The organism is Corynebacterium aquilae DSM 44791 (assembly GCF_001941445.1).
Classification (GTDB): Bacteria; Actinomycetota; Actinomycetes; order Mycobacteriales; family Mycobacteriaceae; genus Corynebacterium; species Corynebacterium aquilae.
Window position 1 is genome coordinate 2,248,372 of the sequence record NZ_CP009245.1, and the last position, 55,654, is coordinate 2,304,025.

At 60.8% G+C, this 55,654-nt stretch carries 58 protein-coding genes and 2 pseudogenes (2 of these 60 running past the window's edge); 5 read left to right on the forward strand and 55 right to left on the reverse strand.

The features are described 5' to 3' along the window. The 7 genes from CAQU_RS09460 to CAQU_RS09490 form a co-directional block, all read right to left on the reverse strand. Positions 1-797 carry the 5' portion of an ML domain-containing protein gene (locus CAQU_RS09460; RefSeq protein ID WP_157108976.1) on the reverse strand. It extends 217 nt beyond the left edge of the window, so only the first 797 of its 1,014 coding nucleotides appear in the window; its start codon is at positions 795-797; its stop codon lies off the left edge, out of view. A 199-nt stretch (positions 798-996) separates the two neighbouring features. After that, positions 997-1,632: a hypothetical protein gene (locus CAQU_RS09465; RefSeq protein WP_075727205.1), complete on the reverse strand. Its 636-nt coding sequence runs from the start codon at positions 1,630-1,632 to the stop codon at positions 997-999. Positions 1,633-1,731: 99 nt separating this feature from the next. Then, positions 1,732-4,062, reverse strand: a complete 2,331-nt coding sequence (locus tag CAQU_RS09470; protein ID WP_075727207.1) for a hypothetical protein — start codon at positions 4,060-4,062, stop codon at positions 1,732-1,734. A 32-nt stretch (positions 4,063-4,094) separates the two neighbouring features. Continuing rightward, positions 4,095-5,099 carry an ABC transporter substrate-binding protein gene (locus CAQU_RS09475; RefSeq protein ID WP_075727209.1) on the reverse strand — a complete coding sequence of 335 codons (1,005 nt, stop codon included), beginning with the start codon at positions 5,097-5,099 and terminating at the stop codon, positions 4,095-4,097. 258 nt (positions 5,100-5,357) lie between these two features. After that, a complete protein-coding gene (locus tag CAQU_RS09480; RefSeq protein WP_075727211.1) occupies positions 5,358-7,649 on the reverse strand; it encodes a beta-propeller fold lactonase family protein in 2,292 nt (763 codons plus the stop codon). A gap of 459 nt (positions 7,650-8,108) precedes the next feature. After that, on the reverse strand, positions 8,109-8,537 hold the full coding sequence (locus CAQU_RS09485) for a holo-ACP synthase (RefSeq protein WP_075727213.1): 429 nt from the start codon (positions 8,535-8,537) through the stop codon (positions 8,109-8,111). Between the two features lie 93 nt (positions 8,538-8,630). After that, positions 8,631-17,774, reverse strand: coding sequence for a type I polyketide synthase (locus CAQU_RS09490; RefSeq protein ID WP_075727215.1), 9,144 nt, complete (start codon positions 17,772-17,774; stop codon positions 8,631-8,633). A 570-nt stretch (positions 17,775-18,344) separates the two neighbouring features. Here CAQU_RS09490 and CAQU_RS12705 point away from each other — a divergent pair. The 4 genes from CAQU_RS12705 to CAQU_RS09500 all read left to right on the forward strand — a co-directional run bounded on the left by CAQU_RS12705 (position 18,345) and on the right by CAQU_RS09500 (position 19,698). Continuing rightward, a complete protein-coding gene (locus CAQU_RS12705; RefSeq protein ID WP_157108977.1) occupies positions 18,345-18,521 on the forward strand; it encodes a hypothetical protein in 177 nt (58 codons plus the stop codon). Continuing rightward, positions 18,518-18,730, forward strand: a complete 213-nt coding sequence (locus tag CAQU_RS09495) for a hypothetical protein (protein ID WP_157108978.1) — start codon at positions 18,518-18,520, stop codon at positions 18,728-18,730. Before CAQU_RS12705 ends, CAQU_RS09495 begins: the two co-directional genes overlap by 4 nt. Positions 18,731-19,309: 579 nt before the next feature. Further along, positions 19,310-19,486 (forward strand): hypothetical protein, encoded by a 177-nt coding sequence (locus CAQU_RS12710; protein WP_157108979.1) that lies wholly within the window; start codon positions 19,310-19,312, stop codon positions 19,484-19,486. Continuing rightward, positions 19,483-19,698 (forward strand): hypothetical protein, encoded by a 216-nt coding sequence (locus CAQU_RS09500; protein WP_157108980.1) that lies wholly within the window; start codon positions 19,483-19,485, stop codon positions 19,696-19,698. The genes CAQU_RS12710 and CAQU_RS09500 overlap by 4 nt, the downstream gene beginning before the upstream one ends. Before the next feature lie 45 nt (positions 19,699-19,743). Here the strand turns inward: CAQU_RS09500 and CAQU_RS09505 are convergent, their stop codons facing one another. The 48 genes and pseudogenes from CAQU_RS09505 to CAQU_RS12730 all read right to left on the reverse strand — a co-directional run bounded on the left by CAQU_RS09505 (position 19,744) and on the right by CAQU_RS12730 (position 55,204). After that, positions 19,744-20,112, reverse strand: a complete 369-nt coding sequence (locus CAQU_RS09505) for a hypothetical protein (RefSeq protein ID WP_157108981.1) — start codon at positions 20,110-20,112, stop codon at positions 19,744-19,746. Positions 20,113-20,131: 19 nt separating this feature from the next. Beyond that, entirely contained in the window at positions 20,132-20,293 is a 162-nt protein-coding gene (locus tag CAQU_RS12715; RefSeq protein ID WP_157108982.1) for a hypothetical protein, read from the reverse strand. A gap of 227 nt (positions 20,294-20,520) precedes the next feature. Then, the gene (locus CAQU_RS09515; RefSeq protein ID WP_075727219.1) at positions 20,521-20,865 is read right to left on the reverse strand and encodes a hypothetical protein; all 345 of its coding nucleotides are present in this window, start codon (positions 20,863-20,865) and stop codon (positions 20,521-20,523) included. Then, positions 20,865-21,638, reverse strand: a complete 774-nt coding sequence (locus CAQU_RS09520; protein WP_075727221.1) for a peptidoglycan recognition protein family protein — start codon at positions 21,636-21,638, stop codon at positions 20,865-20,867. Before CAQU_RS09520 ends, CAQU_RS09515 begins: the two co-directional genes overlap by 1 nt. A gap of 66 nt (positions 21,639-21,704) precedes the next feature. Continuing rightward, positions 21,705-21,905, reverse strand: coding sequence for a hypothetical protein (locus CAQU_RS09525; RefSeq protein ID WP_075727223.1), 201 nt, complete (start codon positions 21,903-21,905; stop codon positions 21,705-21,707). Further along, on the reverse strand, positions 21,898-22,251 hold the full coding sequence (locus CAQU_RS09530; protein WP_157108983.1) for a hypothetical protein: 354 nt from the start codon (positions 22,249-22,251) through the stop codon (positions 21,898-21,900). Before CAQU_RS09530 ends, CAQU_RS09525 begins: the two co-directional genes overlap by 8 nt. A gap of 17 nt (positions 22,252-22,268) precedes the next feature. Then, positions 22,269-22,655, reverse strand: a complete 387-nt coding sequence (locus CAQU_RS09535) for a hypothetical protein (protein WP_075727227.1) — start codon at positions 22,653-22,655, stop codon at positions 22,269-22,271. Positions 22,656-22,779: 124 nt separating this feature from the next. Beyond that, entirely contained in the window at positions 22,780-25,233 is a 2,454-nt protein-coding gene (locus CAQU_RS09540) for a coiled-coil domain-containing protein (RefSeq protein ID WP_157108984.1), read from the reverse strand. 195 nt (positions 25,234-25,428) lie between these two features. Next, positions 25,429-26,298 carry a hypothetical protein gene (locus CAQU_RS09545; RefSeq protein WP_075727231.1) on the reverse strand — a complete coding sequence of 290 codons (870 nt, stop codon included), beginning with the start codon at positions 26,296-26,298 and terminating at the stop codon, positions 25,429-25,431. 5 nt (positions 26,299-26,303) lie between these two features. Continuing rightward, entirely contained in the window at positions 26,304-27,047 is a 744-nt protein-coding gene (locus tag CAQU_RS09550) for a phage tail family protein (RefSeq protein ID WP_075727233.1), read from the reverse strand. A 16-nt stretch (positions 27,048-27,063) separates the two neighbouring features. After that, entirely contained in the window at positions 27,064-33,939 is a 6,876-nt protein-coding gene (locus CAQU_RS09555) for a phage tail tape measure protein (RefSeq protein ID WP_075727235.1), read from the reverse strand. 20 nt (positions 33,940-33,959) lie between these two features. After that, entirely contained in the window at positions 33,960-34,127 is a 168-nt protein-coding gene (locus tag CAQU_RS12440; RefSeq protein ID WP_157108985.1) for a hypothetical protein, read from the reverse strand. 203 nt (positions 34,128-34,330) lie between these two features. Continuing rightward, complete coding sequence (locus CAQU_RS09565) at positions 34,331-34,732, reverse strand: hypothetical protein (protein ID WP_075727239.1); 402 nt, start codon at positions 34,730-34,732, stop codon at positions 34,331-34,333. 94 nt (positions 34,733-34,826) lie between these two features. Further along, a complete protein-coding gene (locus CAQU_RS09570) occupies positions 34,827-35,498 on the reverse strand; it encodes a hypothetical protein (RefSeq protein ID WP_075727241.1) in 672 nt (223 codons plus the stop codon). Positions 35,499-35,520: 22 nt separating this feature from the next. Next, a complete protein-coding gene (locus CAQU_RS09575; RefSeq protein ID WP_084563004.1) occupies positions 35,521-35,904 on the reverse strand; it encodes a hypothetical protein in 384 nt (127 codons plus the stop codon). Continuing rightward, the gene (locus CAQU_RS09580) at positions 35,894-36,166 is read right to left on the reverse strand and encodes a hypothetical protein (RefSeq protein WP_075727245.1); all 273 of its coding nucleotides are present in this window, start codon (positions 36,164-36,166) and stop codon (positions 35,894-35,896) included. Before CAQU_RS09580 ends, CAQU_RS09575 begins: the two co-directional genes overlap by 11 nt. Positions 36,167-36,523: 357 nt before the next feature. Then, on the reverse strand, positions 36,524-37,006 hold the full coding sequence (locus tag CAQU_RS09590; protein ID WP_075727249.1) for a hypothetical protein: 483 nt from the start codon (positions 37,004-37,006) through the stop codon (positions 36,524-36,526). 20 nt (positions 37,007-37,026) lie between these two features. Continuing rightward, the gene (locus CAQU_RS12720) at positions 37,027-37,194 is read right to left on the reverse strand and encodes a hypothetical protein (protein ID WP_157108986.1); all 168 of its coding nucleotides are present in this window, start codon (positions 37,192-37,194) and stop codon (positions 37,027-37,029) included. Between the two features lie 5 nt (positions 37,195-37,199). Then, positions 37,200-38,423 carry a phage major capsid protein gene (locus CAQU_RS09595; protein WP_075727251.1) on the reverse strand — a complete coding sequence of 408 codons (1,224 nt, stop codon included), beginning with the start codon at positions 38,421-38,423 and terminating at the stop codon, positions 37,200-37,202. After that, positions 38,420-39,571 (reverse strand): HK97 family phage prohead protease, encoded by a 1,152-nt coding sequence (locus tag CAQU_RS12965; protein ID WP_075727253.1) that lies wholly within the window; start codon positions 39,569-39,571, stop codon positions 38,420-38,422. The genes CAQU_RS09595 and CAQU_RS12965 overlap by 4 nt, the downstream gene beginning before the upstream one ends. Next, positions 39,568-39,918 (reverse strand): RapZ C-terminal domain-containing protein, encoded by a 351-nt coding sequence (locus tag CAQU_RS13285; protein ID WP_157108987.1) that lies wholly within the window; start codon positions 39,916-39,918, stop codon positions 39,568-39,570. Before CAQU_RS13285 ends, CAQU_RS12965 begins: the two co-directional genes overlap by 4 nt. Then, entirely contained in the window at positions 39,915-41,156 is a 1,242-nt protein-coding gene (locus CAQU_RS09605; RefSeq protein ID WP_075727255.1) for a phage portal protein, read from the reverse strand. Before CAQU_RS09605 ends, CAQU_RS13285 begins: the two co-directional genes overlap by 4 nt. Positions 41,157-41,181: 25 nt before the next feature. Next, positions 41,182-42,768 carry a terminase gene (locus CAQU_RS09610; RefSeq protein WP_084563006.1) on the reverse strand — a complete coding sequence of 529 codons (1,587 nt, stop codon included), beginning with the start codon at positions 42,766-42,768 and terminating at the stop codon, positions 41,182-41,184. Then, on the reverse strand, positions 42,761-43,111 hold the full coding sequence (locus CAQU_RS09615; RefSeq protein ID WP_075727257.1) for a terminase small subunit: 351 nt from the start codon (positions 43,109-43,111) through the stop codon (positions 42,761-42,763). The genes CAQU_RS09610 and CAQU_RS09615 overlap by 8 nt, the downstream gene beginning before the upstream one ends. Positions 43,112-43,293: 182 nt before the next feature. Next, on the reverse strand, positions 43,294-43,629 hold the full coding sequence (locus CAQU_RS13290; protein WP_425429693.1) for an HNH endonuclease: 336 nt from the start codon (positions 43,627-43,629) through the stop codon (positions 43,294-43,296). A 795-nt stretch (positions 43,630-44,424) separates the two neighbouring features. After that, positions 44,425-44,700 carry a glutaredoxin family protein gene (locus tag CAQU_RS09625; RefSeq protein ID WP_075727259.1) on the reverse strand — a complete coding sequence of 92 codons (276 nt, stop codon included), beginning with the start codon at positions 44,698-44,700 and terminating at the stop codon, positions 44,425-44,427. Positions 44,701-44,800: 100 nt separating this feature from the next. Beyond that, the gene (locus CAQU_RS09630) at positions 44,801-45,571 is read right to left on the reverse strand and encodes a hypothetical protein (protein ID WP_075727261.1); all 771 of its coding nucleotides are present in this window, start codon (positions 45,569-45,571) and stop codon (positions 44,801-44,803) included. After that, on the reverse strand, positions 45,568-45,879 hold the full coding sequence (locus CAQU_RS09635; protein WP_075727263.1) for a hypothetical protein: 312 nt from the start codon (positions 45,877-45,879) through the stop codon (positions 45,568-45,570). The genes CAQU_RS09630 and CAQU_RS09635 overlap by 4 nt, the downstream gene beginning before the upstream one ends. Continuing rightward, positions 45,876-46,295: a hypothetical protein gene (locus tag CAQU_RS09640; protein ID WP_075727265.1), complete on the reverse strand. Its 420-nt coding sequence runs from the start codon at positions 46,293-46,295 to the stop codon at positions 45,876-45,878. The genes CAQU_RS09635 and CAQU_RS09640 overlap by 4 nt, the downstream gene beginning before the upstream one ends. Positions 46,296-46,300: 5 nt before the next feature. Further along, a complete protein-coding gene (locus CAQU_RS13115; RefSeq protein ID WP_245797251.1) occupies positions 46,301-46,477 on the reverse strand; it encodes a hypothetical protein in 177 nt (58 codons plus the stop codon). 29 nt (positions 46,478-46,506) lie between these two features. Beyond that, positions 46,507-46,872: pseudogene (locus CAQU_RS13295) on the reverse strand (RusA family crossover junction endodeoxyribonuclease); the annotation flags it as partial. After that, positions 46,869-47,168: a hypothetical protein gene (locus CAQU_RS09650; RefSeq protein WP_075727269.1), complete on the reverse strand. Its 300-nt coding sequence runs from the start codon at positions 47,166-47,168 to the stop codon at positions 46,869-46,871. The gene CAQU_RS09650 and the pseudogene CAQU_RS13295, both read right to left, overlap by 4 nt. Then, positions 47,165-47,296, reverse strand: coding sequence for a hypothetical protein (locus CAQU_RS13215; RefSeq protein WP_281247961.1), 132 nt, complete (start codon positions 47,294-47,296; stop codon positions 47,165-47,167). The genes CAQU_RS09650 and CAQU_RS13215 overlap by 4 nt, the downstream gene beginning before the upstream one ends. After that, positions 47,293-48,291, reverse strand: a complete 999-nt coding sequence (locus CAQU_RS09655; protein ID WP_075727271.1) for a DNA cytosine methyltransferase — start codon at positions 48,289-48,291, stop codon at positions 47,293-47,295. The genes CAQU_RS13215 and CAQU_RS09655 overlap by 4 nt, the downstream gene beginning before the upstream one ends. Beyond that, positions 48,288-48,485: a hypothetical protein gene (locus CAQU_RS09660; protein ID WP_075727273.1), complete on the reverse strand. Its 198-nt coding sequence runs from the start codon at positions 48,483-48,485 to the stop codon at positions 48,288-48,290. Before CAQU_RS09660 ends, CAQU_RS09655 begins: the two co-directional genes overlap by 4 nt. Continuing rightward, on the reverse strand, positions 48,482-48,709 hold the full coding sequence (locus CAQU_RS09665) for a hypothetical protein (protein ID WP_075727275.1): 228 nt from the start codon (positions 48,707-48,709) through the stop codon (positions 48,482-48,484). The genes CAQU_RS09660 and CAQU_RS09665 overlap by 4 nt, the downstream gene beginning before the upstream one ends. 102 nt (positions 48,710-48,811) lie before the next feature. Further along, entirely contained in the window at positions 48,812-49,315 is a 504-nt protein-coding gene (locus tag CAQU_RS09670; RefSeq protein WP_075727277.1) for a single-stranded DNA-binding protein, read from the reverse strand. Between the two features lie 561 nt (positions 49,316-49,876). Continuing rightward, positions 49,877-50,068 (reverse strand): hypothetical protein, encoded by a 192-nt coding sequence (locus CAQU_RS13120; protein ID WP_245797252.1) that lies wholly within the window; start codon positions 50,066-50,068, stop codon positions 49,877-49,879. 465 nt (positions 50,069-50,533) lie between these two features. Beyond that, positions 50,534-50,722, reverse strand: a pseudogene (locus CAQU_RS13300) (helix-turn-helix domain-containing protein); the annotation flags it as partial. A 322-nt stretch (positions 50,723-51,044) separates the two neighbouring features. Next, positions 51,045-51,413 carry a hypothetical protein gene (locus tag CAQU_RS09690; RefSeq protein WP_075727285.1) on the reverse strand — a complete coding sequence of 123 codons (369 nt, stop codon included), beginning with the start codon at positions 51,411-51,413 and terminating at the stop codon, positions 51,045-51,047. Beyond that, entirely contained in the window at positions 51,410-52,177 is a 768-nt protein-coding gene (locus CAQU_RS09695) for an ERF family protein (protein ID WP_075727287.1), read from the reverse strand. Before CAQU_RS09695 ends, CAQU_RS09690 begins: the two co-directional genes overlap by 4 nt. After that, entirely contained in the window at positions 52,174-52,686 is a 513-nt protein-coding gene (locus CAQU_RS09700) for a hypothetical protein (protein WP_075727289.1), read from the reverse strand. Before CAQU_RS09700 ends, CAQU_RS09695 begins: the two co-directional genes overlap by 4 nt. A 501-nt stretch (positions 52,687-53,187) precedes the next feature. Then, entirely contained in the window at positions 53,188-53,364 is a 177-nt protein-coding gene (locus CAQU_RS13305; RefSeq protein ID WP_084563012.1) for a helix-turn-helix domain-containing protein, read from the reverse strand. Then, complete coding sequence (locus tag CAQU_RS09710) at positions 53,346-53,624, reverse strand: hypothetical protein (RefSeq protein WP_157108988.1); 279 nt, start codon at positions 53,622-53,624, stop codon at positions 53,346-53,348. The genes CAQU_RS13305 and CAQU_RS09710 overlap by 19 nt, the downstream gene beginning before the upstream one ends. A gap of 29 nt (positions 53,625-53,653) precedes the next feature. After that, positions 53,654-53,887, reverse strand: coding sequence for a hypothetical protein (locus tag CAQU_RS09715; protein ID WP_075727293.1), 234 nt, complete (start codon positions 53,885-53,887; stop codon positions 53,654-53,656). Further along, on the reverse strand, positions 53,877-54,335 hold the full coding sequence (locus tag CAQU_RS09720) for a hypothetical protein (protein WP_075727295.1): 459 nt from the start codon (positions 54,333-54,335) through the stop codon (positions 53,877-53,879). The genes CAQU_RS09715 and CAQU_RS09720 overlap by 11 nt, the downstream gene beginning before the upstream one ends. Positions 54,336-54,364: 29 nt before the next feature. Continuing rightward, on the reverse strand, positions 54,365-54,586 hold the full coding sequence (locus CAQU_RS09725; RefSeq protein ID WP_075727297.1) for a hypothetical protein: 222 nt from the start codon (positions 54,584-54,586) through the stop codon (positions 54,365-54,367). Between the two features lie 402 nt (positions 54,587-54,988). After that, on the reverse strand, positions 54,989-55,204 hold the full coding sequence (locus CAQU_RS12730) for a hypothetical protein (RefSeq protein WP_157108989.1): 216 nt from the start codon (positions 55,202-55,204) through the stop codon (positions 54,989-54,991). Positions 55,205-55,383: 179 nt separating this feature from the next. Here CAQU_RS12730 and CAQU_RS12735 point away from each other — a divergent pair, with 179 nt between their 5' ends. Continuing rightward, positions 55,384-55,654 carry the 5' portion of a helix-turn-helix domain-containing protein gene (locus CAQU_RS12735; protein ID WP_157108990.1) on the forward strand. Its footprint extends 212 nt past the window's final position, so 271 of the gene's 483 nt are visible here — the first part of the coding sequence; it begins with the start codon at positions 55,384-55,386; its stop codon lies beyond the right edge, outside the window.

The window sequence follows — 55,654 nt, forward strand, 5'->3', positions numbered from 1 at the left end:
TGCAGCGCACCTGCCCCCTTGACGGGGTTTTTCGCATCGGCCGCTTTGGCTTTCGCATCCGCTGCTTTCGCTTTCGCGGGGGCCGCGGCTGCCGCAGCCGGTGCCTGCTGTTGTGCGGCTGCGGGCTCGGGTTCCGCCGCGGCAGCGCCTGCCGCAGCTGCGGCGGGGGCAGCGGCCACGGTACGGGTGGTCGTCACCCGCCCATTGCGCGTGTTGCGGGTCGCCTGCTGCACCGCCGCCTGCACATCGGACTCAGCCATTGCCTGTGTGCCCGAACCTTGGGAAGTCTCCTGGGATTCCGCGGCAACTCTTTCCGCATTAGTGCCGGAGGGCGCGACCACGGTGAAGTTTTCCGAACGGTTGGTAAAACCTTCGGAACCGATCTGGTTGCCGTTCGCATCCAGCTTCGCCTCGGAGGACAAAAACCTCAGCCAGTGCTCGCCGGGCTGAATGCCACAGGGCAAATCCAGGGAACCATCGGCGGTGCCGGAAGCATCGGCGGTCTGGCGGTGAATCACGCCAGAGCCCTGCTTTGTCACATCGCCATAGCCGATGCCATCGTCGATTTTGATGTAGACCACCTCCCCCGCCGGGTAGCCCGTGACGGAGAAACTAATCGTGTCACACGGCTCCAGCGTGGTGGGGGAAATATCAGAATCGGTTCCCGGGGTATTCGACCGTGGGCCACCCGGCGGGATAGCCGCAGCGTCCGGCCCGGTTAAGGCAAAAGCAGCAGCGCACCCCACCGCGCACGTTAAGGCGGCAACGCGACGGACAGTGTGTGTCAAAAAGTTCATAGTTGAAGAGTTTTTCGTCCAGTGAAGTGGTTTTCGGGCGTTGAATGGGGCTCGGGTGTGCAACCGGGAAAAGCGTGGTTAGGGTGTGCACCGTGTCGCAGGCACAACCCGCGCCGCCGCGAATAGGGGAACCCAGGAGACGTGAGGTTCCCCCTCGCGGCGTGGGCTGGCCTAAGCCACAACCGTGGCTAGCTAGCGGTTAGGGGCGGGGCAGACCCGGGATGGCGCCGGAAACGGCAGCACCGATAGCACCCAGCAGGGCCACCACGATGGCGATCACGATGGCGATACCGCCACCACCACCGGTGGAGCCGTCCTTGGAGTCACCGGGGTTGGTCTTACCGGGGTTGGTCTTGCCCGGATCCGGGGTCTCAATCTTGGTCACGACCTCGAAGTCGGTCTTGCCACGAGTGGAGTAGCGTGCCTTCACCTCGCCGTTTGCGTCGTACTCGGTGGTCAGGAAGCGCAGGTAGTGCTTGCCGACCGGAAGCTTGGTCTTCTCGCACAGGTCGATAGAGCCCTTGGCGACACCGTTGGCGTCGACCTTTGACTGTGCCCACACGGAGTCGTACTGCACCGACGGGTTCGCGCCAGCAACCTTGCCGTCATCAACCTTGACGGAGGCGGTGGTGCCAGCCGGGAAGCCCTTGAGCTCGTAGGGCAGCACACAGTTCTTGCCGTCATAAGCGATGGCGGTCTTGCCGACAGTGGCGGAAGTACCAGCGGAATCCACGGTGTTCGCGCCACCCGGGGGCAAAGCAACGGCGGGCATCGCCATGGACAAAGACAGAGCAGCTGCACCAGCGGTGGCGAAAGCAATCTTGGACAAACGCATAGGGTGCGTCCTTTCATAACGCCGTGGGAGATAACCCACGGTGAGTGGAGAAACTGAAGAAAAATATGAAGTTGTCACGGGGTGTGGCAGCGGCCGCTTTTAAGCGCGCTTGCGTCCCCGAGCTGTCATAAACACCCCGATGAGCACCAGCTCAACTAAGGCGATGGATCCGATAATCAGCGCCCAGTCGGTGCCGGTCATCAGCGAGTCGTCGCTGACCAGCACCGGGCCGTCCGCATAGCCGGCATCCGCGGGCGCGACCACCTCGTCCTCGTCGGGAATGGTCAGGCCCGCCCAGCCGAGGATTTCGCCGGCCGGATTCTGGGCGGTCACCGCCCACTCCCCCGGGCCGAGCCCCTCAACGCCGACGTGGATCTTCTTGTCGTCGCCGACCATCGTCCACCCCAGTGGGGTGACCTCATCGTTGGAGTACAGGTAGGCGTACACCCAGTCCCCGGGCTCAGAGTTGGTGGTGATCACGAAATCGCCGTCGCGGACGCTGGCCTGGAAATGGCCGTTGTTGCGGGGAGTCAGCTTGCCTTTGTGTTTGACCGGGCGATCCGGAGTGTGGGCAGGCTGTGGGGCGGCCTTCGCTGCCGCGTTAGTAGAGCCACTGGTAGTCGGCAGCGTTGCTGCTGACGCCGTGCGGGCTGCACTCGCCGGCTTCGGTGCGGCAACCGCGCGGTGAGCTGAGCGGGCAGGCTGGGTGGCCGGCGCCGGGGCGTACTCGACAACCTCAACGACCTCCGTGTCCTCAGCCGTGCCACCGGCTGTAGTGGTGCGGGAGGGGTTTTTGCCGACCAAGTCCAGCAACCCCTTGCTGGCCTTGTCGATTTCCTTAGCGAAGCGGGTGGTTTCCTTCTTGATGGCCTCGAGGTTTTTGCGGTAAGTCGACGAGTCCCCACTGGTAGTGCTGGGCTTTTTCGCCCCCGGGGTGGCAGTCGGTGCGGCGGGGGTGGTGCGCGTCCACGGCGCCCAGCCGACCACGTCGCCAAAGTGATCCAACGATCCGTCCTGCACCAGCAGATTGGCCTTGGTGTAGCGGGAAGGAACACTGGATACCGGCAAGGTGATGCGGTGGTGATCGTCAACGACGAACCAGTCATCCCAAAACAGGCGACGCGAACCGTCCTCGATAAAGGCGGAGACGAACATGAAGCTGCCGGCTTCGGCGTTGGGGATCGTCATAACGATGCCCTCGCCCTTGTCTTCGGCGGTGACACCCCCACGGGTGGCCGGGGTGATGGCGGTATCCGCCAGCACGGTCTCCGGGGTGCCGTTCGGCTTGTACTCGCCCTGCACAAAGACGGTGTCGCGCTTACCGGAAAACGGCAGGGAGCGCACTGGGTCGTCCTCCTTGATGGAGCCAGTGAGGAAACGCAGGGTGTGGGCGCCGTCGCCGAAGGCGGGCGAGGAACCCAGCGGGCCGGAGGTGGTGCCATCCGGCAGCGGCATGTCGTAGTCGAAGTTGCCGGTGGCGGGATCCGGGACGATGAAATCCCAGATGGTCAGGTTCGCGTCAACCTTGTTGCTTTCCAGGCGACTGATCCGGGCCTCGTCGATTTTCACGGCGACCAGGGACGCGCCCGAGGTGGGGTTGCACCATCCCCATCCCTTGATGTTGAGTTTGCCGTCAACCGGGGTGCGTGCGACCTCATAGGTGGGGAAAGGCTGATCGGTAGTGCACTTGACGTTTTCATCGACCCCGGCATAGGGGATGCGCCCCACAATCAGCTGCGGGGTATTCACGGTGGCCTGTGCATCACCATCCAGCAGACCCGAGGCGACGTTGATGTAGAACTTCTCCCCCGGGGTTAGATTGTCGGGAAGCTCAATGGTTGCTTCGAACACGCCGGCGGAATCGCTGGTGAGCAAAGCCCACAGGGTGGGGTCTTTTTCCCCGGACTTGGGGTGCTTGAGAATGCCACTGGAACGGGCAAATGTTTGCGTCCAACGATCGCTATCGCCCTGGTGACGCAGCTTCACCGCCAGCTGGGTGTCCGGCGCCCACCCGGTGCCGGTAATCACGATCTTTTCACCAGGTTCCACGAAACGGGGCGCGGTCAGTTCCTGCTCCCCCTTGGTGGCGGTCACCGTGGCCTCAGGGTCGTACTCGTCGTCCGGGATGCGGGTGCCTTGGGCGGTGGGTTCCGTCAGTGCTTCTGGCTCAACGGCGTTGCTGGGCGCCGGGGCGGGCAGGGTGCGAGTGATGGTGGTAGTGCGGCGGGTGGAGGTGGCGGAATCCGCAGTGCGTGCGCTGGGGGTGGCCTGGCCGGCCTCCCCGAACTCGGCGGTGGCGGTGTAGCCGTAGGGCTCATCGCTCTCAAGGTCCTGTGCCACCACCGGCGCGGGCGGTGCGATGAGCAGCCCGCACAGCGCGAGCGCGTAGGGGGTGTAGCGGCGGGAGATCCGTGCGGTTCGAGCAGTCATGGTGTTCACAGGTCCTTGGGGCTGGTGGGTGGCTAGTCGAGGCTGTTGTTGACGTCGTGGACAATGCGGCGCATCAAAAGCGGCCCGCCGGTGGAGGTCCACACCGAACCATCCACGGGAATGATGTGGCCGTCTTGGAAGGCAATCAGGTCGGTGAACCCGGGAACCTGCACCGCACTGGCGATGGCTTGTTCAGCGGCCTCGATATCGACGCTGCCGCCGGCATCGGGGTTAGCGATGGAGGAGCCGCCGAGGGTGCCGAAGAACATGTAGTCCGCATCGATGTCTTTGAGGTTTTCGTTGGAGACGGGTTCGGAGTGCCCGCGCCCCATGCGGTCCTGGGAGGGCGGGCGCTTGAGCCCGAGATCCTTGAGCGCTTGCCCGGGCGGCAGGTCGTTGAGGATCAGGGCGGCGGAGTTGCCTTCCCAGCGCACGATGGAGAAGGTGTCCTCGTCGTATTTGCCGAGGTGTTCGCGGGCGGCGGCAACTTCCTCGTCGTAGGCCGCCATGACGGCCTCGCCTTCGTCGACTTTGTCGACGGCTGCGGCGAGGTTGCGGAAATTGATCCGCCAGTCGCCGCCGGCGTAGCCGAGATACACCACAGGGGCGATCGCGCTGAGCGCGTCGAGTGCGGGTTTGTTGTTGTTGATGCTGGTGCCGTCAACCAGGATCAGGTCCGGTTGGGCCGCGCCGACTGCCTCGAAGTTGATCTGGGATACCGAGCCAAGCAGCTCAATGTCGCGTGCCTTTTCGGGCAGGTAGGGTGCCACGGTGCGCTGGCCGCGGCCGGCAACACAGCCGACGGGGGTGATATCAAGGGCCAGCAGGCCGTCAAGCGCGGGCTCGGATAGCGCGACGATGCGTTCCGGGTGCGCAGGAACGGTAACGGTGTTTCCTTCAATGTCTTGCACCTCGCGGGTGGGCCCCGCCAAGGGGTTATTGGCAGATGAGCTGTTTCCGCAAGCTGCTAGGCCGGCAGCGCCCAAGGTGATGGTGGCGGCGGTAAGGAAGTTGCGGCGGCTGATCTGTCGTGACACGTCAGGGGTGTCCTTTCAGGTGCGATGTCGAGGGTGAGTGCTGGGAAGAAAGAGAAGGACTGTTAGTGGGTTGAACTTGTTCTGGTGCGTTTGTTGGGGTGTGTAGTGCTAGGTCGGGTTTTGTCGGGTTTTTCGGGGGCTAACTAAAAGGTGGCTGGCGCCCTGTGGGTGACCTCCGAATCACGGGTTGGTGATCCGGCGGTCGGGCGCGAATTCACCAGCAGGCTAGAACTGCTAGTGGTGAATCACAGGGGTGTGTTAGAGGCGGAATGCCTGGCGGACGGGCTCCGGCAGGAGCTTGCTGTCGATCACCCCGGTGCGCAGCAGGTGGCCGAGCACGGCGGCGATACCAGCGACGATGGCGAGCACGGCGACGATGCCGCCGAAGATTCCGGCGCCGGCCTTATCGGAGGAGCCGGGCTTGGTGGAGCCATCCTGATCCGTGAAACCGGGCTTGGTGGTGGAACCGTCGTTGCCCTGGTCAGCACCCTTCTTGGGGGTGATGCGGTAGATGTCGTTGGTGGTGGTGTCCTTGCTGCCGTCGCCACCCTTGTTGACGATGAAGGCGTTGCCCTTGCCGTCGGTGGTGACGTGGTTGGGGTAGGTGCCCACAGCGAGGTTGCCAGCAACTGCCAGGGTGTCCGCGTTGATCACGGTGGCGGTGCCGCCGGTGCGGTTCACGACGTAGTAGAGGCGGTTGGCCGGGTCGAAGGTGGCGGACAGGGCCTGGGCGCCGGTGTTGATGGTCTTGACGACCTGCTTGGTCTTGGTGTCGACCACAACGGCGTTGTTGGTGCCCTGGGAGGCGATGAGCAGCTGCTTGGTCTTCGGGTCGAAGGCCACACCGGAGCCGGTCTTGACGTCGTTTTCGGGCAGATTGATCAATTCGACCTTGTTGTTGTCGCGGGTGTGGACAACTGCTGCGACCGGAACGTCCATGGAGACGGTGTACAGGTCACCGGTCTCCTGGTCGAAGGCCAGAGACATCGGGCCGGGCACGCCAGCGTCACCGATCTTGATGTCATCCAGCTTTTCCAGCTTGTCGGCGTCGAACACTGCGAGCACGTCGCCGCCACGCGGGGTGGTGACGTAGACCTTCTGGGTCTTGGTGTCGACAGCGATGTCGCGTGCGTGGTGGGCGGAATCAATGGGGAACTGCTTGATCAGCTTCAGGTCGGTTGCGCTGTAGACAGCTACGGTGTCCTGACGGGTGTTGGTGACCCACACCTGGTCCTTGGCGTCGTTGACGGCGATGCCGTAGGGGCCGTACAGACCGCGATTCTTTTCACCGGCATCCGCGGGGGTGACCTCGGCGACCTTGGCCAGGGTGGTGGGGTCGAGCTTGTAGATGGAGGCTTCCTTCAGCGGCGGACGCCCCACGGAGCGGGTGACAAACAGTGCGTTCTGCTTGGCGGAGTAGGCGCTCTGGTACAGGCCGGAGGGCAGCTGGGCGTTGGTGACGGTGAAGTCCTCAACGTTGCGCACGGCGTTGTCCGGGGTCAGGGCGTTGGTGGTTTCGTAGGTCTTCTTGACCCCGTTGACCACGATGGTGACGGTGACGTTCTTGCCGACCAGCTGGGCTTCGTTGGGGATTGCAACGCCAGTCAGGGTAGCGGCGCCACTGGTGGCGGCGACCTTGCGCTGGGCGTCGGTCAGGAAGTTGGTGTTGCCCACACCAACGAAGTCGACGGTTGCGCCGTCGGGCAGGTTGGTGACGGTGACGTCAGCGGTGGAGTTGATGGCGTAGTTCGGGGTTTCTCCCTTGACGAACTTCACGTAGGCGGGCACCTCAGCCTTGACTTCCTGGGTGTCCTTGCCGTCGCTGAAGGTGAAGGTTGCTTCCGAGCCTGCGTAGGCGGTGGCCGGGAGGATAACGCCGGCAACGGTCGGGTCTTCGGCGATCGTGATGGAGTCGGCGGTTTGACGGCCGGCCTGGAACTTGGCGTCCTCGCCGTTGACCTTGACGGTGACCTTGGAGTCCTTGGCGAAGTTGACCAGGGCTGCGTTGGCGACGACGTCGCCGCTGCGGGACTGGTTGAAGCCCTTGATGCTGGTGGCCTTGTCAGTTGCCTCGGAGGCCTTGACGACCTTGTACCAGCCCACCCCAGTGAAGCCCTGGTTGAGGAAGCGCACGGCGTGCAGACCCTCGGTGATGTTTTCCGGGACGCGCACCTTGATGGTCATCTCGGACTGGTCAGGGGTGCGCGGGAAGACGGTGATCTGACGGTCAGCTTCTACCCTGGTCGCCCCGGTGCCCTCAATGTTCGGATTGGGCGCGTATTTGCCGTCGTCGATCTTTACAGACAGGGTATCGGCGTTTCCCTTCATGCCGCTCACCTTGAAGGTGATCATGCCACCAGGGGCGACCTCGTCGACGATGCCGAGTGCGGGAGTGCCTTCGCCGATTTTCAGACCGTCGGCGGTCAGGCTGTTGGCCGGGGCTTCGACCGCGAGGGCGGATGGGGCATAGGTGGCGGTCACGCCGCCGAAGATCATGCTGGTGGTGAGGAGGGCGGCGATGGCGCGGCGGCCAATGAGACGGTTGGTCACGATAGGTGTTCCCTTGTGTTCTGCTGTGTTTTTCTGGTCGAACTATCGGGTGAGTGCGTGCGGCGATCCCTGCGCAATGGGCTGGTGCGTCAGGTGCCTTTCAGCGACAGCCAAAACGACGTTTGTAACGTTGGCTTGCCTAAGAGAGGGTAGCCTGCCTGAAAGTTTGCGGTCAACCTTTCGTTTGATGCGACCTCATTCTTGCGCGCCACGGGGGTAGTCAAGATTTTGTCTCATTGCGATAGCCTGCACTAATCCACCTTTTGGGGTGCGTGACGTATTACCCCCGCCCTATATTCCGCAGGTCTTTAATTCCCCCGCCCCACGGGTTAGGCGCACTGCCCGAAGATGCTCCCCCAAGAATCGAAAAAATCCCCCCTTACTCCCCCACGTTTTTTCACCCTCCCCCACGGGTGTTGCCGGCCCCACCCCGATCGGCCGGCAACACCCTTTTTGCTTTTAGACTCCCACCACCAAGGCTTGCGCGAAGGCGTATTCACCGTCGTGGCTAATGGAGACTTGAATACGGCACTTCGGGCAGCTGGCGGCGAAGGATTGTGCGATGCTCCCACCCAGGCGCACCACTAGGCGCCCGTAGGCGTCTGATTCGACGGAGATCTCGGAAAAATCCACCGCTTCTTTCGCCAGCACTGGCGGCTGTCCCACCAGGGCCTGCTCCCAGGCTTTGATGATTGCTTCCTTCGCCGCAAACCGGCCCGCCACGAATTCCGCCCGGCGCGCCTCCGGTCGTTTGGCGAGGTGGCGGCGTTCGATCCCGGAGAGGATGTCGGTGAATCTGCTGCCGGGTTGGGCAAGTTGGGTGTTGATGCTGGGGATGTGGCAGATGTCGACGCCGAGGGCTGGGATGAGGGGGTGTGGTGGGTGCATGGTGTCCATTGTGGTTGGCGTGAGTGCGCCGACGCACCCCGTTGATGTGTGTCGCTGGGGTGCGTCGGCGGTTTGGATGGTTGGGGTCAGTGTTTAGGTGGTGATTTCCTTTCCGGTGCGGAGGACGCCGTCGACGAGACGGGCGTCGGGGTCGAGGAGGACGGCTGCTTCGCGGGTTTTGGCTTCTGCTCCGGTGGCGCCGAGGTTGCGGTCGACGGGTCGGGTGTAGAGGGGGCTGCCGCCGTAGATGCCGTCGAGGATGCGGCGGGCACCGTTGGCTATCCGGCTGTCGGAGGCGTTGATCCACTCCTTGAGGTCGTCTTCGCCGCGTTGGGTGCGTAGGGCTTGTTCGAAGGCTGCCGGGTGGACGACGGCGATCATGGCGGAGACGTGTCCGAAGCCGAGGGAGGTCACCAGGCCGGCTTTGGGCAGGCTGCTGGAGATGTCAAGCGGTTGGCGCAGCCACACGAGGTGGGGGTGGGTCGCCAGGACCGGGTCGACGCAGTCGAGGCTGCGGTTGGCGGGGATGGTGCCGTGTTTGAGTACCTGGGTCAGCCCGATGAGCTGGAAGGCTGCGGCGCCACCTTTGGCGTGGCCGGTCAGTGTCTTTTGGGAGATGACGTAGAGCGGGTTGCCGGTGCTGCGGCCGAGTGCGGTGGCGAGTCGTTCGTGGAGGTCGGACTCGTTGGGGTCGTTGGCCGCGGTGGAGGTGTCGTGTTTGGAGATGATGCCGATGTCGTCGGCGTCGACGTCGAGTGCGCGCAGTGCGGTGGCGAGGCGGCTGTTGGTGCCGCCTTGGGCGGCGCTGAGGGCGCCGAGACCAGGTGCGGGGATGGAGGTGTGGGCGCCGTCGGCGAAGGATTCGGCGAAACCGATGACGCCGTGGACGGGGAGTCCGAGGTCGGCGGCGACGCTGCCGCGGGCGAGCAGGATGGTGCCGCCGCCGGCGGATTCGACGAAGCCGGCGCGGCGGCGGTCGTTGGCGCGGGAGAAGTAGCGGTCGTCGATGCCCTTGTCTGCCAGTTCTTGGCTGGGGGCGGTGGCGGCCATGTCGCCGAAGCCGGTGATGCCTTCGATGGAGAGGTCGTCGAGGCCGCCGGCGACGACGAAGTCGGCTTTGCCGAGGCGGATTTTGTCCATGCCTTCTTCGACGGAGACTGCGGCGGTGGCGCAGGCGGCGACGGGGTGGATCATTTGGCCGTAGCCGCCGACGTAGGACTGCATGACGTGTGCGGCCATGACGTTGGGCAGCGCTTCTTGGAGGATGTCGTTGGCGCGGGGTTCTGCCAGTAGTCCGTCCAGGTAGAGGCTGCGCATGGATTCCATGCCGCCCATGCCGGTGCCTTGGGTGGAGGACACGCGGGTGGGGTGGATGTGGCGCATGACGTCGGCGGGGCTGAATCCGCTGGACAGGAAGGCGTCGACGGTGCAGACCAGGTTCCAGCAGGCGACGCGGTCGAGGTTGTCGACCATGTCGGCGGGGATGCCCCAGGCGGCGGGGTCGAAGCCTTCGGGGATTTGGCCGCCGACGAAGCGGCTCATGGCCATGCGCCGCGGGACGCGCACGGGGGTGCCGGCGCGGCGGGTGACCATCCATTCGCCGGTTTCTTCGTCGAAGAATGCTTCGGTGGTGTCCGGGTGGGAGGTGACGAAGCTGGTGGCGGCGGCCTTGTCGGAGACCTGGAAGGTGATGTCGTGGTCGAGGTAGATGGTGGTCAGTTCGGGGGCGAGGTTGTCGACCATGCCGAAGTCGTCGTGGTAGCGGCGCACGCCGACGCGGGCGAGTACTTCGTCGCGGTAGGTGTCGAAGATGTCTTCTTCGGCAATGGGGTCCCCGTCGGCGGTGTACCAGCCGGGGGTGGGGTCTTCGTCCCAGGTGATTAGCCCCATGGACCAGGCCAGTTCGATCACGCCGGCGGCGTTGAGGCTGCCGGTGAGTTCGGCGGTAAAGCGGGTGCGGGAGGACCCGTAGGGGCCGAGCTCTGCCGCGCCGACGATGACGACCATGTCGTGTAGTTTCTGGTCGACCTGGGTGAAGGTGGGGGCGTTGCGGCGGGGGTCGGCGGGGTTGGCCGGCAGGCTGGGCAGCGCCTTGATGCGCATGCTTGCGGCATCGTCCGCGTCTTCATCGGTGGCTGCCGCGCGGGCGTCAGCCTCGGCGGCGTTGCGGGCAAGTTCGGCCAGGTCCAGGTCGGCTTCTCCCAGTCCGCCGGTGAAGTCGACGGTGATGGGGCTGGTGGCGGCTTGGGCGCGCACCTCCGTGTCGATTTGGGTGAGCAGTTTGCCGGCCATTTCGGCGGTGGCGTAGGTGGTCACACCGGCGGCTTCGACGGCGTCGACCAGCGGGTCGTTGCCGCCCATCAGGCCGGTGCCGCGCACCCAGCCGATGAGCGCGTGGACAACACTGGTGCGCTGTCCCCACACCGGTTCGGCGTGCCAGCGGGTGACCAGCGCGTCGAGGGCGGCTTTGGCTTCGCCGTAGGCGCCGTCGCCGCCGAAGCGGCCACGGTTGGGGCTGCCGGGCAGCACCACGTGGAGGCGTTTGCCGACGTGGGTGTCGGTGGCGATGGCGGACAGGCCGGCGATGAGCTTTTCAACCGACCACAGCAGCAGGCGCATTTCGTTTTCGGCGCGGGGGCCGGCGTCGGCCAGGGAGCCCATGACGCGCGGGGCGGCGAAGGGGAACAGCACGGTCGGCACCAGGGCCGGCTTGATCAGCTTGGTCGCACCGTTGACGGTGGTGGTTTGCTCGCTGCCGATCCAGTCGATGAGGGAGTCCAAATCGGCGAAGCTGGACAGGTTTGCCGGGGCCACCCACAGGGCGGCCTGGCCGCGGGCGTTGTCGCGGTAGAGCTGCTTGTAGAACTCCAGGCGGTCGTGGTTGAGGCTGGAGGTGGTGACCACCACGGTGGCGCCACCGTGCAGCAGGCCGGCGGCCACATCAGCGGCAATCGAGTTCGGGGAGGCGCCGGTGACGACAGCGACGTCGCCGGCATAGGCCAGGGCGCTGGTGTCGCGGGCGGCGCGGGCCAGCTCATCCATGCCGGCCACGCCGCGGGAGGCGAAGAATTCCGCCATGGCGGCCACGGCCTCGCCCTGGCCGGTGACGTCGACGTCGGCGGGGTTGATGTGGCCGGCTGCGATGCGGGCGAGGTCTTCGCGGGCGGTGGCCCAGCGGTCGTCGATGAGGACGGCTTTGTTTTCGTCGAAGGACTGGCTGACGAGGCGCGGCCAGTCGCTGCCGAGTTCCTGGGAGACGATGTCGAACAGTTTCTGGTCGGCTTCCTCATCGCTCAAGCCCACGGTGCGGGGCTTGTGGTCCAGCCCCAGGGAGGTCAGGATGGTGCGTGCCGTGGCGGCCAGCACGCCGGCCTTGCCGGTGACGGTTTCGGCGAACTCGCCGAGGGCGGCGGAATCTACTACCCCACCGCCGGCACCGCCGGCCTGCGGGAGGCCGACGCTGATGCCGCGGGCGGCGGCGACTTGCTGCACGGCCGCGTCGATCAGCTGATCGAGTTCGGCGGCGCTAGTCGGGGTGGCGGGGCTCAAGCTAGCCAGTTCCCCGCCGCGCAGGGAGGCACCTTCGCGGGCGCCGGTGACGATGGCGGCGGTGACGTGATCGGCCCAGCCTTGGCCCAGCTGCCAGGTGCCGGTGACGCGTTCTGCGATGTAGGCGGGGCGTTTGCCGGTGGGGCCGGTGATGCGGCGCAGCGCATCGGCGGCAGCATCCGACAGGACCGGACCGAAGGCGGTGTAGCCCTTGGCCATCTTGGACACGGTGTTTTTCAGGTCGGCGAGTTCCGCATCGGCGGCACCATCAATGGCGCCCAGCCCGAACTCGACGCCCAGGTCGAGCAGCAGCTGGTTGCGGCGGGAGGACACGCCTTCGACGAGGGTTTCGATGCTGTCGGTCGCGCCCATCTGGTCGGGGCGCACCTTGGTCCACAGGCTGATCAAAAGCTCGGTGGCATCGGCCGGGGTGAAGGCGATGTCGGCGGGGCGTTCCCCACCGACCGGGGTGGCCGGGGCGGCGGCCACTTCGGTGGCGGCAGAGGCCACGTTGCCGGCAGCCTGGCCGGAGGTCGGCTCCTTAGCGGCCTGCTCCTCGGCCGCGGTTGCGGTGTCGTCTTCGATGACGGTGCGGGAGAACTCGTCGGTGGCGAACACGATGGCGCGTTCCCGTTCGACGTTGAGCACCTGCACATCATCGGCGTACTGGGCGTACTGCGGCAGGCGCAGGGTCTGGCCCATCATGTTCGCGATGGTCGGGGCGGATCCCACACCGACTTCCACGAAGCGATCCAGGTTCAGGGTGGTCAGCGCCAGGTCCTGAGTTTCGATCCACCGCACCGGGGAGGCGAACTGCCAGGCCAGCAGTTCGATGAGGATGGTGCGGGCCAGTTTCTGCTCGTCGGCTGCTGCCCGGTCGAAGTCGCTCAAGATCTCATCGAGCAGCGGGGAGGACACGACCTCGGTCATGGATTCCACGAACTCGCGGGAAAGCTCGAAGGGGCGAGCTACCAGGTTGGGGATGTAGCGCCCCACCAGCACGGATAGGTCGATTTCGTGCGGCAGCAGGCGGTCGAGGTGGTCGCGGAAGTCCGCTACGCCGTCGCGCAGGCGGGAGGAGTGGAAGGGCACGTCGATGCCGGGGATCATGATCAGGGCGCGCTGGCCGGGGGCGGCGGCCTCAGCGGCCGCGCCGAGGGCTTTCAGCCCGGCGACGGTGCCGGCGACCGCGTATTGCAGGCCGGCCAGGTTGTAGTTGACGATTTCGAGGAATTCGCCGGATTCCGCAGCGATGGTGGCGACGAAGTCGCCGACCTCCTCGGCGCCGAGGCCCATCTTGTTGGGGCGCAGCGCAGCAAGCCCGTAGTTGGAGCGGCCGTGCTCGTCGCGCTCGACGAGGCGGTGCATGGTCAGGCCGCGGCGGTAGACGATTTCGACCACGGATTCCAGGGACAGCACGCCCGCGTAGGCGGCCAGGGCGTTGTATTCACCGACGGAGTGACCGGCGAAGTAGGCCCGCTGGTTCAGGGCTGCGGCTTCGCGCATTTCGGCGATGGTGGCCACGCCCAGGCAGGCCATGGCGACCTGGGTGAACTGGGTGAGGAACAGTACGCCCTTGGGGTGGAAGAAGCGTTCCCCGCCGATGACAACTTCCTGCGGGTTGTTTTCCACGATTTCCAGAATGGAGAACCCCAGGTGGTCGCGGGTGTGGCGGTCGGCGCGATCCCACACGTTCTTGGCGGCGCGGGAGTTTTTGCGTGCCTCCATGCCCATGCCTTGGGATTGGATGCCTTGGCCGGGGAAGGCGTAGAAGGTGTTGGGGGCCTTCATGACGGCGGTGGCGGTGAGCACCGGGTTGCCGCCGACAGAGGCGGTGACGGCGCGGACTTCGCCGCGGCCGGGGCGGTCGTCGACGCCGGCGCGTTCGACGACGAATTCGACCGTTTCGCCCGGCAGGACCGGGGCGAGCATGGTGGCGGTGTATTCCACCACCTGGCTGGGGGCGGTGGTGACGGAGTCGTCGCTGTAGCCGCCGGCGGCGATCAGTTCCGCCATGGCGGAGGTCCACATGCCGTGCACGATGACGCCGGGCAGACCGGCCAGGGCTGCGGCTTTGTCGTCGACGTGGATGGGGTTGCGGTCCCCGGAGACGATGGCGAAGGGCAGCATGCTGCTGGGCGCGGTGACCTGTGCCTGGGCGCGGAAGGAGCGGGGGGTGTCGACGACGCTGGGCAGGATGGAGGTGTTGGTGCGCGCGGTGGAGGTGCCGTTGCGTCCGCGGATGGCGAAACGCTCGGACAGGGTGGCGATGTTATCGCCGGTGGTGGCGCAGCTTAGTTTGGCGCGGACGACGACGATGCGCCCCATGTCGGTGTCGACGACTTCGTCGGCGCGGGCGCTAATGGCCAGCTCGGCGCCTTGGAGGTCGCGGTCGTCGCTGATGGTGATGTGGTGTTCGAGGTGTACCAGGGACAGCATGCCTTCGACGACGCTGGCGTCGGTGCTGCCGGGCACGGTGGCGGCTTTCACGGCGGCGAAGATCGCCGGCCAGGCTTTGCCGACGAGCACGTCGGCGGCCACCTTCGTGGCGTTAATGCCGGTGGGCAAAAAGCCGGTGGTGACGGACTGGTAGTCGGCGATATCGGAGGCGGTGATGGTGGCGCGCCACTGTGCCTGGCCGTCGGCGTCGACCTCAGGCAGTTGCCCGCCGGCGGCCACGCGGGTGAGCTCCCCCATAGCGGCTTCGGCGTCGGCGGTGGTGACCACGGGGACGGTGCCGCCGGCAGCTGCTGCCGCGACGGTGAAGCGGATGGTTAGTTCGGTGGTGGTGCCGGCGGCGGTGGAGCCGGCCAGCGGGACCGACAGGACGGCGTGTTCTGCGTCTTCGCGCACCAGAGCAGCCCCGGTGGGGGCGTGGGTGGCGCGCTGGGCGAGGCCATCTGCGGTTTCCTCGGTGATGGTCCAGGCGTCGAGGTCGCCGAGGCGGGCGATCATGGAGCCAGTGTTGCGACCGGCCCAGAAGGTGCCCGGCGCGGCGATGACGGCGCGCACCACGTCGGTGGTGGCTGCGAGGGCGTCGCCGGTGGTGGTTTCCAGGATGCGCTGGGCGGTGTGGGCGCAGAAGCGGTCGAGGAGGTCGGCCACGGGTTCGTCGGCTTGTTGGATGCCGGCGACGGCTGCGGTGCCGGGGATGATGCAGACTTGGTCGGCATCGTAGCGGGGGTCGTGGGCTTGCCACAGGGAGTCGGAGCGCCACCAGCGGCGGACGTCTTTGTCGATGCGGGGCACGAAGTTGACGGGTTTGCCGGGGGTGCGGCATAGCCCGTAGAAGAAGGTGACGTCGGCGGGGTGCAGGGTGGCGGTGGTGGCCTGCGGGTAGGCGTCGACGAGGGCGGCGATTTGGGCTGCCGGGTCGACGGTGGTGTCGACGGTGGCGCGGGCGATTTTCGCTTCGAAGGTGCCGTGGTCGCGGTCGGCGAGGCGGGCTTCGGCACGGGCCAGCATGTCGTTGAAGCGGTTGGCCCAGGAGATGTCGGTCCATGCGCCCTGGTAGGGGCCGGACAGTTCCAGGTAGCGGGTGAGCCACTGCTGGTAGGTCATGGTGTCGACGTCGCCGAAGTAGGGTTTGGCGGTTTTGGCGATGGCGGCGATGATTTCTTCGCGGCGGGCGGCGACGGCTTCTTCGTCGCCGGCGACGTCGTCGAGGAGGCGGCCGGCTTTGGCGGCGGAGTTGTCGATTTCGTGGATGTCGGCGCCGAGTTGGCTGCGCCCGGAGGCCATGCCGCCGGTGGCGGAGCCTGCGCCGACCCACCCGTCGACGCCGGTGGTGTCGACGAGGAGTTGTTTGACACTGTCGGAGGTTTTGGCTTCTTTGCAGGCCATGGTGACGGTGCCGAGCAGGATGCCGTCGACGGGCATGTCGGGCAGGTCGTAGGCGCGGGCCCAGGTGCCGGTGATGTAGTCGGCTGCGCGTTCGGGGGTGCCGATGCCGCCGCCGACGCACAGGACGGTGTTGGGCTGTGCGCGGATGTCGTCGTAGGTGGCGATCAGCAGATCGTCGAGGTCTTCCCAAGAGTGGTGGCCGCCGGCTTTGCCGCCTTCGACTTGGATGATGATGTCGACGTCGGGGACGGCTTTGGCGATGGCCAGGACTTTGTCGATTTGGCGGACGGCACCGGGTTTGAAGACGACCCAGGAGAAGCCGTTGCCGCGAAGTTCGGCGATCAGGTCGACGGCTTCATCGAGTTCGGGCAGGCCGGCGGTGATGACGACGCCGTCGATGGGGGCGCCGTTGAGGCGGGCGCGCTGCACGAGCTTTTTGCCGCCGATCTGCATTTTCCACAGGTAGGGGTCGAGGAACATGGAGTTGAACTGGGCGTTGACGCCGTCGTCCAAAAGTTCTTCGAGGCGGGCCAGGTTGGCTTTGAGGATCTCGGGGGTGACTTGTCCGCCGCCGGCGAGTTCTGCCCAGTGGCCGGCGTTGGCGGCTGCGGCGACGATCTCGGGGTCGACGGTGGTCGGGGTCATGCCGGGCAGCAGCATGGGGGAACGGCCGGTGGTTTTGGTGAATTTGGTGACGACTCGCAGGGTGCCGTTGTGGTCGCGTTCGATGGTGGGCGCATATGCGCTGTAGGGGGTCGGCAGGGCGAGTTGCTCGCCGGCGTCGAAGAGTTTTTCTTGGCCTTCGGCAGTGCCGATGGCTAGGGTTCCGACGCCACGGCCGGCGACGATGTCGGCGGTGAGGAAGTCCACGCCTTCAGCGGGACCAAGGTCGAAGATCCACTGGGCACCCTTGTCGACGAGGTGCAACACGTCGCTGACCCAGTCGACGGGGGTGACCATGACGGCGGTGGCCATGCGCTCGGCGAGATCCACGTTCAACCCGCAGGCCTGCGCCCAGGTGACGACCTGGTCGACGGCGTCGGTCAGGCAGGGGTGGTGGAAACCGACTTGGACGTCGAGCGGGGTGAACACGGGCGCGAAGGGTTTGCCGCCCCGCTTTTTCTCCTCGATGTCCTTGGCATCTTTTCCGGCCCAGGCGGTGAGGACTTCGCGAACCTTGGCAACGTCTGCGGGACGGCCGACGACGACGTAGGCGTCGCGGGCGTTGCGCAAACCGATGACGGGGCGCATCGGGTCGGAGGCGTCGGGGAAGGCCGTGTCGATGGCCTGCTGGGTTTTTTCGCGGGTAATGCCCTGGATAAGCAGCATCGGCATGTCTTCGCCCTGTTGGATAGCGCCGGTGATCCGGGCCTGGCGGGTGACAGCCACGCCGATGAGTTCGGCAATGGCCAGCAGCTCAGCGGCATTGGAGGGGTCGACGGCTAGTTCGACGCCGAGGATGCCCTGGGAGTGTCCGATGGCGCCGACGGAGTCCTCGAGCTGCAGTCCCTGATTTTCCACGTCTCCCAGCACGGCGATCTGGGCGGTGAGGATGCCCGGCACGCTGTAGGCGGCGTGCATGGGGTTGAAGGCGACGCTGTCAGCGGTCGCCCAGGCGCACGGGTCGAAGCCGTGGGGGCGCACCCCGGCGATGTCGTCGGCGACAACGCTGATCAGGTCGGCGGCTTGTGCCACCACATCGTTGACGTTTTTCAGGCCACCAGTCAGGGACTGGGTTAGGGTACCGAGCCAGTCAAAGCCCTGGCCGGCAAAGCACAGGCCGAAAGGCTGTGCGCCCAGGCGATCGATCAGGCGCTGAGCACCCAGGGTGTACTGGTGGGACATCGGTTGCTTCGTCACGGTGGAAAATCTCGCTTTGCTTGGGGAAGTCTGTGCGGACAAACGCCAGCCGTGCGCGCGAGCCACGCGCACGGCATGAGGGCACTCTTATGTGCCACAAAAGTTTTGCCCAACCAATATGCCATAAAAAGTTGAGGAAACCGTCATCTTTTACCCCAAAAGGCCAGCAACTACCCCACCGACACCAACAAAAGGCCAGGTCGCAGCCAAAAAAGTTTTTCACCACAGACCACCCCCGCGCGTGTCATACCACCCCACCCCACATGCACGTGCACATCCCCCAAGCCTCACCCCACGTCAAACCCCAACCACCACAACACAAAACAACTAAACAGGGGAAAGGAGGTGAACAAAATGGCTGAAATAATCGGCTCCATAATCACCGCCACAATAAGCGGAATCTTCACCCTTATCGGTGTCTGGCTAAACTAATCCAGGACGATTGTTGCAACGACCGCTAGAATCCGCCAAGACCCCGCCGAATAAAAGAGCCCCCCGGCTACACGAACTAGCCGGGGGAACTCCCCCTAATCCTACACCCCAAAGGAACGCACCATGTCCTACACCAAACTAGCTTCCTTACTTGCCTACACCGGCGGATACGCTACCGCGCTTGCGCTACCTAGCAAGCTCCCCACAGTCGCCAAAGCAACTATTGCCGGGACTTGGGCACTGTCCCTATTCGGCATTCTCGCCGCCACCTTCGTAGACCACGCAAAGGAACAGCAATGATTGACCCGAAAATCACCGACCGCATCACCGGGCGGGAACTGTGGACCGCACAACAGTGCGCCGACCACTGCAACATCACCCGCCCCGGTTGGGCTTCCGGCTCCGCCCGCGGTTCCTACCCCGCCCCCGCCGGCGACTTCCATGTCGGCAAAGTGTGGTGGGCGGACGAAGTTATCGCATGGCGGAAAGAACACCCCGGACGAAAATAAAAAACTAGCCCCTAGCACCACTCTAAAGAGTGATACTAGGGGCTTTTGTTGTGCGCCTGGGGAGACTTGAACTAGTCTTTTGGGGTTTTGCCCTAGCGCCTTGACCTGCGGTTTTGTGCGGTTGAGGTGCGGGAATGGGTGCTTTGGGGCATTTTCGTCACTACTGGTTACTACTGGTTGCTACTTCTTTGCGAGCCTTTAGCGAGCCTTTGCGGAGGGGGTGGCGGGTGGCCCCGCTTTTTGGGATTGGGGGCGGGGGTAGTTTTGCGCACTTGCCACCCCCATCACCCCTACACATTTGCCTAATCGGTGTCACGCAATGTATACTAGGGTTATGAACGAAAGGAGAAAACATGAAATAACCACCACAACACAAAACAACTAAACAGGGGAAAGGAGGTGAACAAAATGGACACCATAATCGGAGCCATCATCACCGGATTATTCAACGTCCTAGGAATCTGGTTAACCCACAAATTAACCAAGAAAAAACCAGACAATGAATAAAGGAACCCCCTGGCTATCCCAACTAGCCAGGGGGAACCCCCCTAACTCTACCAACCAAAGGAACACCACACCATGAACTTCAATCGAATCGCACTAGGGGCACAAGTAACCCTAAGCATGGCCGCGGTTATCGCCCTAGGCCAAAAATGGCCCACCCCAATCATCATCACCCTATTCGCTGGTTGGGCAATCAGTTGGGCGGCCCCCTTCGTCCGGATCTACGTCAACAACAAGGCAGGTTCCCAATGAGCATTGACCCGAAAATCACCGACCGCATTACCGGGCGGGAACTGTGGACCGCACAACAGTGCGCCGACCACTGCAACATCACTCGCCCCGGTTGGGCTTCCGGCTCCGCCCGCGGTTCCTACCCCGCCCCCGCCGGTGACTTCCATGTCGGCAAAGTGTGGTGGGCGGACGAGGTTATCGCATGGCGAAAAGAACACCCTGGACGAAAATAAAAAAAATTGCCCCCGCTAACCACAACGGCTAGCGGGGGCACTTCCCTACACAGGGGGGCTATCACGCGGAAGATTTTCCTTCCAAGTATCAAAAGTCTTGAACTCCGGCGGCGGCCATTGAAGGCCATGCTCCAACAAAAACGAAGCCACGCGAGCCACCTCCGCGGCGGCGTACACGTTATAAAGCTTGAGTTCCTCATATTTACGGCGGGTGTTGTGGTGTTCTTCGCGTTCCGCGGCCCACTCCCGCCGAAGCTTATTCATATCTTCCTCAAGGCTATGAATCGTTTGCGCGTACCGGTCTAGTGTTCCCTGCTGTGTGTTGAGAATCATCTCAAGGCGCTTCGTTGACTCGCCTTCAATGCTTGAGCGGCGGTTCAGCATGGCGACGAAAAAGCCGCCAATGGCGGACACGATTCCAACAATTACGGAGTCACTTAGCGGCACCTGGCATTCTCCGTTCTCCGTAGGTGGCAACAATGAGAATCGCCGCGGCAATCATCACGTAGTTCTTCACGGACACCCACGCCCGGGCTTGATCCTCAATCTGCCACGCAACCGCGTAGCCGCCGGCAAGAAGGAGTGTGAGTGACATGGCTAGGGCTAACCCCACTTGCCTAGGTTTGTAGAACCACTGTCCGGCGAACAGTGCGGTGGCGGCGAGAATCCAGGCCGTCCCAAAATACGTTCCCCCGGTTAGGCGCTCCACAACTCCTAGCGTTGAGGGGATCGCGCCGAACGGGGGAAGGTAGGCAAGCCCGGTCAATAGGCACCATAGGGCAAGGCCCGCGTGAGCGATTCGGGACACGGACGGCAATGGAATCACGCGCCTTCGGTTGTGTCCGCGTGAGCGTCCATGAGCCGGGCCCGGTATTCCTCCATAGGAGATAGTGCCGGCGGGGTGTTGCCCTCCGGCTCCGGCTCCGGTTCGGGCTGCGTGGTTCCGGCGAAGGCCGCAACGGGGGAATGGAGGTTCGCAAGGGCGAGCACGGACGCGACGGACGCGGCGATAGCGGGGACACGGTTCAGCCAGGAAGTTAGGCCGTCCGCGTCAATGGCTCCCGCGATAAGCGCGCCGATTCCTACAAGCCCCACCACCACATAGATAGCGGCGCGAAGCACGGGAGTGCTTGACAGCAACTCAACCTTATTTTTGTTGGTGTTCATTAGCGCTTCTCCTTATTGTGCGGGTCGAACATGCCGGGAACTTTGAGCGCTTCGCCAACAGCGGCGAGCGCGTCCACAACTGTGCGGCCGCCTAGCTGGGGCCAACCCGTGAACTTCGGGACTCCGCCTTCCTGTTCGGGCCCGGCGAGTTGATCCAGAATTAGGCGGGCTTCGGTGCTCATGGTGAATCCTTTCGGTTGTGGTGCCGGCTTCGCGGCGGGTGGTGGCGGGGTGTTGTCGCCCCGGTTCATTTCTTCTTTAACCATGTTGAGGAACACGTCCCACGGGAAGCCGGAGCCGGGGTCCGTGTGGTCTGTTCCGCCCCATGCCTGGCCGGTTTCCAGGTGCCCAACGAAGCCCTTTTGCTTCTGTCGAAGCTGCGAAGCGGTGAGCTTCACCGGGGGGATTCCGTACAGTTTGCAGCGGTTCGCCGCGACTTTTGCGCCTGCGCGGAGCATGTTGGGGTATTCAAGCCACTTTTCACGCTTCCACGCCGCACGGGCAACGAAGCTAATGTGGATAAGCCAGTTGTTTCCCACGTTGCCGCTTGCCCATACGATCCACCCGTCCGTGTTCGCAAGGAGCGTTCGGCCCCTACTGTCCACTAGGACGTGGTAGGAGCCGGATTCGGACGTGATTTGGTAGTTCGCGACGTTCTCCGCCGGGGTGCCCGCGTCGTTCTCCGTGGTGTGGACACAGATTCCAAAGATTCCGGAGGTGGGGCGGGGGCCGCCGAAGGTAAAGCGTTCGTGCCAGTCAAGCGTGTATTTCAAGTGATTGCCCTCCTTTGGGCATGAAAAAACACCCCGTGGTGTGCGGGGTGTTCAGTGATTGGGGGGCTAGGTGTCAAGCGCGGCTGTAATACCGTCCGTTAGGTTGCGCTGGTTCTGGGTTAGGAGTTTGAGCGCTTCGCCGTGCGAGGATAACGCGCTCATAAGTTCGCGATTCATGTCCTTAAGGACGGCAATCTCTTTGTCCATGCGGTCTAGGTCGCGGGTCATTCGGTCAACATCGCCGGCGCGAATGAGTGGCTTATTCAACGGGTTCCCCTTCCATCTTCGGGACTTCAATCCATGTTCCGGAATCGTCGCCGGGTTCCGCAAGGGTGGGTTCCGGCGCGGTGTTCTCCCACTCTTTCCGCTTGTGGATTACGTGGTATCCGGTGGGGTATCCGAAGGCGGCGGCGGGGGGCTTTTTCCATATGACTACGCCGTCTTTTCGTTTCGGTTCCGTCGCTTCGTAGTATTGCGCCGCGACGGCGTTAGCCTGTGCGCGTGTTTCCGGAAGGCGCTTGCGACGGTCGTATTCGTTCACCATTGCACGGTGGCAATTTATGAACGTTTCCCCTTCGGGAATATCACGAAGGGCTTCGATCCATGCGTTCATGTTGAATGTGTTCATTTTTACGCTTCTTTAATGGGGGTGGGGAAGATTTGCACAAGCGCGAAAACGTTCCCGTCCGCGACCTCTTGCGGATTCGCAACGGTGCCAAAGTGAAGCGTTCCGCGACTATCTTCCGAAGCTAGTGTGAGAACTTGCCGCTTAGGTTGCATGAAACTTGCGTTCGGAATTGAACTAACAGCGGCGGGGCGAACGTTGCGGTTCGGGCGGTGGTAAATAGATAGGTTTGTTGAGCCATTCCATGTGATAGCCACTGTGCTTACACCCGCGGGGAGGTTGACATAAACATCTGATTCGGTTCCGCCAATTAGTGCGGTGTTTTCCGTGCGCGGCTTCATTATTACTGACCACGGCATTGAGTCTTGAAACTGTTTAAGGGGGGAAGTCATTTACGGTTCCTTGTTCTTCCGGCTAGCTCCACTAAGCCATAACGGCCCCGTAAAACTTAGCCAATGTGCTACATGTTGTCCCCTCCCGAAGGAGGGGTTAGACAATTTATTAGCGGGTCGGTCGCTAGGCTTCTTCGGACACAATTGGGTGAACTGTGATTTGAACTGTTCGCCAATTCTTTTGAAAATCAATCGCCGCCGTGTCCGCAAAACGTGTAGTTGTTGCGATAACTCCGTAGGTGCCGTCCATCACGTCAACTTTCCCTTCCTTAATGCCGATAACAGTTTGAAGGAATCCATCACGTGAATTGCTGTACTCAACACGGATTTCTGCCCACCCTGACCAAAGCTTCCCGTTGGAATAATCTATGTGATCTTGGAAAATAAAATCGACACCTGTCATGCCTTTATAAGCCACGTCCACATAGCTCAAACCATAGTTAAACGGCATTTTCTTAACTGTTTTTCCGTCGGCCAAGGTAAGCAAGAACACTGTCTTTGGAGACATAAACCGCATATAAAGCAAACTCCGCCAGTTGTCCATCGCGATTTCCTTGGCCTGCTTGCCAACCTCCGCCGCCTTCTTGCCAACTTCCGCCGCCTTCTTGCCAACCCGCTCCGCGTCATTCGCAACCGCTTGAGCCTTGCCAGCAACCTCCGTAGCCGCGTCCGAAGCCCGCTTAGCGTCCGAAGCCGTCCGCGTAGCAACCTGCGCCACCTCCCCGGCCCACATACCAACCATTGCAGCCGAACCCGCCGCCGCCGCCGAAGCACGAACACCCGCCGCAAGCGCTTCATTAATCAACGTCTGCTGATCCAGAATCGTTGTGTGAAGCTCCGTGATTTCGCGAAGATTGTCCGCCGCGTCTTTCGCTGCTTCCGCCGCGCTACTAGCGTCCGTCGCAACCTGCGAAGCCGCCGAAGCTGCGCTACTCGCTTCCCGCGAAGCATTCGAAGCGGCTTCCGCCGCGTCCGAAGCCGCCGTGGTCGCCGCTTCAAGATTCGCGTTCACGGCTTCCTGTGCTTCTAACACTTCGCCGTGCTTCGCTAACACGTCCCGCTGCTGTTCCTGCGTAGTGGTCAACAGTTCCTGTGCTTCGGCAACCTTGCCAACAGCGTCCGCAAGTTTTTCGTCCGCCGTCCGCAAGTCCTCATTCACGGATTGCTGAATCGCTTGCGCTTCTAGCGCGGACTGTGCCGAACGTGTAGCCGCGTCCGCTGTTTCCTGTGCATAAAGCGCCGTGAGTGCAGCGTGCGAAGCGGCACCCGCCACAACACGAAGGCCACCCGTCAAGGCTTCGTTCACCTCGCCCTGAATGCGAAGGGCTTCGTTCTGTGCCCTGTCTGCCGCCGCCGAAGCCTGCAACGCTTCTTCGTGCATGGTGAGCACTTCGCCGTATTTACCGGCGACGATCTTTTCCTTCGCGTTCACGCTGCTAAGTGCTTTTCCGGCCTGTGCCGCCGCGGACTCCGCCGCGCTCACCTTCGCTTGCGCCGCCGTGTTCGCCTGTTCCGCACGATTGGCGAACGCTTCCGCATTCGTCACCAACCCGGACACGCGCCCGGCTTCCGTGCGGGCCTTTTCCCCGGCGGCTTCCGCGGCCTTCACATGCCCGGCGGCTTCCCGAAGCTTGCCGTCAATCGCGGCTGTTGCCTGCGAAGCCTTCGAAGCTTCCGACTTCGCAGTTTGCGCCGCCGCCTTCGCTTCCTCCACGGCACTACGCGAGGACGCGAGGGACACGCCGGCCTGTTCGCTTGCCTTGCGCGCTTCGTCCCGAAGTCCCGCCGCTGCTTTCCTAGCTGCTTCCGCTGCTTCCGCTTGACCACGCGCCGCCGATACCTGCAACGCGGCCTGATCCGCGAAGCCGGAAGCACGGCTCACATGTTCCTCAACACGGTTCGCTGCTTCGCGTGCTTCCGCTATGAAGCCGTCAACCGTGTTGAGTTTTTCCTGAACCTGGTCAAGCTTCGGGGCAACCGTATCTAGCTTTTCGCGGACTTCGCGGTTGATTGTGTCCGCACGGTCCGCGGCTTCAACTGCTAAGGCAATGTTGCTTTTCGCTTCCGCGACTTCGCCCGCCATGCGTTCCGCCTGTGCCTTCGCGAGCATAGCGTCCGTTGCGGCGAGCTCCGCAACTTCATGCGCCGCCGAAGCCGTGCGGGAAGCCGCCGAAGCCTTGACGGACGCGGACGCGGCAACACTACGTGTCTCCCGCCCTTCCGCTTGACGTTCGCGGCGTTCCTGCTCAATAGTGCGGAGTGTTTCGCGGTTGCGTTCCGCAAGGCCGCGACGGTTGCGAATCAACTGTCCGCCCGCGTGAATGTTCCACTCCACAACGCGGGAATCATCTGTAACCGCGTCAATCCCCGTGATTGGGAGCTTGACGTATTTCCCGGCCCATAGTTGAACCTCCACCACGTCGCCTAGGTTGAAGTCGCGGTACGGTTCCAGCGGGCCTAACGCGGCGCGGTTGATACTCCGGTCAATGAGCACATCACCGGCGGTTCGCTCCGCAACGTTTTGGAGTTCGTCAACAACGGTGGAGCGACTGTTCGGAACGTCAACTTCAACGTCCACGCGGACGAAGCGGCGAGAGAACCTTCCGGGAACGTCCGCGAGCTTCGCGACGAAGCCTAGCTCCGTGCCCTCCGGAGTTTCCGGGGCTTCGTGACCTTCCGGCCATGTAACCGCGTACCGGCCCCACGCATGGGAAGCAATACCGCGAACCACGGAAACATTGCCCGCCGGGGCTGTAAGTTTGAGCGCCATGCGCTACACCTCCCGCGAGTAGTAAGCGTGAACCACTAGAACGGCGTGGTCAAAAGTTTTCGTGCCGCCGGCAACCGTAAGCGCCGGATCGCCGGGCAACCACAAGGAAACAGTCACAGTCACACCCGCATTCGCGGCGGGTTCCGCGATTGTCTCCCACAAGTTCGAATCGTCAACGCGGATAAACGTTTCCGGCCCTTCTTCCTGGGTGGGGGTCATGTCCACAACCATGTGTGGATTTTCCAGCCACCCAAAACGGCCATTCACCGCGTCCAACGAATCCTGAATAAGTTTGCGAATCACGCGTTGCGCCGGGCCGGTCATGGTGTAACCGTCCGCCGTGGTTGCAAGCTCAATAGCGGCCATGTCGAAGCGGACTCCGCCCCACTTTCCAGCCGCGTCCCCGTCGCGGGACTCAAGCGTATTCGCAAGCCAAGACACAGGAACGGACGCGGCGGGCCATGCGGCGAGGTAGTCCGCAAGGTCAAGCCCCTTCACCGTGATAGTTGTGGGGGCTTCTAGCCCCGTGTCCGCTTCGATCCGGTTAATGATGAACGCGTAGCGGGTGCGCGCCCGTTCAATCACCAACAGGCGCGCCGGAGCCTTCTCAATAGGGACGCGCCCTTCTTCGTCAAGGTTGCCGAAGGTGGAGCTAATCAACTCCATTACGCCCGCCGAAGTGGGTGCTATGCGACCCCTAGCCGGGAACGTGGCTTCAAGGGTGCCGATACCGTGCCGTGTTTTCTCCGCCTTGACGGAGATAGGGGGCGGCAACTGGCATACCGGCGAACCGTCCTCATTGAGGATTCCCACGAACTGCCCGAAGCCCGCGGCGAAGATACGCACGCCGGTGCGGTAGCCCTTCCAATCCATGCTGTTCACCTCCGCGGGTTTAGGTACGCAAGTCGATATTCAACAACCGCGTCCCCGCCAACTTCGATAGTTCCCGCCCCGCCCTTCGGAACGCCGAAAATGAGCGGGAGGGCGCGAACCTTATCCCACGTGGCGTAGTCGGTTCCGCCACGTGCTGTCTTAACTACAAGCGACTCAAGCGGATCTAGAAACACCCGCCGTTTACTAGACACCTTCGGGAGTTCTGTTTTTAGAACAGTGTTCATTGCAACGGGGGACGCTTCCTTCCACAGGATCGAAGGGAATACCGGAGCGTCCCCCGTGTTCGTGATTGTGACCTTGCCGGTTCCTGTTTGAACCGGCCCAAGCCACAACCCACCGTCCGCGGCAACGGAGATAGTGAGTTCCCCGTCCGTGTCACTGTTGTCCGCCGGGAGTTCCGGATATTCAGACAACCGGACAGGAAGCGACAAAACTTCACCCCCGCGTGTTGTGACCTCCAACTCCCCCGGCTTAGACGTACTCCACAAGGCGAGGAAGGCGCGGGCCTTATCCTCCGTGGGGTAGTAAAGCGTGAGGGAACCGGAGATAGGGGAAACTGTTTCGTCCCCCACCAACACGCCGGGAACGCCGGGAACTGTGAACGTCGAAAACTCCGAAGAACCTACAAGCCCCTCCACGCCTTCCCGTTTAAGGAACACTTCATTTCCTTCGTCCGGGGTGAGGTCAACACGAACCCCTTTGGGGGACACGTAGACAATTTTCTTCATCGTTTTCTCCGTTCAGTTACGCGCCGTAGCGCATAAGGTCAACCAATTCTCCGGTTGTGGGTTCGCCCTTTTCCAGGCGCTCCACGCGAACCGCGAGTCCGTCAACGTTGTTCAACGCATTAAGAATCACGTCCACATCTTCGCGTGTGTACGCCTTCTTGTTCGGCAACTCCACAGTGAGGGTCACGTCCCGGCCCGTCGCGGAATCCGCGTAGCCCCGGGCGGCCTTCGCTTCGAACTCCGCAAGGGCCGCGTTAGCCGAACGCACTGCTTCGGAATTAGCGCGGAGCGCGTCCGCGGAATACCGTTCGGAACGCTCCCCCGCTTCAAGGGCCTTGATTGTGTCCTCAAGCGGGCGAAGGGCTTCGTCCTGCTCCGCCTGTGTGCGAAGCCGTTCAAGGCCCGTGATTGCTTCGTCCCGTTCGCGCTCAAGGTCAAGGATTTGATTTTGATAATCAAGCGTCGCCTTAGCGCGGGACGCGTCACCTAGCTTCGAAGCACGAATAAGCGCTTCGCCGGCGGCTTCGTTGCCCATTGCGAATTGCGCGGCGGCACGGTCGATCACATCTTCCAGTTCGCGGAACTCTTGCGGGGACAGATTCGGAGCGAACTCCGAAGTCATAATCTCCCGGATAGCGTCCTTGTTCTTTTGAATGAGATCGTCATACGCCTTGCGCTCCGCCGTCCACGTGTTGTTAGCGGCTCCGAAGAACATCTTGCCGTCGCCGTCCCAATCCAACAGGCGGCCTAGACCGTTGCGGATTGTGGAACCTAGCGCGTCCCGTTCGCCCTGAACCTTCGCGTTCTCCGCCATGAGCGAAGTCAAGCGTTCAATTGCGAGCGCTTCACGGGAATCCATGCCATTCGAAGTTGCTTCCAACCCGGCTAGGCGACGCTGCTCCGCCGTCAACTTGCGCTGTAGCGCGGCCGCGTCAATCACGGCGAGCCTATGGGCGTAAACCGCCTTAATTTGCTCACGAACCGCTTCGCGTTCCTGCTTCGCGGCAAGAAGCTTCGCGGCGTTGACTTCGTGCTCAAGCGCCATGATTTCCGGGGTAATCTCCGCGACTCCGCGAAGCCTATCGGCCATAGCGTTCCGTTCGGCCCACCTATAGCGGTCATAGGCTCCGGAAAGATCGTCGAAGTCCCGGCGTGCGGACTTCGCCACCTTTTCGCGTTCCGCGGCGAGGGCTTCTTCCGCCTGTGCCACAGTAAGCGCGCCCGCAAGCTGTGCGCGGGCAACGTCCAGGTGAGCGATACGGATATTCCGGGCCGCCGCTTCCTGTTCGCGAACAGCGTTCATCACGGAGTATCGAAGGTTCTCCACGGCGAAGAATTGCTTCTCCGTCGCAACCGCCAATTCCCGCATGATCGCCTTATTCGCGGCGAACGCTTCCATAACCGCGGAGCGTGCGCGAAGTGCGGCGTTGACGAAGTGGTTCGCCATATCCCAGATAAGGTTGATCGCCTTAATGGCGAGGGCTACCTCCGCGTGCCCGGCGGCAACCGCGGCGGTTGCTACACCATCGCGAGCGGTCGCAAGGGCCTGTTCCGCGGCGGTCACCGCGTCCTTATCGTCCTTCCCGCGAGCTTCGCTAAGCGCCTGTTCCGCCTTCGTGACCTCCTCCGCGGCCTTCCGCTGGTTTGCGTAGGCCGTGTTCACCCCGTCAACGCCGTCCATAATTCCGCCGAATGTGGAGTTCAGAACGGACAATCCGGGGAGTTCGGAGACAGTAGAAAGAAGGTCGCGGGGAGCGGTCGCGCCAACCCACTTGCCAACGTTGGTTGCGCCGAAGTCCGCGGCGGCGTTGACAATGCGATTCGCAAGTTCATCGTTGCCGATCAACTGTCCCAGGGCAGCATAACCGAAGTCGCCACCGTCGAAGGCGCGGCGAATCTCACCCATAGCGGCGGACACAGTTTGCGGGCCAATCCTGTCCGCGGCGGCGACAATTTGCCGGGCGAGTTCGTCATTCCGGAGCAAGTCCGCAAGGGCTGCATAACCCATGTCCTTGCCTTCGAAGGCGCGAGTGATTTCCGTCCACGCGTCCCGGAAGTTGCGTTCGGAAACACTGTAGACACGATTCACAATCCAATTCGCGAATTGCTCATCTCCCAACAGATTCCCTAGCGCGGCGTAACCGTAATCCCCGCCTTCGAAGGCGCGGCGAACCTCGGCAATTGCCGCGTCAATATTTTCGCGGGAAAAGCCGTAGGCGCGGTTCACAACGTTCTTCGCTAGCTGATCGTCGCCAAGCACGTCCGCAAGCCGGGCGAAGCCGGAGTCCTTGCCGTCGAACGCGTCCCGAATCTCGCCTAGCGCAACTTCAATACCGCCGTTGCCCAAAACGTCCGCAATGGTCACTACGCGTTGAGCTAGGCGGGAATCGTCCAGCGCGTCCGAGAGTGCGGCGTAACCGAAGTCGCCACCCTTGAACGCAACCTTGACTTCTTCAAGGGCTGCTTCAAGGTTCTTCAAGGACAATCCGCCGGCGCGGTTCACAATGTGCTCCGCGAGCTTATCGTCCTCAAGGACGTTTGCGAGTGCGGCGTAACCGCCGTCCCGATCCTCAAGCGCCGTTTTAATCTCCACGATTGCCGCGGCAACGTCACCATTGCCGAAACTGTCCGCGAGGTTCACAACACGCCGGGCTAGTTCGCCGTCGTCCAAGATTTGTTCAAGGCGGCCATAACCCCAATCCCCGCCGCGGTAAGCGACGGCAATTTCTTCAACGGCTTCGGCAATGCCGTTCGTGCCCAACACGTCCGCAATATCGACAACGCGGCGGGCAAGGTAGCTGTTATTGAGCACTTCTTCAAGTGCCCCATAGCCCCAATCGCCACCACGGAACGCAACAACAACTTCGTGAATCGCGTCGATAAGATCCGTGATTCGTCCCAGTTTGCGCCACTGTCCGCCCGTGAACACCGGCTCCGGTTCGCCGGACTGGTTCACGGCAATGCCGTTATGGGGAAGCCACCCGCCGGAATCGTAAAGCTTCGCAATACCGGCCTTTACAAGGTCAATGACACCGCCACGTGAATAGCCGTGCCCGTGCCCCCACATTGTTGTGAGGTCTGAACCGTACCGCCACTTGTAATAGCGAAGCGCGGCGTTCATGTTTGCCCACGGGTCGGTTCGGTCATTCGGGAGGGTGGGGTCACGGTGATCCGCGAACGTGCCCGGGATAATTTGCAGAAGGCCCATACCCGCGGACGGGCCGGTACCGTTAATGTCCACAATTTCTTGAGCACGGTTCGGAATGCCCGCGGATTCGGATTGAATCTGCGCAATCATCGCATTGACCTGCGCGGGGTTATCCGCGTCGAATCCGTTGCGGCGCATGGCTGCAATCGCCATATCTCGCCAGGATTCTGCGTTGCCGGATACACCGCCGGCGGGCTGGTACTTATCTGCTTGACCACCTAGGAAGGTAACAACAGCGTCCTTCATTTTGTCGAAGGCTGCACGGGGCAACCCTCCAATGAGTCCGCCGAAGTTCGGGATTTTCTCCCCAATCGGGTCCAGCAATCCGCCAACAGCTTCCGCGACGCGTTGACGAAGCGACACGAACACGCCGCCAATGAATCCCTTCAACTGTTCAACCATTGTTGTGGGGTCGCCTAGCGGGGCCGCTGAAGCAATGTGCACGTGGTTGCGGTGCTCCATCATAAGCGGATATTTGTACCACCCCATGCCGTCGCCTTCGTCGCGGCCGTGCTTGACGTTGTGCGGGAAGGGGTGGTGAATGAGTTCAAGAAGGCCCTTGCCGTAATTCTCAAACATGAATTGGGCGGCCTGCTTCATCTCCGGTGTTCCCGCGTCCCCGCCGTTAGAGAAGTCAACGGCAAGGCCGGCCCCGTGATAATCGTTCGCGCCCGGCCTGTAGGTGTCCGTGATTGTCATCATGGGGAAGTAACGGTTCACAACACCAACAATGGAGTCAACAACACCGCCGTTCGCGTATCCGCCTAGGTGCTTGCGAACGCCTTCAACTCCACCCATACGGGCGGCGGCGTTCACGCCGTCAACCCAATGCGAACCCAACACGCGAGTTGCTTCGGGGCGAATAACCGCTTCGCCACCAGATAGGCCAATAGTCATACCCGTGCGCGGTTCCACGAACGTATAGGGATCGCGTCCGGGGGTGTAGCCGGGAAGCACGCCGCCCGTGTGGAAGCTTCCTAGCCACCCGGGGGTGTATGCCTGAACTTCGTCAAGCCCCACCCAACCGGCAACCTTATTCCACGCGGCAACAATGCCGTTATTGAATACCTGGTCAATCACAAACTTGATTGGCTTCGCGGCGGCGGCGCGAACCTTATCCCACAAGGAGGTGATTCCGTCCACGGCTGTGCCGAACGCGGACTTCACCACATCTAGCGCGATTGCGAGCGAGTCGAAAACGTTGGTTTTGATCCACTCGTAGCCGGAATGGAGTTGGTTTTTCAGCCAATCCCAGGTTCCGGAGATTGCGGAGGTAACGGAGTCCCAGATAATCCGCCACCCTTCAACCTCCTTATTCCAGGCCCAAAGAACCGCGTCTCGGACGAAGTTGTATCCGGCTTCTAGTGCGGAGGTGAGTTTAGACCAAGTATCGGAGACAAAAGAAGTTGCTTTTTCGAAGATAATCCGCCAACCTTCAACTTCTTTGTTCCACGCCCATAGAACCGCGTCGCGGACAATGTTATAACCGGACTGTAAAGCGCCGGTGAGTTTGTCCCACGCGAACCCTAAAGCGGAAGTCACGGCTTCGAAAATGATCCGCAAGCCTTCAATTTCCGTTTTGAAGGCGAAAACTACACCATCACGGATTAGGCCCCACGCCGCGGCGAGTTTGTCCTTAAGCCATTCGAAGCCGCCGGCGATAGAGTCCTTCACGGCAACGAAGGTGTCCCGGACGTTGAGCATGAATCCCATAATTTCCGGGTGCGCGTCCGGAGTGAACCACGCGAAGAAACTGGATAGGTCAACGCTAGTGATGGAATCCCACACTCCGGCGATTGCGGAGCCAATTCCCGCGAAGAAGTCCCCCACTCCGGAGAATGCTCCGGTGAAGGATTCCCACATCTTCCGGCCTGTTTCCGTCTTAGTGACGAAAACGGCGATAGCTCCAACAACCGCGCCAATTGCCAAAACAATCGCTCCCATAGGGTTCGCGAACATTGCGGTGTTCAACCCCATTTGGGCGGCTGTTTGCTGTAGGGTGCCCAACCTCCACGCCTTAAACAACGTGACCATTGTCTTAAGCTTGCCCGCAATGAACATGCCGGCCTGTGCCGTCTTAATCGCGGCGTAGGAAGCTGCAACACCTCCGGCGGCACCCGCAAGGACGGTAAGAAGGTCTTTATTCTCCGCGAGCTTCGCCCGGACTGTTTCAAGGTGCTTCGGGAGTTCGCCAACGATAACGGCGAACTTGTCAATCCCCTGTGTGACTGTGGGGGCAAGCCATTCATAAAGCGCTTGTTGCGCGGCTGCAATAGCGTTGCCCATACGATCCATCGCGCCGTTGAGTCCGGCAAGACCGGCGGCGGCTGTTTCGCCCGCGGAACCCTGTTTGTCCATCGCTCCGCGAAGTTCATTGAACGCGTCCGCACCTCCGGCAGCGGCGGCTGTTGCGAACTTCAAGCCCTGTGCGCCGAAGGCTGTTTGTGCCGCGGCGGTGAACGCCTGTTCGCTCATGCGGCCTTGCGCGTCCTTAAGCTGTTCGGACACGTCCGCGAAGCCCTTGAACTTGCCTTGAGCGTCGAACGCTTCAACGCCTAGTTCTTTGAACGCCTTCGCCGCTGCGTCCGAAGGGTTCGCCATAGCCGTCATTGCGGCGGCAAGGGTTGTACCGGCTCCGGAACCCTTAAGACCGTTGTTGGCGAAGATACCCAACATTGTGTTCGTGTCCTCAAGGGACACACCCAACGAAGCGGCCATAGGCGCGCCGTACTTAAGCGCTTCGCCTAGGTCTGTTACGTCCGTTGCCGCGCTGTTCGCGGTGTTCGTGAGAACGTCCGCAATGTGCGCCGCGTCCCCGGCGGACAATCCGAAGGCGTTGATTGCGGCGATTTGGAGTTCCGCCGCCTGGCCCGCGTCAATCTGTGCAGCGCCCGCCAACTGGATTGAACCTTTAGCCGCGTCCATTGATTCTTCAACAGACATGCCGCCTTTTGCAAGGGCGAGCATAGCGTCCGTTGCGGAAGCCGCCGAAGTGCCCGCAAGCTCCGTATCCTGACCAAGCTGCTTAGCCCGGTCGGAAACTTGCTTCATGGTTTCCGCGGAAGAACCCGTCACGGCCTTCAACGAACCCATGACCTTATCTAGCTCCATGCCGTTGCTAATTGCCCCGGACATGAATCCGCCAACACCCGTAAGCCCGGCGAAGGCTAGACCAATTCCGCCGGCCTTCTTCGCGATACCGGCAATGGAACCCGCTACCCCGTCCGCCTTCGAACTGTAGGAGTCAAGGTTTTTTTCGCCCGTCTTGAAGGCTTCGTTCGCCTGTTGCTGGGCAACTTTTAATTCGTTTTGACGGGTGGCAAGTGACTTCGAAGCGCGCTCCGTGTCGTTCGTTGCGCGCTTGTGGTCACGTTGAGCCTTCGCAAGATCCGCCTTCGCCTTCGCTACCTGCGTGGCGGTTGCGTTTTCTTTCTCAAGGACTTCGTTCAGTTTGATTTGGGCAACGCGAACCTTATCCGCGAGGTTCTTCTCTTTGTCGCGGGCGACTTCGATCCGCTTGCTTGCGGACTCAACTGCCTTCGAAGATTTCTCAACCGCCGCCGCGAGGGAGTCCCCTAGGGTTTTGCCCGCGTCCGCTCCGGCCTTCTTCGCCGTGCTATCAAGCTTGCCGAAGAAGTTCTTGAAGTCCGGGAGGATTGAGACAAAATAAGAATCAGTTTCCATAGGGGCCACCTCCGGCGGGGTTAGAGATTAAGAAGATATTCGAAGGCGGCTTCTTCGTCGCCTTCGTTGACGTGCCCGTAGGCGTTGCCGTTCGCGTCGTCCGGGGTCCACGGATACGGCTTGAACTTCGGGAAGTGAACTTCGCGGGCCTTCGTTGGGTTGTTCGATACCTGCAACAGTGCGGACACTGTTTGTAACTGCTGCACACATGACCACAGAAGGGCGCGCTCCATAGTCCACGCGGTGTTTTTCGTTTCCGGCTCCACTACGCGGTGAAGCGCGGAGTCCTCCGGAAGGTTGTCGATAAGAACACGGAGCTTCCGGGAGGTGATTTCACCGCGCCACCACGCGGCAACGTAGTCATAGCCGTAGTTGGCTATGAGTGCGGCTTCTACCGCTTCCGGCCACCGGGCGAGCGCTTCCGGGACTGGATTTTTCCCTGTCGCTTCGTCTCCTCCTCAATGAGAATGACGGCGAGGGTGAGCGGGTCAATCGGAGTGATTTTCGCCGCGGCTTCGACGAAGGCTTCCGCCTGTTCTCCGAACACCATTTCTAGGTATTCGTCGCGGTATTCGGACTGGGTGATAATACCCTCCGCGGAATCGTCGGAAAGCTGCTTCATGCGGTCGTTCCACTCCGCGCCCTGGTATGCGGGGTGGGTGATGTTGAAGGTTTCCGCGCCTACCTTCACCGGGATCGTGTCGCGAATGCCCAATTCTTCTTCACGCTTCGCAAGAAGCGCGTTCAAGTCGATTGCGCCGGGAACGTTGGTTTCGTTGGCTTTAGTAGCCATGTGGTTTCCTCCTGTGTAGAGAGAGTGTGTGTTAGGGATATGCGAAAACGGCGGGAACCGTTGTGTGTGGTTCCCGCCGCTTATTGGCTAGGTGTTAGCCGTCAATTTCTTCGTGCCAAGCGCCCGCGTCGCGAACTCCGGAAGTGCCTTCGTTCTTCGTGCCAACCTTGCCCGGCTGCCAACCCTCTTTGATCTCGCGCTGAATCGCGTAACCAAGCTTGCGGTCAATGGTCGCCTTGATGGTGAAGCCATACTTCACCGGCTCGCCCTTCTTGAAGTTCAGGTCCTCACGGGCGGTAATCTCCGCGTTCGGAAGGAAGAAGCGGCGAGCCTTATCGCCGTCCAGCACGTCGATACCAAGCCGGAACTTCATGGGCTTCGGAAGCTCCGCACCCTTCTTGAAGGTCACAACGCCGGAAGAATCGTCGAAGCTCATCTCGGACTCCGGCACGTTGTAGTGCAGTGCCGCGGCAATACCCGTACTAGACAGGAAGCCAACCTTGAAGGTCACTTCCTCCTTCGTGCAACGGGACAAAATGGTTCCGTTAGCGTTGAAGGGCTTAACCTCCGCGAACTCTTGTTCCAGAGTCTCCACAACGCCGGATTCCTCGATCCAGCCAAGAATTACCGCTTCCGCCGGGTACGCTCCCATGTTCGCGGCGGGGGCGTTAGCGGTTAGGGGCATGTAACGGGCCGCACCCGTCGAACCCATGAAAACAAGGTTTTCGTCATAGTTTTTATGCTCGTGAGCAACAATATCTGCCATGTTTTTCCCCTTCTAGGAAAAGTCAAGCCGGCAACGCTATGCGAATGGTAAACGCGTAGCGCCGAACGGCTTCGTTAATGTCCGGCCGGCGAATAGGCCGGCCAATGTCTTGAATGCGAAAAGCTCCGCGGCTACGGTGCATTAGCCATGAGCGGAGCCTATGGGCGAGGTCATGCGCTTCCCCGGAGTCCCACATCTCCGGGGTGACGAAGATTTCTAGATCAACGTCTTGCACGTCCACGCCTAGCGTGTTGAGGGCGGGCGAACGCGCCGCCGGCCCAATCTCGTGCACGTGAAGCGCGGGGAGCTTCGTTAGTTCGAAGCTGTGCGGAAGTTCTTCCGCGTACACGGGGAGTTTTGTTTCCGCGAGGGTGTCCACCAAGAAAAGAAGAACGTCATTCGCCACGGATCGCCCTTCGAAGCGCATTAGTGCGGCGGGTATCGTCCGTGCCAAACTCCTCCGCCTGTGAGGAGGACACAACACGCACCACGGCGCGGCCTTGCGGGCGAATATCTTCCTCCACGGTGTAGCGGGCTTCCCCGCCGGATTCGCGTGAAAGTTGCTCCGCCCGCTTGCGGCGTTCTTCCGCAACCTTAAGAAGGTGCTTCCGCAAGCTCCCCGTTTTGTTGGCGTTCCGCCAACGTTGTTCGTCTACTTTGCTAGCCATGAATCACCCCTAACTGTGCTTCCAGGTGGTGCACCTGTCCGTCTTTCCACGGGTCGGGCCACCTAGCGGGCGGGCCCAAAACGGCACACACCAACACCCCGCCGATACGAACACGGGACGCTTCGGAAAGCTCCGGAATGTCCGTACCCGGCGGGGTGAAAAGTTGTAGCGTTTGCGAAGCTTGCGGGCGCTCAACCGGCCCTTCGGACGAAGAAGAAGGTTGCACGGAAACTAGGAAGTCCACAGGCTCATATGTGGGTTGATCCCATGAGACCTTAGTCTCCGTTGAATACCGACTTCGGACTTCCCGCGGCTTCACAATTTCAAGGCGTTGATTGAAAATGATCCGCGGCGCGCTCATGGAATCGGCCCCAACTTGTATCGGTCAAGGACAACCCATTCCGTTGACTGTGGGGTAAGCGCCGAACCCGGAGGGCCTACGCTAATCCCGCCAACCTGATAGGAGCTAGACGTATCCGCGGAGCGTTCCGCCATAGCCATGCACACACCCATAAGTGGCGGGGCTTCGGGGAACCCGTGCGAAAAGTCCACAACTACGCGAGCGCCTTCGCGGGGGCAATCACGGAGCCATAGTTCTCCGTCCTCCCACGCGTCCGCACTGTCGGTTACGTCAACGCCGTCTACCGTAACCGCATGAACCTCCTCAACCCGTTTTGTGGGCAACAGGATAAGACGATCCCCGGCGGCGCGGAGGGTGATTGTCTCCCTCCGCACGGGCCATACGTGCCAACCCGCGAGCATGCGCACGGCTTCTACTGCTGTTTCAATGGCTTCCGCCGTGATTTTTTCGGTGGGGGTTAACCCGTGGTCGTTACTCATGGTGTTCTCCCCCTTGTGGGTTATTCCGCTTTCTTGCGAGGGCGGCGGGCCTTCGTTTCCGGGGTATGCGCCGGAGCCTTCGGAGTGCCTACCGGAACCGCGTCCGGCCAATGGCGTTCCATGTACTCCGGGGTCATTTGCATAGTGGTTACCCACCCGCCGGGAAGCTGAACTTCGTACTCATTCATGTGGATCACTCCGTGAGAGTGACCTTCACGAACGCGGCGGGAACGGGAACCATAAGGCCAAGTCGTTCTTCCGCACGCAAGGTCACAAGGTTGTTTTCGAAGTCCTTGTCGTTGGTGTTGGTGCTGTCCACACGAAGGCCGCCACGGCGGAGAATCGTTGCGCCCTGTCGGAACGCGCCAACAACGGCGGTGCCCTTCGGGACTGCGTTAGACACAACGGTTCGAAGGCCCCACACGGGCGGATCAACCATAATTCCGCCGTTGCCGTATTGGCCGGTGAACGGGCCGCCGGCGAGGTACTGGCCGTTGCCGTCCTTGGTGAGTCGCAGGTTCTGGTAGTCCGCCGGGTTGATTACAAGACCGTCGCCGGTGAGGTTCGTTGCGAGCGGAATCTTCGCGTTCGCTTCATAGATTTTGTCGAACCACTCATCTTTAGAAGCGGCTTCCACAGTCTGCACGCCGTCGCGCTCAAGAAGTCCCTTGAGGTTCGCGTTCGAACCGTCGCCGTTAAGAAGCTGCTTTTCCTCAAGGACGGAAAGTTCGTAGATCAGCTGATTGTTAATCCAGTCCGCCACGAAGCCGTAATCGGCAATCATTTCGTCCGTAAGCTTCGTGAGTGCCGCGACCTTAGACAGGGATTCGGACACAATATCGAAGTCCGCAAATTTGATGTAGGGCTTTTTCTCGCCCTCCTTCACGGTGTTCGCGGCTCCCTCCGCAATGCGGTTCGCCTTCTCCACCAGGTATTTGATGTTCGCGGAAGTCACGTTCGCGGAACCCATAAGGTCCGCAACGATAAGGCGCTCCCGGCGAGCGTTCACAATGGCGCGTTCGTAGGTGGTTCCCCAACCGTCAACCAGGTTCGCCGGGGTTTTTGCCGGATCGTCCGCGTTCTTGCTGAACTCCGGGGCGGCAATGCTCATCTGGTTTCCGGCGGCCTGCTTCACCAGGTTCTCGCCGGCGGCCTTCACGAAGTGCTCACCAAGGGAACGGGCCGGGGCTTCCGCTTCCTTCTCCTTCGGGGCTTCGTCGCCGCCGCCAAGGTTCTTCAAGCGGTTAACAACCGCGTTACGCTCCCGCGCTTCCTTGATTTCAAGGTCAATCGCGTCCACCCTATCCAGGGCGGATTTAACCTCCGCGAGCTGATCCGCGGTCATGTTGTCGCCGTAGCTTTCCTGCAAGTCGCGTGCGGCCTTCATTGCCGCGGCGCGCTGTTCCTTCAAGTTCATTCTTGATTCCTTTCTAGGAGTGCGAAGCGCGCCTTCAACGCGTTCGCGGTTGTTTCGTCAACGGGTTCCCCGCTGTCCGGTTCGTGCTGAACCGTGTTGTCTGTGACGTGAACTTCCACTCCGGCGGCTTCCATTTGCCGCAACAGGTTCAGAACGTCCGCCTTCGTATACGCGTCCTTTGTGGGGAGCTCTAGACGAAGGCGGCGATCCTGTTTCACGTCAAGGATTTCCGTCGCCTGGTTTGCGCCGATAGGCACAACGGAAACTTCGTAGAGTTTCACTTCGGAGATTAGGAACGGGTCGCCGGGTTCGTCGCCGGCGTGTGCGCCCTTCACCACGTCGAAGGCGAAGCTCATTTGAGTGAGTCGCCCGTCCTTCATAAGCCGGTAGACCTGTGCGGCCTTCGGGTTATCTAGATCAAGACGGGCACGAACCTTAAGTCCATGTTCATCTTCTTCCGCGTGAAGAACCGTTCCAATGTTGGAAAACGGATCTCCGAAGTCATGCCCATACAGCACGGGGAGCACGTCGCCGGAAGTTTCTTTACGCTGTTCCCACTCCGCGAGAGTGTTCGCGAAGGCCCCGGCTACCATCACGTCGCCGTAGCTGTCCCTATTTCCGAACACGGACGCGTAGGCGACGAACTCGCCGTCCCCTAGCTCCGTATCGCCGTCCGCGACGGCCTTCACCTTCGCGTGTGCGTTCTTTGTTCTCATGGGTGTTCCTCCCTTCGTAATTTCTTCAACTTCGGGAGGGTTCTTGTACCACCCGCGAATGTTGTCAATCGTTTCCGCCGAACGGCCCTCCGCCATAGCCCGGCGAACACATTCGTCCTCCCCCGGGTCAAGGACGTGAAGCTTCGCGCCTATTGCGGCGAATGCCTTGAGAATCCCCGGCGGGGGAGCCGTGTTCACTACCCACGCGTCCGCGACAGGTGTTGCCGGGTCTAGTAGGTAGCCGGTCATAGCGCGCCGCATGGCGAGCGCAAGGCCGGTCACGTCCGGGTTGAAGTCCCGCTCCCCGCGCTCCACGCCGGCGAGGGTGGCGGCAATGTGATCGAAGTCGAAGCGGGGAACGCCCGGCGGCGCGTTCTGCTCAACGAAGCTTGATTTGCCGGAGCACGGGGGGCCAATAACTAGATGAATCATGCGCCCAAACCTTCGTGAACTACCGTTGTTTCAAGTCCACGTTCCGCAAGACGTTCCGCGAGGAAGTCCGCGACAGCAACGGCGCGGTTACGGCCCTCCGGGGACACACACGCGACAGTTAGGGGAGCGCTACCCATAGACCGGCAAGCGCGGCGTTGCACGTCCCGCACAATGTGCGTTAGCCAACGAATCGTTCCGGGGTGGTAGTTGAGCACATAATCCGCAACGTGGGGGTGTGTGCCGTTGAACTCCCGAAGCGATTCCGGGGCGGGCTGTAGCGAACCGCAATCAACAACCGCGTCCGCCGGGGTGGCGTGACCTTTTGCGCTAGATGTAATAAGAATCATTTAGGCCCCTCCACTTCCGGAAGCGTGTCGCGTTCGTCGCCACTGTTATCCATGTTCAACGGGCGAAGAAGACGATCCCCGCCGTCAATCGCGGTTAGGTTATTCATGGCGCGTGCTTCGTTAGGAGTCATCCACGGAGCGCCAACAGCCGCCGAAGTCACCGCGGCTTTTTCTTCGAAGCTTGCGCGGAGCTTTTCGTCTAGGTTGAACTCCACGTACACGCCGGAGGGAGCGCCAATCATGGGAAGAAGGAACACGTTGAACGCGTCCTCAAGCTTCTTAATCAACGGGCCTAGTGAATCGCCGTACAACATCTTGCGGAACTCACGAACGTTCGAATAATTCGCGTTATCCAGCAAGCCAACCATTGTCGGATTGACGTGATACACACTCGCCACAGTCGCAAGCGACAGCTTCGCCACGTCAACGAACTGTTCGTCGTTAGCCTTAAGGTGCATGGGCTTGAACGTCATGCCGTCCTCAAGAACGGGTGTGCCACCCGCGCCGGAGCCGGTCGAAGCGTAAACAGTTGCCCACGATTGTTTAAACCGTTGCCGGGCTACCTGATCCCAATTCGCGCCTTGCGGACGTTCAATCACGCCGGAGATACGCGGCCCCTTATCCCACAACTGTCCGCGATACCTAGCCGCGTTCAACTGTTCGCGAAGTGTTGCCTTGAGCGCGTCAACCGGGGAAGTCCCCCGCTTAAACGTGCCCGGCGCATAACCGTGAAGATGGATAAGGCGCTCCGCGGGAAGCTCCACGCGTTGCCCGTTATCGTCCGCGACAATGACGGATTTCAACGTCCACCTATCCCGCCACTTCTTCGCCTGAATCCATGTAGGGGGAATAGGCAAAACTTCCGGGGTGCCGGGGCCGTCTTGAACCGCTAGGAAACATTCGTCATAAAGACACAGGTCAAGAACGGCTGAATAGATCACGTCGAACATGAGTTGCGAGGAATTAGCCCGCTTCAACAGGCGGGGAAGGTCGCCTTCGCGAAGGCGTGTTCTTCCCCCGTCCGCTTCCCGCTTGTACGCGTGCAGCGACACACTAGCGATATTGCGGGCGATAAAGTCCGTGACGGTCCGCAAGTACGGCTGTTCCCGCCACAGTTGTTCAACGCTCATGTTGTTGACGTTGTCCGCGAGTGCGCCATAAATAGGCGCGGCGAGATAATCCGCCGGCGGGGGTTCAAGGGTGGCAGGGCGAAGCCCCAACTTTTCAAGCAATCCCATGCGGCCCCCTTTCCTTCGGGGTGGTTTAAACGATAAGAACTCCGGAATCTTCGGAGTCCACTTCCTCTAGTGGTGTGTCGAAGTCCTCCGCCGAATACGCGCTCACGAAGCCGTCCTCCGGCGGGTAGCGGAGAAGCCACCACGCGATATTGACGGCGATAAGCGGCGAAGGATCGGCCATAGACTTCCCGCGATCCCAAAAGAACAAGTCGCCGTAGCGACGTTCCCGAATGCCTAGCGCTGATTCCGTCAACGCCGGCTGTTTGAGATAGTGAATCGTCCCTTCGCGAAGCGAGTCATAAAACCCGATAACCGCCTTCGACATGTCGGAACCTTGCCACGGAATAACCGTGATTCCCGCGTCCTCAAGAAGCGGGGCAAGTGTTGCCGAAGGCGCGCCCTTGACCTGTAGGGCAACCTCCCCGTTGAACCATGAGCCACGGCGAGCGTTAAGCCAATCCGCAACCCACCTAAAACCGGCGCGAACCGCAACCACTTCAACGTGTGTGCGCCCGTCCTCACGTTCACCGGCAACAGCGATAGACGTAAAAGTGCCGTCCGGGGCAACGTCAATGCCTACGGCAAGGGGCGAGTCCTCCGCAATGGCGGACGCTTCATCTATGTTCTTTTCCCACAGGCCGGGGTGAATCTTGCCTTGCTCCGTGTGTTCCACCCATTGACATAGGTGTTCCGTTCGGAATCCGTCCGGGTCGGAGGTGTCCGCCGCGGTAGCGCGGAGCGTGCTTTCGCTAATCGCCCCGTACCCCATTGACGGGTTAGCTTCCGCGTAACCGTCAACATCGTGAATGTCCCGTTCCGGAAGTGCTGACCATTCAAACAAGGCTGTTTGAGTGTCCGCCGTGTTCCCGGCTTCAATGCGGGCGATTGCCTTCGTGCGTTGATCGCGGAGCACAACGGAGCGTTTATCGCCCGCGTTCGAAAAGCCCCACACCTGGGAGCGGGGCCGGGCAATCGACGTAGGAACGGCGGCCTTCCACCCTTCATAGGTGAGATGTTCACGGAGTTCGTCTAGGAACACCATGTCCGCCGATAGGGAGCGCCCGCCGCCACGGTCGTTCACCGCGACGCGCCATGTGGGGAGGTTGCTTTTCAGTTTGTCTAGGGCTTCGGGAACCGGGGCCATTTTCAACGCGAAGTGGTTCGCGCCATTCACGCGGCTAATCCATGCCCCGTTGAACGCGCCGGAATCGTCGCGGGGATTGTCCTTGAGGAACTGACGAAGCACCGGATTGAACGCGGCGAGTTTGAACGCTTCCTCAAGGGTGGCAACAGCCACGCCTAGAGTCTGTGCGGTTGAAACAATTTCGCCCGCGCCATAAACGAACAACCGCCACAGGCCCAAGACCTTCATCACGGTTGTTTTGCCGTTCTGCCTAGCCACAAGCACAAGCACCGTCTTGAAGCGGAACTCCCCCTCCGGGGTGAGTTCTAAACCGTGCTTGAGTAGCCACTCTTGCCAGGGATACAAGTCCACGCCGATAAGGCGAGCGAACTCACACGCGGCGAAGCCCGCCGAAGTCTCCGGGGTGAGTTCCCGAAGTGGCGGCGTAAAAATACGCGGTTCCGTATTGCCCTTGCGCGGCTCACTCATTGCTACTAGCGGCGCGAAGAAGCTGGATCACGTTCGCCGGCTGCTTCGAAGCTGTGCGGGCTTCCGCCTTCGATTCTTCCGCCGCCTGTTTAATCTCGCCGCGAGCTTCCGGAGTGCAACCCAACACCGTCAACTGTTTAAGAAGGTGCGGCATAAGGTACATGACCTTAGTTTTTTCCGCCCTGTCCGCTTCGTAATCCTCAAGCGTTTCGTCAATGGTTTGAGCGATTGAGCGCGCCATGACTACCGCCGCGTTATCCGCCGGGGTAATCGCGTCCCCGCGGGCTTCGATGGACTCAATGACGGCTGTTTCCAGGTGTCCAACGTGGTCTAAATCGCTCATAGTTTGTTCCTTCGGTTAGCTCCGTGCCCTCCCGCTATGGGTGGTGGTTTTTTGTGTGGGGAGAAAAGACAGCTCCGGCCCTCCTTGTCCTGGGGCTGGTTTCGGGCCCGTGATTTTTAGGCCCCCTCCCCACCCTTTTGACCTGGGGTTTTGTGTTTTGCGGGTTTTGGGTGTGGTTTGTGTCACCATCTTCGGGAGTTTTGCCCTAGTGGTGGGTGTGGTGGGTTGTCTTTTCTCGCCCGGTTGCATGAAACGTGCGCGGGCCGGAAGTTTGTGGGGTCTAGTTCTAGGTCTGGTCGCTGTTTTGTGCTGATTGCGTGATCGATATCTAGCGCGTTTGGGGTGTTTGGTGGCGCTAGGTAGTCGATTGGTTGGGCGCATAGCCAGCATGGGAGGTTTTGTTCGCGGTATTCGCGGCGTGTTTGTTTGCGTAGTTGTTTTGCGGCGTGTGTTTCGGTGAATGGAATTGTGTTCTCCCCTGTTTGTTGGGGGTGGTTTGTGTTGGGGGCCGCGGGCAACGGTGGTATTGGCGCTTAGGGCGAAAGATGTTCCCCGCTCCCACTCGTTTAAGGGCGCTTTCCACGGTGTGCGTTTTTTACCCTAGGCACCTGCGGCCCCCTGATCCTGATCCGTGAGTGCTGCTAACTCACAACGCAAAAACCCCCGCGTTCACCTTGTGGTGAACATGGGGGTTGCGTTGTGACGTAGTATATCAGACCCTGTGACAGTTTGGTTGTTTTTGCTGGTTAGTGTGGGTTTAGGTGTTGGGTGCGCGGGTTGCGGCGTGCGCTACGACTTGCCCCACTATGTAGTGTGCGCGCCCGTCAATGAGTGTTGAGTCAATGTGTCCGCGTTTTGCCCATTGCCGAAGCTGTTGGCGTGTGAGTGTGAAGCCTTGTTGCGCTGCTTGTTGGATTACGACTTCGGAGCGTTGTGGTTTTTCTCCTTCGCTCATTGTTGGTGCGCCTGTGTAGTGCTCAATCTCCCGGGCTTGTTCGTGCAGTTCGTCTATAAGGTCTGCTAGCCAGTCGATAGAGTCCGCGATTCGTTGGGCGTGTGCTGCAATCCATTCCGCGAGTGATGAACCGCGGGGAAGGAACAGTTGTTGCGGGTTGATTGTGGTGGCGAGGTCGCGGACTATCTCTAGGAGTTGGAGCGATAGGTCTGCGTCTAGGTGGAGGGCCCACCCTGTAGCGGGGGGTCTAGGGCCGGGGGGTGGGGGTGTGGTGTGCACTTCGGGGGGTGTGCGTGTGTATTTGGCGCGGTCTAGTGCCCGGTATGCCCTGGCTAGTCTGTGTGCGGCCTGTTGGAGTTCAAGCGCTCCTACCATTGAGCACCCCCACCCAGTAGGCGATTTTTTCTAGGCGGAGGTCGCCCCATTCGTCTAGGAGGTCGCCGGACGCGTCATGTACTTGTACGTAGGGGGCGACTGTGATCCCTTTTGCGCGGAGTTCGTCCGCTAGTTCCGGGGTGATTGTTTCCTCAATGATGGGGGCGTTGTTGCGAAGGAGTCGTTGTTTAGTAGCCCGGCATTTTTGGCAGTGGGGGGTGCTAAACACGGTGAAGGTTAGGGGCTGTGGTTCGGTCACTGATCGTTGTCCTTTTCTTCGAAGCGGCCGTCATAGTGGCGGCAAAAAAGAATCGCCGCGGCGATCAATGTCGCGACGGCGAGAATGTTTAAGATTTCGTCTACCACTGGTTGCCCCTCCGGAAGTGGTTCGGGTTGAGCATGAGAAGCGGGGGAATATCGTGGTCAACTGCTCCGGTTGCGGTTACTCCGTCCGCGGTTCTGACTGTGATAACCGGATAGCTGTTCTTTTCGCCCGTTATGCGAACGCTTACGATCCGCCCGTAGTCGTCTTGAAGGACTTCGCCAAGAAGCTTCGCGGCGCGTTCGTTGTTCACAGTGGGAACGGGACTTTTGGATTCGTCCCACGAAGGCGCGGTGATGTGGTCAACAATGGCGCGGAACTCTTGAAGCTGTTCCCCGCGGAGGGTTGAGCGGAGTTCTTCAACCGGACCGTTGAGCGCGGGGTGATAGTCCGGGGAGTCCTTGCGCGTGTAGTTGCATAGGGAAAGCTCTAGTTCGTTCGTGGTGCCGGAGACTTCGAAGATGGTGTCCTCCCCTGTGCGGGGGGCGTTCTCAAAAGTGAGTGTGTAGCCGTCCGGCCACGCTTCGAAGTGCTCAACCTCCGCCGGTTCGCGTGCAGGTGCAACGAAGCCCTTCAGGTGGTGTGCGGCGATTCCGATCAGTTCCGCGAGGTGTTGCGGGGTGAGTTCAATTTCCGCTTCCTCCCCGTCATGTCCCCATACCGCGAGCGTTGCAAGCTTTGGGCCGTGCTGAATGTAGTCTATCGCGACTGTTTTCCGCATTCCCGGGGATATGGTGTCGAAGCTGTAGCGGCCCCGGTAGAAGGCGCCTTCTAGCGCTTCCATGAGTTCATAGTTAATCGTGGTCATTCTTCTTCGTCCTTGAGAGTTATGGATATGTCGCGCCCGCCGGCGATAGCGAGGATCTTCCCGATCACCACTAGAAGCCCAATCTTTTGTAGCTGGTTGTCTTGCCGGTTTTGGTAGACGTGCCACGCGGCGAGCCATAGCGCGGCGGTAGATATAAGAAGCGGGATATGTTCGTCCAGGCGAATCGCGATATAGGCGGTGAAGGCGATGGACAGCACGTTCGCGAGGAACACGTCCTTCGCCATTCGTTCGCGTTGCGGTTGTCCGTGAATCTGGTTGATTAGATCCTTTTCTAGGGTGATTCTCATTGCAGGCTCCGCCCGTGTTGTGCGCACTGTTCGAACGCGTCCGCAAGGCGTTCAAGGTCTTTGCGTGTCACGTCGAAGTAGAACTCACCTGGATTCGTGGCAAAACTAATAGCCGCAATACCTCCCGAACACCATGCGACGAACTCCCATTCGTGGGGGTCATACAGCCCCCTTACACGGCGAACTGCTTGAAGTTCTCCTTCATAGCCCTTCTCATGTGCGTCAAGTTTTTGCAGAAGTTCGCGAATTGTTTCCGCGAATGCTTTCCACATGTCCGGGGTGGGGTTCGTTTCAAACTGGTATGTATGGAACAAAACGTCTAGAAGCGGCTTCCCGTCATAGGTTCCTAGCTCTATACGAACTTCATCTCCTTTTATTGACGGCCTGAAAGTTGTTAGCGCGTTCCGGGGGTTCATGTGTGTTAGCTCCTTCGTGTGGTGAAGATTCCGTCCACCGCGGCAAGACCGCCGGCGAAGGCTATCCCCATGAGCGCAAGGCCCAACAGGTTTAGCGGGACGTTGAACAGGCCCCACGCAAGGGTGAGGGCGGCGGCGACGGCAACAAAGATTCGGTAAGTAGTTGAAGTGCTGTGGGGCATGATTGTGGCTCCAATAGGGTGATGTAGGCCCCCGGCTCCTCCCCCACCTGTGCGCGGCGCTTATGCGCGAACATTGTTGCGGCGTGGGAATCGTCTGTGAAGGCTGTGGGGGTGAGCGCGTCCATTACGGCGCGGGCGAGTTTGTCCACGTCCGGGCGCTGAATCATGGGGGGCTGTGGGTCTTTTTTCGCGTCCTTTTTGGTGCGGGGGAACACGAAAACGAATGAAGCCACTACCGGGGGTGGTAGTGGCTGTGTGATGTGTTTTTTCGCTTCGCGGGTGATTGCGGCGCGCCATGCGGGGAGGTGTTTGGATTGTTCAATCAATCTTCCCCCGCCAACGTGCCGCTTAGAACCTTGCGCCCGGGGGATTCCGGGGACGAAGAAGGTGATCACAGGAAGAACCCCGCTTCGCGAAGTTTTTCCGCGTGGCGGGCACGGCGAATGTTTTTCACCATGTCCACGAACAGGAAGGCGGCGAATACGAGCGCGAAGCTAAAAATGTATCCGCCGATCCCCTGAATGATGTGCGCCTGTTTGCACCATTCGGAGTTGATGCAACGGGCCGCTTCAACGTTGCCGATGAAGCTAACTCCTAAACCCGAACAGGCAATTAGCCCCATTAGTACCGCCTTTTGCCCCGTGTCGATTGCGCGTTCCCAGTACACGCCGGGGTAGCTGTGACCGCTCATGGGAACATCACTTCCGCGGGGTAGAAGGCAATGAGCGCGTCCACAACGTAGTTAATGAGTTCGTGGGGCGCTCCGGGGAGTGCGGCGGCAATGCCGGCGAGGATTCGAAGGAGTTCGAAGTCGATCATTCTTTTTTCCAATCTTCTAGTGCGTTGATTAGCTGGAACCCCACCCGGCGGGCGAGTTCAACCGGAACCGCGTTGCCTATCTGCTTGTATTGCTGTCCTAGGGGGCCGGTGAACTCCCACGAATCGGGGAACGCTTGCACCCTTGCGTATTCGCGGACCGTGAGCGGACGTGTCGCTTCGGGGTGGCACCTTTCCGTCATCATTTGGGACGGCGAGGTAGTGAGCGTGAGTGATGGCGCGTCCCATGCGAGCCGGCGGGCGACTCCCCTTTTCCCTCCCCCGTTGAAGTAGCTTTTCCCCATGTATTCGCGGGCTACTTCGTCCGGGAGGTCAACCCAACAGCCACCCGGCGGGACCTGTTCCATCACTTTCCGCTTGCGTTCGCTGTAGGGGGTGAAGGGTGAGTCCGGAACACCGTCTAGGGCTTCGCGAAGGGTGGTGATGTGCCCGTCCGGTTCCGGGTAGGTGAAGGGGAGGTTTTCAAGGGAGCCAACCATGATTAGACGTTGCCTTTTTTGCCCTACCCCGTGTTCCGAAGCTGTCAACACGCGGTGTTGGACTGTGTAGCCCAATTCTTCGAACGCGTGCTTAATGGTGGCGAGGGTTCGGCCTTGATCGTGATTGAGAAGGCCCCGCACGTTCTCAAACAGAAACATGCGGGGCTGTACTTCTTGAACGCACCTTGCGAACTGTGAAAACAGTGTTCCGCGTGTGTCTCCGAAGCCTTCGCGTTTGCCGGCGTAGCTGAATGACTGGCACGGCGGGCCGCCACTTACTAGGTCAACGTGTCCGGCGAAGGGGGTGAAGTCCACTTCGTTAACGTCCGCTTCGATCACGTTCCACTCCGGGCGGTTGTGGCGAAGGGTGTTTGCTGCGTGTTTGTCTTGCTCCACAAGGGCAAGGGAGGTGAAGCCGGCTTGCTCTAGCCCTAGTGCTAGTCCCCCGGCTCCGGCGAATAGTTCGATGTTGGTGAAGCTACGCGCCGGTGAGCTCATGCCGTGGCGACGTAGGCGCGAATGTCGAAGCCGGTTAGATCCTCCATCACAATGGTTAGGTGTTTGTGGAGGTTGTCCACCTCCGTGCCTAGTTGCTGGTTGACGGCCTGTGCGAGGGCTTCACGGAAGGTTGGTTGCTGGTTGTACGCGTCCACAATTGCCGCGGCAATGTCGTTGGTGTTGTGTGTGGTCATTTTTTGGTGTCCTTTTCTTGGTTGAGTTTTTCGCCGCATTCGTCGCACTTTTCCGGGTTTTCTTCCGCGCATTCTTTGCAGCGTTGGCAGTTATCACAAAATGGGTTATAAACCTGCGATATTCCGCATTCCGGGCAATGAATTGTGTCGTCCCAATATTCGGGGGGAAGTTGGTTTTCGTAGGCAATTTGAGCGCGGCGAAAATTGGGGTCGGTGTAGGGCATGGGGGTTCTTTCCACGCAAAAAGCCGCACGTCCCGGCGGTAAGGGTGCCGGGTGTGCGGCCTTGTGCTGTGTTGGGGGCGGTAAGGGTGCCCGTTGTGGTGGTTAGAACGGGGGTTGTTCGCCGGCGGTCGCGAAGGGTTGGGGCTGTGAGTTCCACGCGTCCGCTTGCGGTTGCTGGTTGCTGAATCCGCCCGTGTTTTGCGCTGGCTGTTGGTTGAATCCGCCGGACTGTTGTCCGCCGTAGCCGCCGCCTGTTGGGGCGTTGCGGTTGATCTGGACAGTTGCGAACGTTAAGTCCGGGGCGACGTTGTCCGCCCGGAGGGTGACGATGTTGTTCGCGCCCTGGTCGGAGTGCCAGGTCTCTAGTTTCATGTCGCCCGTCACTAGAACGCGGTCGCCTTTGGTTAGGCAGTTGGCGACGTTTTGGGCGGTTCGTCCGAAGCAGGTGACGTGTACCCATGTGACGGGGCCGTCTACCCATTGACCTGCGCTGTCGCGGGTGGATTCTGTCCAGGCGACGGAGAAGGTGGCGTAGGGTTTTCCGGCTTGCGAGGTTTTGAGTTCGGGGGTTTTGCCTAGGTTGCCAACAATGATTGTTTGGGCCATGTTTGGGTTTTCCTGTCTGTAAGCCCGTTTAACGGGTTGGGGGTGCGGGTTGGTGTCCTTGTGTGGGGTTGGTGGTTTCAGTCCGCTACGCGGCGTGTGGGGCGTGGTTTTGAAGGCGTGAGACGTGCGGAGCCACACGGGGCCGGAGCGAACCGTCCGAATTGCGGGCCGTACACGGCTCCCCCGCCTGCGCCCCACACTCAAAACACCGCCGGTCAATCGCCCCATGCGCGGAATAGGCTCCGGCCACAGGCTCCGAAGCCCTTCGCGGTGGCGGGAGCGCGGCGGCACTGAACCGCGAGGATTGCGAGCGGAGTCTTTTCGCTTCGGCAATGATTGCGCCTAGCGGGTTCAAGGGGCGTTCCGCCTGCGCATAGACCTTTTTCACCGCCGCGTTGAGCCAATCGAAGGTGATTTGCGCGTCAAGGATCGTTGCGGCCCACACTTGCGCTTTTTGGTTCACGTCCTCCGGTGTTGCCCCCTGTAGGCGGGAGTCAAGCGGGGTGAGAATCGCGAGAAGCTTCAACGTGTCCCGGAACACGTCCGGGTATTGCTGGCTGCTCATGGGGTGCCCCCCATGCTTTGCAGCATGGCAAGCGCGGTGTTGGTGCTTGCCGGGGCCATTGCGGCGAGGTCGTCCTCCCACCGGCGTTCGTTGAGCCACCCGGCGGGGTGCTTCGTGTATCGCGGGTCCGCCCCGTTGCGGGACTTCGCATAGGCGAGGGTGGCGGCGGCGAGTTCTTCGTGAGTCACAAGCGGCTTTTTGCCGCCGGTGGCTTTTCGCCAAGCCTTGAGCGCTGCCCCCTTGCCGGCCTTCTTCGGGTACAGGGCCCACCACGCTTCGAACGCTTCCGGGTAGTCGCTCCGGCGGGGTGCCGGAGTCTCCGGAGCGTCAATGAGGGCGAGCGCGTTCGCGTCCCCCGGTGGGGGACTATAGGGGGTATGGACGGTTATAGGGGGGTTATGGACGGTTTGGGGGTCATAGCTGTGACCCCCCGTGGGGCTGTTTTTGACCCCCCGTTCGCCCTGTTTTGACCCCCCGTGTGTGAGCGGGGGCTCACTGTGACCCCCCGTGTTTTCCTGTTGCGGGGGTTCAGTTTGACCCCCCGTGGTAGTTCGGGTGAGAGATAAGTTCAAGTCCCACACGGAAGGGCGGCGATCCTTCCGATAATGCTCCACTAAGCGGGAATCCCCCGGCCTAATCACTCCCCGTTCCTTGAGTGCCCGCAACCTTCGCTTCACCGTGGGGATTGACACTTGCGCGGCTTCCGCAATTGTGGACTTCGCGGGCCATGCCGCGGAACCGTCATCACGGGCATGATCCGCAAGAACAATGAGGATATTCTTTTCGGTCGCGTCTTTTACCGGCGCGTCATAAATAGCCCATAAAATAGCCCTAAGACTCATTTTTTTACCTTTCCTAAAGTGCCGTCCCCGTGAAGCGCAACCCACGCAAGACGGCGATAAACCGGAACATTCTCCGGCTGTTTTGTAGAAGGGACAATAAAGCCCCTCCGCGTCGCCTTCGCGGGATTCTTATGAATAAAGTCGTGACACAGGTGGCAGATATGAACAAGGTTTTCCGGGGTGTGCTCCCCGCCCTGCGAACGCAACTTCCTGTGGTGCAGGTGCTCCGCCCGGAGGTTGCACACCCGCGGGATCATTGCTTCGCAATTGCCGCCGGCGCGGACTTCAACCGCCGTAGCCACCTCCGGCGGGACGCGGGGCTTCACCACTCCCCCCGCCCGGCGACGGAGTACATGCCACGAACCGAAGCCCCCACAGATTGAGTTGCGCGCAATTCGTCCCTAAGCGCCTGTGCGCGGGCCTTCGCATATTCGTGCGCAACTTCCGCAACGTCCAGCGCTTCGCGGTATTCGTACACTTCAAGGCGGGCTTTTTGTTTCCGAACCTCCACCGCCCCGGTCGCGTCAAGCATAGCTTGTGCAAAAGCCCTTTCGTGCTCCCGTTGCGTGCGCTTGAACTCCGCGAACGCGTCCGAACTGATTTTCACGAACCGGGCAATTTCGTTCGATAAGAACCGGAGTCGCTTTTCAACATCTACCGGGTTTAGAACTTCGTTTTGCGGGGTGGTCATTGCGGCCTACCTTGCCCGCGAAGCATGGCTTGAAGGTTCGCGGACGTTGCAATCTGTTGGGCGAGTGCTGCGATCCGTTGCGCGCCTTCCATGCCGGACGCGGTAGCAACGTCGAATCCGCCACCCACGGCGGAGCGGGCGAAGTCGCTCACAACAGCCGGGGCGATTCCGGCGGAGTTCGCAACGTCTAGGAGGTCTTGCCGGGCGAGTTCCGCGGGGTCGCTTGAAGCGGGCTGTTGCGGTTGCTGTGGGGACTGTGGTGGTGCGGGCTGTTGCGGTTGCTGTGGGGACTGTGGTGGTGCGGGCTGTTGCGGTTGCTGTGAGGGCTGCATGTGCTCCACACCCGGCGATACTTCGTCCGGATCGGGTTCGTCCGTGGGAAGGCACAACAGTTGAATAAGCGCCGTTCGATACGCAACGCTCATCGCCTTCGTGTGCGCCTTGTCGGAATAGTCAATCGCTTGCGCGCTCACACGGGTGGAAACAATATCGTCCGGGTCCGCGTCAACAGCCCGGAAGAAGTAGTCAACCGTGAGGGTGGCAACCGTTGCGAGGGTGCCCCGGTTGTTGTTGAACCGCTCCGTGTTGGCTTCCACAACATGCGGGGTGGCAATAAGCCCGTGTTCACGGAACGCGGGGCCAACAGCGTTGAGCACCCCGTCAATCCCGCGGAAGTTGTAGCCCTGTTGTTTGTTGGTTCCGTCCTTGCCAACAGCACGAACGGACTTCATCACGGCGTTGATCGCTTGAAGGGTGGTTGTCATTGCTCAAGCTCCTTTGCCAGGTGCGCGGCTTCAAGGACACCCCGCCCCGCGAGCTTCGCGTCCTCCGTGGGGCGAATGGTGAGATAGCCGGCCTTCTTATGAATGCCCCACCCGGCGGGAAGTTCCTCCCCTGCCTTATGCGCGGCGAGTGCGGCGCGTTCTTGCTCCGCGAGAATGTGCGCCTTCGGTTCGAAGTCCAGAAGCTCCGGGGCGTGCTCACCAATGACGGCGAGCGCCTGAACCATGTTGCGGGACGGAATCGAATAATCGAAGTCGTCCGGGGTGAGCGTGGCACACACGGCGGCCATGTCCTCAACAACGGCCTTCGGTTCGGGGGCTGTTTTGGACAGGGTGCCTAGCTTCACGCCTTCGGAGTTCTTCGCGATTACGCGTTCCCCTTCCTCAAGTTCTTCTAGAAGGAGCTTCTTTTCCTGGTCATGGATTTCCTTCGCGGCCTTGAGTACCGCTGCTTGCATAACAAGGCGTTCTTTCAGTTGCTTATCAACCATGTTTTTTCTTTCTTCCTTTGAGTAGGTGAGGGGGAATGCAGTCGCGAATGTCGTCGCGGTAGCACGTTGTTGACCACTTCACGCCCGCTAACGCGGCTTGCCGAAGCGCCGGAAGATATTTCGCCGGAGGGTGTTCCGCGCCCCGGCGAACATCTGCAATGACAACCGCCCTAATGTGCGGAGGTAGGTACCAGATAGACGGTCTAAGCCCCGCCGTTTTTCCCCGCAATGACAGCACCCGCCGGCAATTCGTCGCGTGTGCTTCGCAAAAATGGCCCTCCGGAAGCGCTACCGTTCCGGGAAGGAAACAGTGTGCGTGGCAACAACCGGGGGCCGTGGGGTGCTTTTTGCGCAACTGCAAAATGTGGGTGACAACCTCCACCGGAACACGTCCGCTCCGGGAAGCGGCGTACCCGCCTAACATGCGGAGCATTTCCGGGGTGAATAGGTGCGGAGCTACCTTGAGTTGCCGGGCGGCTTCCACAGTCGTTAGGGACGTAATCACGCGGGCACCCCTAGCTGGTCAAGTTCCGCTTCGGGGATTCGGTACGGCGAGTTCCGTGCGTTGCTGATCCGGCGGGCCTTAATGTCCCCGCGCCGGCATAACCGGCGAACTACTTCCGGGTTCATATCCGCCCGCTCCGCGAATGCCTTCACGGTTAGGTAGCGGGTGCCCATGTTTTGACCTCCCTTGCGTGCGCTTGCTTCCGGCGGGCTTGAGCGAACCCCACACGCTGAATCAATCCGTCACGTGCGGCATTCGACAGCAACGCCCCCCACGCGTTGCAATGGTGCGGTTCGATTCCTTCGGGAACACGGTCGCGGAGGTCGTCAATCGTGAAGGTGTCGCCGTCCGCAATAAGTGCGTTGAGGGCTTCTTCCGCGTAGTCCTTCCACGGGCGAACCGGGGAAGTCGCGGCGGCGAGAACGTTATCCATGCCCTGAAGTTTGAGTTGTTGCCCGGTGCTCATGGTGCGATTTCCCACCCCTCCATGAGTTCGGGGGATTCCGTCTTGACGTATAGGGCGAGCATGTCCGCCCGCTTCGCGAGTTCGTCCACGGTTCGCAAGGCGAGTGTTTGCCCTACGTGGGTTGCGGCGTTGCGGGCCGCTCCGCAATCTTCGACATAGGCGGCGAGCACGTCCCCTAGTTGTTCTTGAAGGCGGGCGAGGGCTTCGCGGTGTTTGGGGCTAGTCAACATCTTCGTCACCTTCGTCCCGAATGAAGGCGTTCACGGCGGCAATCAGTTCGTCTTGTGTCTGCTTGAAGGTGAAGATTGCGCCGAATGCTTCGGGGGCGGTGAGATTATCCCCGGCACCTTCCGCGGTGTAAGAACGATACAGATTGCGGGCTTCAAGAAGAAGATTGCAGATGTTGGTGAGCTCCGGAGATTCCTCCGTGCTGGTGCCTTCGTCCGGTTCCACCCCTTCGCCCTGAATTACGCGGCGGTGAGCGCGGGAATACCGTTCCTTGAGGACTTCGCGGTAATCGTCTTGGCAATCAAGCACGGTTTCAACGTGCGAGTTAATGCCGGGAACCTTCTCCGCGAGCACCTTAAAAAAGTGGGTAAACGTATACATGATTGCCTGTTCGGTGGCAATGCTTATGCGCTCTAGTTCCGCGTCCGTGCAGTCGGAAAACTTACTCATGTTGTGTGCTCCTTAGAGTGTGTAGGGGGTTACTTTTCAATCGGGGTGATTCGGATTCCTAGGTAGGACTCCCATTCGTTGAGGGCGGGGGCGAGGTCGCCACTTTCAAGGGATTCCGCAACGCAATCAACAACGTCGCGAACTTCTTCGTTGTCCGCGGGGAACCACTCCTTCGTTGCTTCGCGGAAGTCCGCCCCGCGGCAAGTGGTTTTGTTGTCGCCTAGCAAGTCCTCAATGAGGTACCAGTTCATAGCGCGCTCCTTAGCGTGTGTAGGGGTGTGATGTTTGAAGGCGGCTCCCCTAATGAGTGAGCCGGAGAAGGAGCCGCCGGAGCTTCGCGAAGGTAGTGAGCCTTGCGGGGTGGGTGCGCCCGTCACTGTCTGTTAGTGAACGCGAAGCATAGTTTTTTTTATTCGCCCTAAGCGCTTGCCTTAGCGGGGTGCCACCCTCCGCTAGTTCCGTCGCCCGCGTCCCCGTCCTTCCCATTGCGGACGGAGGGCTTCGCCCTTGTGGATCGCGGTAAGTTGCGCTTAGTGCTGTGCTCTGTTCAGTTCGTCCCGTCGCGGCTTCCCCGGTTGGTTTCCCCGGGTAGTGGCGCGCCGCTTATTTGCTCATCTCCGCTAGCGGTAGCGGCTGTGAAGTTGTGGGAGTCGTTAGGTCAGGAACTCCACGTATTCCCCTACGTCGGTAGTTCCCTGGACAGTCGCGATATGAAGCGCCATTGCGGGCGATATCCGTGCGCCCGAACGCAGTTTTGAAAGTTGTTTCGTTGTGATTGCCAACACGGCTGCTAGTTGCGTATCGCTTGCAATATGACGTTCTTCCGCAATTCGCTCTAACGCCCCTTCACGAAGCTTGAGAGGAAGCACGGATTTGACCTTTCGCGTTATGTAATCAACTTTCGCCTTTCGGCAAATACAAATGTACCCAGTTGATTACATTTAGCAAACTGAAGGCCGGCCAAGCACCCCCAAATGTGGGTAGTTACAAGCCTGTAAGCTGGGGAAATGTTGCGCAACCGCTATGGGCGTTTGCTATAGTGCAAAACATGAAACCGGAAGAATGGCTTAACCATGCGTGCAACGGCGATTCCCTGACTTCGATTGCGCGAAAGATCGGGATTGCTCCATCAACGATTATTCGCCAGGTAGATCGGGGAAAAATTACGGCCGAAACTTGTATTCGCATTTGCCGCGCCTATCAAGTACACCCCGCCGATGGCTTAGCAGCCCTTGGATATTTCACGGACGCAGAAGCCGAACGCGGTTCCGGGGCATCTCTTACCCGATTGCCAAACGAAGACATCCTTCGGGAAATCC

Excerpts from the sequence above, each read along its gene's own strand:
- CAQU_RS09635 (WP_075727263.1), bottom strand. The coding sequence starts at position 45,879 with ATGAGAATCACCCTAGAAAAGGATCTAATCAACCAGATTCACGGACAA.
- CAQU_RS13305 (WP_084563012.1), bottom strand. The coding sequence starts at position 53,364 with ATGGGCACCCGCTACCTAACCGTGAAGGCATTCGCGGAGCGGGCGGAT.
- CAQU_RS09515 (WP_075727219.1), bottom strand. The coding sequence starts at position 20,865 with ATGAACACCAACAAAAATAAGGTTGAGTTGCTGTCAAGCACTCCCGTG.
- CAQU_RS09700 (WP_075727289.1), bottom strand. The coding sequence starts at position 52,686 with ATGGTTGATAAGCAACTGAAAGAACGCCTTGTTATGCAAGCAGCGGTA.
- CAQU_RS12715 (WP_157108982.1), bottom strand. The coding sequence starts at position 20,293 with ATGTCACTCACACTCCTTCTTGCCGGCGGCTACGCGGTTGCGTGGCAG.
- CAQU_RS09595 (WP_075727251.1), bottom strand. The coding sequence starts at position 38,423 with ATGAACTTGAAGGAACAGCGCGCCGCGGCAATGAAGGCCGCACGCGAC.
- CAQU_RS13285 (WP_157108987.1), bottom strand. The coding sequence starts at position 39,918 with ATGATTCTTATTACATCTAGCGCAAAAGGTCACGCCACCCCGGCGGAC.
- CAQU_RS09555 (WP_075727235.1), bottom strand. The coding sequence starts at position 33,939 with ATGGAAACTGATTCTTATTTTGTCTCAATCCTCCCGGACTTCAAGAAC.
- CAQU_RS09490 (WP_075727215.1), bottom strand. The coding sequence starts at position 17,774 with ATGTCCCACCAGTACACCCTGGGTGCTCAGCGCCTGATCGATCGCCTG.
- CAQU_RS09485 (WP_075727213.1), bottom strand. The coding sequence starts at position 8,537 with ATGCACCCACCACACCCCCTCATCCCAGCCCTCGGCGTCGACATCTGC.
- CAQU_RS09495 (WP_157108978.1), top strand. The coding sequence starts at position 18,518 with ATGATTGACCCGAAAATCACCGACCGCATCACCGGGCGGGAACTGTGG.
- CAQU_RS13215 (WP_281247961.1), bottom strand. The coding sequence starts at position 47,296 with ATGATCGACTTCGAACTCCTTCGAATCCTCGCCGGCATTGCCGCCGCA.
- CAQU_RS09715 (WP_075727293.1), bottom strand. The coding sequence starts at position 53,887 with ATGTTGACTAGCCCCAAACACCGCGAAGCCCTCGCCCGCCTTCAAGAA.
- CAQU_RS12965 (WP_075727253.1), bottom strand. The coding sequence starts at position 39,571 with ATGATTCATCTAGTTATTGGCCCCCCGTGCTCCGGCAAATCAAGCTTC.
- CAQU_RS09605 (WP_075727255.1), bottom strand. The coding sequence starts at position 41,156 with ATGGGATTGCTTGAAAAGTTGGGGCTTCGCCCTGCCACCCTTGAACCC.
- CAQU_RS09570 (WP_075727241.1), bottom strand. The coding sequence starts at position 35,498 with ATGGCAGATATTGTTGCTCACGAGCATAAAAACTATGACGAAAACCTT.
- CAQU_RS09565 (WP_075727239.1), bottom strand. The coding sequence starts at position 34,732 with ATGGCTACTAAAGCCAACGAAACCAACGTTCCCGGCGCAATCGACTTG.
- CAQU_RS12710 (WP_157108979.1), top strand. The coding sequence starts at position 19,310 with ATGAACTTCAATCGAATCGCACTAGGGGCACAAGTAACCCTAAGCATG.
- CAQU_RS13115 (WP_245797251.1), bottom strand. The coding sequence starts at position 46,477 with ATGCCCCACAGCACTTCAACTACTTACCGAATCTTTGTTGCCGTCGCC.
- CAQU_RS09710 (WP_157108988.1), bottom strand. The coding sequence starts at position 53,624 with ATGGATAACGTTCTCGCCGCCGCGACTTCCCCGGTTCGCCCGTGGAAG.
- CAQU_RS09590 (WP_075727249.1), bottom strand. The coding sequence starts at position 37,006 with ATGAGTAACGACCACGGGTTAACCCCCACCGAAAAAATCACGGCGGAA.
- CAQU_RS09670 (WP_075727277.1), bottom strand. The coding sequence starts at position 49,315 with ATGGCCCAAACAATCATTGTTGGCAACCTAGGCAAAACCCCCGAACTC.
- CAQU_RS09465 (WP_075727205.1), bottom strand. The coding sequence starts at position 1,632 with ATGCGTTTGTCCAAGATTGCTTTCGCCACCGCTGGTGCAGCTGCTCTG.
- CAQU_RS12720 (WP_157108986.1), bottom strand. The coding sequence starts at position 37,194 with ATGAATGAGTACGAAGTTCAGCTTCCCGGCGGGTGGGTAACCACTATG.
- CAQU_RS09500 (WP_157108980.1), top strand. The coding sequence starts at position 19,483 with ATGAGCATTGACCCGAAAATCACCGACCGCATTACCGGGCGGGAACTG.
- CAQU_RS09535 (WP_075727227.1), bottom strand. The coding sequence starts at position 22,655 with ATGACTTCCCCCCTTAAACAGTTTCAAGACTCAATGCCGTGGTCAGTA.
- CAQU_RS09720 (WP_075727295.1), bottom strand. The coding sequence starts at position 54,335 with ATGAGTAAGTTTTCCGACTGCACGGACGCGGAACTAGAGCGCATAAGC.
- CAQU_RS09660 (WP_075727273.1), bottom strand. The coding sequence starts at position 48,485 with ATGACCACACACAACACCAACGACATTGCCGCGGCAATTGTGGACGCG.
- CAQU_RS09640 (WP_075727265.1), bottom strand. The coding sequence starts at position 46,295 with ATGAACCCCCGGAACGCGCTAACAACTTTCAGGCCGTCAATAAAAGGA.
- CAQU_RS09695 (WP_075727287.1), bottom strand. The coding sequence starts at position 52,177 with ATGACAACCACCCTTCAAGCGATCAACGCCGTGATGAAGTCCGTTCGT.
- CAQU_RS09665 (WP_075727275.1), bottom strand. The coding sequence starts at position 48,709 with ATGCCCTACACCGACCCCAATTTTCGCCGCGCTCAAATTGCCTACGAA.
- CAQU_RS12705 (WP_157108977.1), top strand. The coding sequence starts at position 18,345 with ATGTCCTACACCAAACTAGCTTCCTTACTTGCCTACACCGGCGGATAC.
- CAQU_RS09630 (WP_075727261.1), bottom strand. The coding sequence starts at position 45,571 with ATGACCACGATTAACTATGAACTCATGGAAGCGCTAGAAGGCGCCTTC.
- CAQU_RS09470 (WP_075727207.1), bottom strand. The coding sequence starts at position 4,062 with ATGACTGCTCGAACCGCACGGATCTCCCGCCGCTACACCCCCTACGCG.
- CAQU_RS09550 (WP_075727233.1), bottom strand. The coding sequence starts at position 27,047 with ATGAAGAAAATTGTCTACGTGTCCCCCAAAGGGGTTCGTGTTGACCTC.
- CAQU_RS09655 (WP_075727271.1), bottom strand. The coding sequence starts at position 48,291 with ATGAGCTCACCGGCGCGTAGCTTCACCAACATCGAACTATTCGCCGGA.
- CAQU_RS09725 (WP_075727297.1), bottom strand. The coding sequence starts at position 54,586 with ATGAACTGGTACCTCATTGAGGACTTGCTAGGCGACAACAAAACCACT.
- CAQU_RS09545 (WP_075727231.1), bottom strand. The coding sequence starts at position 26,298 with ATGGATTGGAAGGGCTACCGCACCGGCGTGCGTATCTTCGCCGCGGGC.
- CAQU_RS09690 (WP_075727285.1), bottom strand. The coding sequence starts at position 51,413 with ATGACCACCCCGCAAAACGAAGTTCTAAACCCGGTAGATGTTGAAAAG.
- CAQU_RS09615 (WP_075727257.1), bottom strand. The coding sequence starts at position 43,111 with ATGAGCGATTTAGACCACGTTGGACACCTGGAAACAGCCGTCATTGAG.
- CAQU_RS09610 (WP_084563006.1), bottom strand. The coding sequence starts at position 42,768 with ATGAGTGAGCCGCGCAAGGGCAATACGGAACCGCGTATTTTTACGCCG.
- CAQU_RS09580 (WP_075727245.1), bottom strand. The coding sequence starts at position 36,166 with ATGGCTAGCAAAGTAGACGAACAACGTTGGCGGAACGCCAACAAAACG.
- CAQU_RS09530 (WP_157108983.1), bottom strand. The coding sequence starts at position 22,251 with ATGAACGCATGGATCGAAGCCCTTCGTGATATTCCCGAAGGGGAAACG.
- CAQU_RS09650 (WP_075727269.1), bottom strand. The coding sequence starts at position 47,168 with ATGAGCGGTCACAGCTACCCCGGCGTGTACTGGGAACGCGCAATCGAC.